The sequence below is a fragment of the Paenibacillus barcinonensis genome (genome assembly GCF_003217495.1).
Lineage (GTDB): Bacteria > Bacillota > Bacilli > Paenibacillales > Paenibacillaceae > Paenibacillus > Paenibacillus barcinonensis.
Window position 1 is genome coordinate 451,432 of the sequence record NZ_QJSW01000002.1, and the last position, 57,469, is coordinate 508,900.

Genomic DNA, 57,469 nt, shown 5'->3' on the forward strand with positions numbered 1-57,469 from the left:
CGTTGTCTACTTGTACGGTCAAGCCTGTTTTAAAATCGTTAACTGAAATCACAAAAAATCCCTCCTGGTATAAGTAAAAAGTGAGTGATATGAATTATTTCATATCTCAAGCAGCTGGCAGATTATCCAATAACGGTGAACTTCTTGTCCGATTTCGTGAGGATATGGATACCTGTTTCGGTAATCACCACATCGTCCTCAATCCGTACACCGCCAAGTCCATCAATGTAAATCCCTGGTTCAACAGTAACCACCATGCCCGGTTTCAACACATCATCGCTGAGCTTGGACAGACGTGGAGCTTCATGAACTTCCATACCCAGACCGTGGCCCGTGCTGTGTCCAAACTGATCTCCGTATCCGTAGCCTGCAATGATATCCCGTGCAAGTGCATCTGCTTCCCGTCCGGTCATACCTGGTTTCAGATGCTCCAGCGTATGTAGCTGTGCTTCCAGTACAATATCATAAATCTTGCGAAGCTCAGGAACAGGGTTGCCTGTAGCAACTGTACGTGTCAGGTCGGAGCAATATCCGTCCAGCAGCGCACCAAAGTCAAATGTAATGAGTTCGTCCTGTCCAATGACCTTGCTGCTTGCCACGCCGTGAGGCATTGCAGAGCGTTCACCCGAAGCGACAATGGTATCAAAGGAAGAACTCGTCGCTCCATGCTTGCGCATGAAAAACTCCATCTCCAGATCCACTTCACGTTCAGTCATGCCTGGTTTGGCAAATTGCAGAACGTGGCTGAACGTGGCATCAGCCAAGTCTGCCGCCCGCTGCATAACCGCAATTTCGTCCGCATCTTTAAACATGCGAAGCTGCTCTACCAACCCGGATACAGCTTTCAGCTTAACGGATTGCAGTATTTCTACATAAGCAGCATGTGTACCGAATGTGACTGAATCCTGCTCAAAGCCTACTTCCTTGAGGTTAGCAGCTACGAGCAGATCCCGCACAGAATCCATCGGTTTAACACCGTGCTCCAGCACGTTAAAACCTTTGGCTTGCAAGGATGCCTGCGCCATATAACGGAAATCAGTCAGCAGGTATGCTTCATTTTCCGTGATAAGCACATAGCCTGCCGAGCCCGTAAAGCCCGTCATATAACGACGGTTGATCGGATTTGTAATCAGCATTGCTTGTAGTTCACGCTCAGCCATCGCCTCGCGTAACTTGTGTACTCGTTTGTTTTCCATCGGTAACCCTTCTTTCTCTCACATTCCCGGGTTCCCGGCTCAGGTTTGTTTGTCCAGATGACGCACGAGAGCCAGCAATCCCAGTTCATAGCTTACTTCGCCAAATCCGGCAATCTGCCCGATCGTTTCTGCTGCAAGCACTGAATGATGTCTGAACGCTTCGCGTGCATGAATGTTGGATAGATGAACCTCCACGGTAGGAACCTTCACGGCATTGATTGCATCACGTATAGCATAGCTGTAGTGGGTAAACGCCCCGGCATTCAATATGATCCCGTCTGTCTCACCCAGAGCAGCATGAATGCGGTCAATGATGTCCCCTTCATGGTTGGATTGATAAAAAGCGATGGAGACACCCAATTGCTCTGCCTGTCTGCGAATGTTGTCTTCAATATCCTTCAGACTCATCGTGCCGTAGATGCCTGGTTCACGAACTCCAAGCATGTTCAGGTTTGGGCCATTGATCACAATAATTCGTTTCATTGCTTCTCCACCCTCTCTGCAAATAACCATCTGCTATTTTAACACAGCCATTGCCGGATTGAGAAGCTTTTTTGCGTCTAGGCTCCGGCGTGCTCCGGCTCCCTTTTTCGTTCGTCCGTATACTCCATTGCCACGGTATAACCAATAAACAAGCCCCAGAGCAGGAAGAAGCAGATTTCCGTAATGATAGAATCCCATGTCAACCGATTCAGCGGCTTCATCATCCCGAGCTTGGGACCTACCAAAACAAAGAGAATCACCCACCAAACGATGCCATACACCATGCCCGGAAAAGGCCCTTTTAATTTTCGGATAGTAAAGGTGTATAACAGGCTAGTCAACATCGAAAACAGTATGAAACACAGCCATCCGGTTAGATGCCCTGCCGGAGTATAAATATACTCATGTTTAAAAAACGGCTCAGCCAGAAACCCGACAGGCACTACAGTAAAATGCAGCAGATGGAACAGCCAGTGGATGCCGCCCCAGATCAAACCGGCAAAGAACCCCAGCTCCAGTGCAAAGGAGAACGGATTCGTATAATAGTGTGCATCTCCCTGCTTGGGAGTCGAACGCCGTCCCATCACCTTGTCATCTCTTTTATGCGGACGCTGCCGCTGAGAGCTCTGGTCTGTTTTTTCATCGTGGCGATCACGACCTGACATTCCCTCGTCATTATAATCCGTCATGCTTAACGTCCCCTTCTTTGTCATGTGCTCTTGCGATATGCTAGACATTTTCTCACAGTTCTAGGGCGTAGTATGTTCAAAAAAGGACAATCTTAACAGCATCACCTGCGGATTACCTCGTAAACTAGAAATTGCTCACAAAATTCGATACAATAAGGATATTAAACTGCCTTTCACTGTAAAGGCGTAGAACAGAATAGGAAGGTGAATGATTTGCCTCAACAATCCAAGCCTGTCAGCTACGGGGGGCAAGCTGTCATTGAAGGTGTAATGTTTGGCGGAAAACACGTTAACGTTACAGCTGTTCGTAGAAAAGACGGCGAAATTACGTATCTGGAAGTTCCCAAGCAAGACAAGTCCTGGGTCATGAAATTGCGGCGGATTCCGTTATTGCGAGGAATTGTCAGCATTATAGATTCAAGTGTCAAGGGCAGCAAACATCTAAATTACTCTGCTGACGCTTATGCTGATGATGAACTGGAGCCGGAAGAAAAGGCCAAACAAGAAGAGAAGCAAGGTTCCGGCTGGAGCCTTAGTATGATCATTGGTGTGACCGCTGTAGCCATTCTTTCCTTCCTTTTTGGCAAAATTGTGCTGACGTTGCTTCCTGTTGTGATCGAGGACTTCTTATTTAAAAATGCATTCAACAATCAATTTTTGCATAATGTATTGGAAGGTGTTATCAAGCTGATTCTGCTGCTCGCCTATCTGTGGTTAATCTCACAAACACCGATGATTAAACGTCTGTTCCAATATCATGGAGCAGAGCATAAAGTTATCAGTGCTTATGAAGCCGGAGAAGAACTGACACCTGAAAATGTGCAAAAATACAGCAGACTGCATTATCGCTGCGGAAGCAGCTTTATCATGCTGACTGTAATTATCGGTATATTCCTGTATTCTGTATTTACTTATGACAGTCTGTGGGAACGTATGGGCCAGCGTCTGCTCCTGCTTCCGGTAGTATTAGGAGTTTCATTTGAACTTCTCAAAATCACGAATTCGCTTCGTGATATTCCTGTCCTTCGTTATCTCGGATATCCAGGTCTCTGGCTGCAACTGCTCACCACCAAAGAACCGACAAATGCACAAGTGGAGGTTTCCATCGCATCGTTTAATCGCATGCGTGAACTGGATGCCAAGCTCGCGAACGTCTCTACGGCAACTGAAGTTCCTGTAGCTACATTTGATCCTGTGAAAGGGTGAATGATATGAATAAGCAGGCCATTGTATTCTGGACGGTAATCATACTGGCTACTTTTGGAATTATCGGTATATTGGGCAGAGCTTCCTTGTCCAGTATTCTTATCCCTCTGATCGTGTTCGGAGTTGTGTTCCTGTTGTACAAATATCCGCCTGCACGTTGGTCACGCAAAGCCAAGACACCCAAGATCAAACCTTCGGCTAAAACGATGGCTAAAGTGAATGCACAGAATAATGCTTCTGCCCGGAAAAGCAGCTCTTCCAGAAAACGCAAGGATTACCCTTTCCAGGTCATCCAGGGACAGAAGGGCAAGAGCGAAGAGGATATTCCAAAATATCATTAATTTCATCCATTCCTCTTGCACATATACTCCAAAAAAAGCAATTCTCACCTTGGTGGGAATTGCTTTTTTTTGGCATACCGCTCCTGCATCTACAATAAAAAGCTGGATTGGCGGGCATGGACATATACTGTCTGCAATCATTAAACTTTAGCTCGTTTTTCATACGGGAAGCAGAGGCAGAGCATCTGCTTTTTTCTTCCGCTGCTCTTTGCGCTGTTTCTCTAATTGCTCATTGTATATTTTCATATTCCAGGCATTGAAAAACTCTCTACCTGCAACGAGGCCAGAGCGAAACAAATTTGTGCTTTCCTGAACTGACAAATTAAACTGTGTCGGTTTGATGCCCAGCGTAGGAATTTTGACGGTACGGAATCGGTTAATCTGCTCGATGTAGCGCTCATCATGTGCAGTAAGCATCGTTTCAACCAGCGCCTGCAGCATAGTAAGCGGTCCTTTGATTCGTGCGGGCTCCACTTCGTTCTTGCCCACCATCTTAAAGCCAACAACCGGAATGATCCCCCCGCCTTCTTCTGAGCGCTCTCCGTCAAACAGCCATAGCGGAAAATTACTGAGCAGTCCTCCATCCACTACATATACAAACTGGTCCGGGAAAGGAAGACCTTTAGACATTACGGGTGACTTGCGTATGATCACTGGATCAAAAAAGTAAGGTATGCTGCAGCTCATGCGTACCGCTTTGGCCACTTCCAGCTTGGACGGTTCAATACCGAACCGACGAATATCATCTGGCAGCACAAGAATACTGCCGTTGGAAATATCGGAAGCAGTAATGAGCAGCTTGCCCGATGGCAAGTCAGCGAAGGTGCGTATTCCTTTCTGTTGCAGCATCTTGCGAATCCACGACTCAAGCGCTTCTCCTGAGTAAAGTCCTTTTTTCAAAAAAAGTCTTGCCGCAGGTCCAATCCAACGTGTATTAAATATTGCTGAGCGCTGCAGCAGCGAAGCAAACGGTGTACTTTCAATAATAACCTTCATTTCCTCAGCCCGATAACCTGCCGCAAGCAGAGCTGCAACGATCGAGCCGGATGATGTGCCGGCTACTCGATTAAATTGAACTCCGCAGTCCTGCGCTCCCTGCACCGCACCTGCAAGCGAAATGCCTTTCACGCCTCCGCCCTCAAACACTCCGTTAATTAACATAAAAAACCCCCGTTCTCCAGGCAGCCATGCTTCTACTGCCACTGTATGAGAACAGGGGTTGTTCATATAACTGTTATATTGAACTAAAGATTTTACACCATCCACTCCGATAACTGAACAACCTGGAAAGTAGCTGTTATGCCCAGATTTTTCGGGTTCCCTTTTCCATTCAATTTATATAGATAGATGGATAAGATCATTTTTGATGTGCTACAGACCGTAATAGGTTTTCAAACGTTCAATAATACCCAGAGGGTTCTTCGTCAGGTATTGTGAGCTGAAATAAATGTCTCCTCCGATCGACGGATACTTCTCGTTATAGATTAGCTGATCAATAATCTCCTGAGAGGTCTGCCATCCAATTTCCGGTGTTCCCAATTTGTAAGGAGAATGACCGATATACAGCTTCACATTGGTATTAGCTACCTCATTAACCCACCAATCCACGACCTTGTCGTACCTTGCAGCACTGAGGGTCATGCTCCAGTACACTTGTGGTGCCACATAATCAATCCAGCCCTGTTTAATCCACGTCCGTACATCCGCATTCATGCTGTCATAAGCTGTGACACCTGCTTTGGTATCCGATCCGGTCAGATCATTGGCCTTGTTACGCCATACACCGAATGGGCTGATGCCGTATTCCACATTAGCTTTGACACGATGAATATTCTGTCCAAGCTGCTGCACAAACTGATTAATATTGTCACGGCGCCATGCCGCACGATCTGTTGTGTTTAACGTATTATACGTTTTGAAAGCAGCATCGTCGTTAAACGTTACATTCGATGGGTAGAAATAATCGTCCAGGTGCACACCATCAATATTGTAGTTGTTGACAACTTCCATGATGGTATCAATGATATGCTGCCTTGCTTCCGGAATTCCCGGATTAATATACAGCTTGCCTGCCGCATTCACAATCCAGTCTGGATGAAGTTTGGAAATATGGTTAGCTGCCAAATTGGATGTTGTTGCCGAATTGGTCGCCCGGAACGGATTAAACCATGCATGGAATTCCATACCACGCTTGTGTGCTTCCTCGATCATATATGCGAGCGGGTCATATCCAGGATCTTTCCCTTGTGTCCCTGTCAACACGCTGTTCCAAGGCACCAGATTCGAAGGATAAATTGCATCTGCATTGGCTCTGACTTGCACAAATACAGCGTTGATGCCCAAATCCTTCAATTGATCAAGCTGGCTTGAATACTCCTGCTTCTGTTTGTCCACGTTACCCTTTGCTCCAGAAGACGGCCAATCTCCATTCACCGTTGAAATCCAAGCTCCGCGCATTTGATCGGTTGACGGAGTTACGGTACCTCCTGGCTCCGCTGGAACTGCTGGTGTTGGTTCTGGTGTTGGTTCTGGTGTTGTTCCATTACCCGTGTACAGATCAATGGTCTGAGCCGTCTGATTCCAATTCACCTGAATGCCCAGATTTTCACTTACGAAACGAATCGGAACCATTACACGCCCCTGCTTTAGTTGCACAGATGCATCCAGATTAACGATCGCATTGTCCACTGTCGCTTGCTGGCGTCCACTGGTCATCGTAATCACCGAATCAGACTTCTGAATCGTTACGGTACGAGTTGCCTGAGACCATAAAACAGAAGCCCCCAAGCCTTCACTAATAACCCGAAGCGGTACCATCGTTACATTAACCTTAGGCAGAATATAAGGAGCTACATCCGATTCCAGACGCTGACCGTCCAGAAAGATCGAAATTTCCTTCTGGGAAGCTGCCTGAGCAGTCACCCCTGCTGTCTGCAAGCCAAGTACAAAAATAAGCAGCAGCAACAATCCTTTACGCAATTTCATCCATCAGTCCTCCAACATCATTAAATTTGCGGTAAAATCTACTAGTTTAATAGACGCTTGGCAGAGCGATTTAGTTGCGAAAATAACCAAATATCGGGTGAATGAAATAGGATTGAATCCATATGCACATCATAAAAATGCTTCTCGCCATACCATCGGCAAGAAGCATCTCTCTGTTTATAATCTAAATTCATCGACAACTCAAGATTCCGTGTTACTCATGATTTCTTGAATATTTTTGAGGTCACGCAAGCGACTCTCATCCTGACGGAAATACTCCACCAATGACTCGATGCAAGTAATGGAGTCCCAGCTCAAATGATGCTCGATACCCTCAACATCATTGTAAATGTTCTCTTCCTGTACACCGATGGTTGTCAAAAACTGCTCAAGCAGATGATGGCGCTCCATCAGCCGTTTACCCATCTTTTTCCCTTTTGGCGTCAGTACCAGCCCGCGGTATTTCTCATAGATCAGGTACTCGTCCTTGTCCAGCTTTTGGATCATCTTCGTCACCGATGAAGGATGTACTTCCAGTCCTTCAGCTATATCAGACACACGAGCATAGCCCTTTTCGTCAATTAATTTGTATATACGCTCCAAATAGTCTTCCATACTGGGCGTTGGCATCTGCTTCCCTCTCTTCTCTCTGACCGGCATTACGTACCTGGTCCCTATCTTCTAATGATACATGTTATCAATACGCATTGGCAAGTCCTACACCTCTTCAGCTCCGTATGCACACAAGGATTTGGCAGGCGTGACTTTGCTTCATTCGAGGCAAACTAACCTTAGTTTCACCATGAAAGGAGTGTTTCTGTGAGCACTACAGTTGCGCGACCCCCTGCTCGAAAAGCAAAAGGCACTAAACCCTTTATTCCCGATTTGGTGTATTTTGAACCCGGTGCACTGGAATATGAAAAAGGCAAGCGCATCATGGAATGGGTAACCTCTCAAAACATCCCTTATCAGATGACCACGTCTCATAATCGGATTACCAATCTCCCTGGTGAGACCGAGCAGGAGAAATATCGGATGGCCAAGCGAACTTTAGTGGTCGGCGTACGTAAAACACTCAAATTTGACCAGTCCAAGCCGTCTGCAGAATACGCGATCCCCATCTCAACCGGCTGTATGGGCCATTGTCATTATTGTTATCTTCAGACAACGTTAGGCGCCAAGCCATATGTTCGTGTATATGTGAACACCGAAGAAATTATTGAGGCCGCCAAAGGCTATATCGAGGAACGTAAGCCTGAAATTACACGTTTTGAAGCGGCTTGTACATCCGACCCGGTCGGTCTTGAGCATATTACAGAAAACCTCAGCGATCTGATTAAATTTATGGCAGATGAAGAATACGGACGATTGCGTTTCGTAACCAAATATCATCATGTTGATCCGCTGCTAAAGCTCAAGCACAATGGTCATACCCGGATTCGGTTTAGCGTCAATGCCGATTACGTCATCAAAAATTTTGAGCCGGCAACCTCACGTTTTGAGGAACGAATTGAAGCGGCAGGCAAAATTGCACATGCCGGTTATCCGCTTGGCTTCATCATTGCCCCGATAATCTGGTACGATGGCTGGCAGGAAGGTTATGCTGAATTGTTACAGAAGCTTGCAGATACACTTCCTGAAGAAGCTACAAAAGATCTGACCTTTGAAATGATTCAGCACCGGTTCACCAAAACAGCGAAGGCCACCATCGAGAAGCGTTATCCCAAAACCAAGCTTGAAATGGATATTGAGAAACGTAAAATGAAATGGGGCCGCTGGGGTCAGTACAAATATGTGTATAAGGATGACCAGCAGGATGCGCTGCGCGAATTCATTACCGAACGAATATTCGAGCACTTTCCGTTAGCCAACATTGATTATTTCACTTAAACCCGGAGTCAGCGCTTCTCCGTGCAAGTATGACTAATTCTCATATATCCCTTAACCGTTCAGATTAAAAAGCAGGTCGCATGAAACCAGAACACTTCTGGTTCAATGCAGCCTGCTTTATCTGCTTTATCTGCTTTATCATTCGTCAGTTGTACACGAATTAATAGTAACCCCGGATTAGATAATCATCCACTGGGGTGTAATCTGTTGCAGCCATATTGTTATTTTGGTCATCTGGTCCGTGAACAGCAATATGCCCATCAGAAGCATTAATGCTCCGCCAATCTTCATCATCATGTTGGAGTATCGCAGAATCCAGCGGGTGGAGCCTATGAAGAAGGCCAACACAAAAAATGGCAAGGCAAATCCGATGGTGTAACCGGTAATCAACGTAAACCATGTGGACGGCTCACTTGCAGCCATTGCAATAATCGCTGTAAGAATAGGTCCGATGCAAGGCGACCACCCTGCCGAAAAGCCGATTCCAAAAATAAACGACCCTAAATATCCGGCGGGTTTCCACTTCATATCAAGCTTGCGCTCTTTCATTAAAAAATGGGGTTTAAAAATACCTAACAGAAACAGTCCCATCAGAATAATTAAAATCGCTGACAATTGACGAATCAGATCACGATTATCGTTGAAAAACTCGCCAAACAATCCTGCACCCAGACCCAGCGAATAAAATACAGCGGAGAATCCGAGAATAAACGCCAGTGTATGGGTCAACGTTTTGAACCGTACCTCACGCTGGTTTCGATCATCCTTTAACTGCTGTACGGTCATTCCTGTAATGTATGAAAGGTATGATGGGTACAGCGGAAGACAACACGGTGATATAAAAGAAGCGAGGCCAGCAAGAAAAGCCAGCCATACATTAACATCAGGCATGAAGCAATGTCTCCCTTCCTCGGGCTCACTTGCTCATTAACATGACGTCAGGCCCGAAACCCTTTTTTTCCTATCAATGTTAAAATCAGCATCATGATCAGCAGCAATACAATCGTTGCTCCCGGTGCCAAATTCCAGATCCCCGCTACAACCAGACCAATCACTACGGCGATTTCTCCAATGACAACTGACAGAATGATGGCTGATTTGAAGCTTCGTGCCATAAGCAAACTGACAGCCACAGGAATAGTGAGCAAGGCCGATACCAGCAAGGCCCCGACGATTTTGATCGCTGTACTGATTACAAGTGCTGTCATCACTGTAATTAACATATTCAGCATTTTGACAGGTAGTCCCGTAACCGCAGCTGCATCCTCTTCAAAGCTGAGCAGAAAAAACTCCTTATGTAAGAAGGCCACCACAATCACAACAATTAAGGTTACCACTCCAACCAGCTTCAAATCTGTTGCATCCAGCGTGTAAATGCTGCCAAACAAATAACTCATAACATCCGCGTTGTAGCCTTTGCCCAGCGTAAAGAACAGAGAAGCGAGCGCTACACCTCCAGACATGATGATGGCAATGGATAGCTCTGCATAACTTTTGTATGCCTTACGCAGCTTCTCAATGGCAAATGAGGCGAGCACCGCAAAGATCAGCCCTACACCAATCGGATATACCTCAATCAAAAAACCTAGCGCCACCCCTGCAATCGTTACATGAGACAAAGTGTCTCCGATCATTGACAGTCTTCGCAATACGAGGAACAGCCCGATCAGTGGAGCGGTGATGCCAATAAGCAAACCGCCTGCAAGCGCACGCTGAAAAAAATCACTCCATAATATTTCCAAAACAAACTCGACTCCTTCGGCCTGGCTATCTAATAGCCCACAAACATCACTAGCGTACCTGTGCGGTAGTATGTTGCAGGTTAGTCTCTGCACAATCCTCTACCTCATGCGAATGACGAACATGGAAATGAATCTTGCCATTCGTAAGGGCAGCTTCGGAGCCCAGATAACTCTCCATTCGGTCCATATCATGAGACACCATCAGAAAAGTCATTCGATGATGCTCGTGCATATGTGTAATCAGTTCAAAAAAACTGGCTTGTGATTCGGCATCAATCCCCACGGTAGGTTCATCAAGGATCAACAGATCCGGGTGATTAATTAACGCACGAGCCAGAAAAACACGCTGTTGCTGTCCACCTGACAGCTGTCCGATGCGTTTGTTTGCAATATCCTCAATCCGCATCACCTGCATAGCATCAGCACACTGCTGCTGTCCCTGACGTGTTATACGGCGAAACATGTTCTTGTTATTGTACAGCCCAGACATGACCACTTCTCGAACCGTTGCCGGGAACAACGGATTAAATGCATTTTTTTGCGGCACATATCCAATCCGGTTCCAATCCTTGAACTTGCGAATCGACTGTCCGAACAGCCTGATATCTCCCTGCGCAGCAGGCAGGAGTCCAACCAGCATACGCAGCAACGTGGTTTTCCCTGCACCGTTCGAACCGATAATACCTACAAAATCCCGCTGCTGAACCATAAAGTTGAGATCATCAATCACACGCTGGTCCCCGTAGGAAAAAGATAGATTTTCAATCTCGATAATGGGATCATGACATAGTGGCATGATTTGCTGCATGGCAAAGCCGCCCTTCATAATAAATAATGCTGTAAACCTGTTGCCAAACACTCCAAAAGTCTTCGCCAATCAAACGGCAAAGACTTCTGGACGTACACTCTATTCTTCTTATTTTAATGCGATCAGCAGATTTTGCAAATTTTTCTGCATCAGGGTAAAATAATCATCTTTATTGTTCACTTGTTCCTGAGTCAGACCTTCCACCGGATTTAACACCATGGTTTGAACGCCTGCTTCGCTGGCAAGTGTCTTGGCCAATTTGTCGGATACCAGCTCTTCAAAGAAAATATACTTGATGCCCTCGTCTTTAACCAGCTTCGCCAGCTTCACAATATCCTGTCCTGTCGGTTCAGCATCCGGGGAAAGACCCATAATTGCATGCTGCGTCAAGCCGTAATCACGGGCAAGATAACCAAAGGCCTGGTGTGATACAACAATCTCTTTGTTTGGCACAGACGCCAGTTCATTCGTGAAACGCTGATCAAGTGCTTCAAGCTTGGTACGAAGCTCGCTATACCGCTGCTCGTAACCCTTTTTGTGCGCAGGATCAACCTCAACCAGACTGTTTTTAATATTTTCAGCCATGATCATCGCCGACTTGGGACTCACCCACGTATGAGGATCAATGTGATGATCGACTGCCTGCTGTTCATTACCGCTCTCGTCAGCATGATCATCCGCCGCATGCTCTTCGCCATGTCCATGACCATCGTCCCCTTCGGCTGTGAGCAGCTTAACACCCTCACTGACCGCCACTGCCTTCACCTTGGAGTCATTATTCAGCGACTTCAGGAAATTAGGCACCCATCCTTCCAGCCCTGCTCCGTTATACAGGAACAGCTGTGCCTTGGACGTGTTTACAATATCCTGACTTTTAGGCGTCCAGTCATGCGGCTCTACACCTGTAGGCAACAGATTGATAACATTGGCATCCTCTCCGCCAATTGTCGCAGTGAACGCGTATACGGGATAGAAGGTCGTTACAACATTGACCTTGCCCTCCACAATTTTTGCTGTGCTTTCACTATTCTGTCCACAAGCGGACAGCACTAGCAAACTGAGAATGAGCAAACCACTCCACAGCATCTTCCATGTGCTCTGTTTACCAATTCGGCTGGAGCGATCCAGTCGAACCTGTCTTTTCTTTTGCATAACTGTCATGTATGATTCACTCCGCATCACTTAATCGTAAATATTACTGAAAGAATTATAGGGAAGACGCCCACACTTGTCAAGGCTCGCATCCATCATTCTTTCCCGAGGAGCAGAGTTCATAAACAATATATGCTTGTTTCCAGTTTTTCATCTCTGTTCTGGAGCATAAAAAAGCGGTCCGAATGCCTTCGGACCACCTTCTATCGAACTTGTGACAATCTTCGTAAGATTACGCAAGTCCGTTGGTATACCACCATTATTTCACCTGCGCACCGTTAGGCATGCTGTCAGGTACGGTAGCGAGCGTCAACTGATCTCCATGTGATGCTGCCAAAATCATGCCTTGGGACAGCTCTCCACGGAGCTTCACAGGCTTGAGGTTGGTTACGCAGATGACTTTGCGACCGACCATCTCTTCAGGCGAATAAAACTTCGCAATTCCAGATACAACCTGACGCTTCTCATAGCCAAGATCGAGCTGCAGCTTTAACAGCTTATCAGCCTTTTTCACTGGTTCACAAGCGATGACTTGAGCTACACGGAGCTCTACTTTGGCAAAATCATCAATGCCAATCTCTTCCTTACCTTCTGGTGCAACTACAGGCTCCGTCGGAGCCTCTGATCCCGCTTCTGCCTGGCTTGCATCGGCTTGTGCAGCCTTTTGTCCACCAGTCATCGCTTCAGAGATATAGGCAATCTCCTGTTCTGCATCCAAACGAGGGAAAATCGGATCACCCTTGTGCAAGGCATTTCCTTCAGGAATAACACCCCATTGCTTCGCTGAATCCCAAGAAGTGAGCTCGCCTTCCTGAATGCCAAGCTGTTCCCAGATTTTGTGCGGTGCACGAGTGAGGAACGGCTGTAACAGAATGGAAGCAATGCGCAAGCTTTCGATCAAATGAGACATAACGGATGCGAGTTCACCACGTTTGGCTTCATCACGAGCAAGAGCCCACGGCTGTGTCTCATCAATATATTTGTTGCTACGGCTCACAAATTGACTGATTGCGGTGAGCGCCACAGAGAACTGCAGGTTCTCCATCGCCTGCTCCACTTTTTCCAAAGTTGCATGACCCGCTTCTTCCAATGATGCATCAAATGCAGTGACATTGGAGGAAAATGCAGGAGCTTTACCTTCAAAGTACTTATCCACCATAGCTACTGTGCGATTCAGCAGATTCCCCAAGTCGTTCGCCAGATCGGAATTCACACGCTCTACAAAGCTCTCCGGGGTGAATGTGCCATCCGAACCAAATGGCACTTCACGAAGCAGATAATAACGTAGTGCATCAAGGCCGTAACGGTCAATCAGAGTCACCGGATCAACAACGTTGCCTTTGGATTTGGACATTTTGCCATCCTTCATCAGCAGCCAGCCATGGGCAAATACTTTTTTCGGAAGCGGCAGGTCCAGCGCCATCAGCATGATCGGCCAATAGATCGTATGGAAACGAACGATCTCTTTCCCCACCAGATGCACGTCAGCAGGCCAGAACTTGTTATACAGCGACGCGTCCGAAGAACCATACCCAAGTGCTGTAATGTAGTTGGACAAAGCGTCAATCCAGACATAAACGACGTGTTTGGGATCTCCTTTAACCTTGACTCCCCACTCAAATGTAGTACGGGATACAGCGAGGTCCTCAAGACCCGGCTTGATAAAGTTGTTAATCATCTCGTTTTTACGGGACTCCGGCTGAATGAAGCCAGGGTTCTCCTCATAATACTTTAACAGGCGGTCTGCGTATTTGCTCATACGGAAGAAGTATGATTCTTCTTTGACGAGTTCAACCGGGTGTCCGCTGTCTGGACTTTTGGCCGAGATAATCTCGCCCTTTTCATTTTTCTCCACGTCCACCAGCTGGGTCTCCGTATAATACGTTTCATCCGGAATACTGTACCAGCCTTCATACTCCCCTTTGTAGATATCTCCCTGCTTCAGCAAACGGTCAAAAATATCCTGTACGACCGTTTTGTGACGCTCCTCGGTAGTACGAATGAAATCATCATTGGAAATATCCAGCTTGTTCCACAGATCCTTGATACCTGCTACGATCTCGTCGGTAAACGCCTGTGGTGACAGCCCCTTCTCTTGAGCCTTGCGCTCAATCTTCTGACCATGCTCGTCCGTTCCAGTCAGATAACGCACAGCATAACCACGCAGACGTTTATAGCGGGACATCGCATCCCCGGCTACTGTAGTATACGCATGCCCGATGTGCAGCTTATCGCTTGGATAATAGATCGGTGTTGTCAAATAAAATGTTTTTTGGTCCGTCATGAATGACTTCTCCTCCTTCAAATGTCCTGAGATGTGTTACATATACCGACTTGTAAAAAAACCTCATCTGCAAATGAACACAAAAAAACTCCCGCCCCTATGGGACGAGAGTATCTCTCACGTGTTACCACCCAATTTCCCCGCATTTCTCACAAAACGCAGGCTCTGCCGGTCCTTCGACCGCCCATTAACGCTGGATCACGCCCCAGCCTTACGACAACAGCATCTAGATGCTGATTGCACGCTCGAAAGAGGTTCCTCCGGGACCATCTTCCATCCTCCTCCCAGACCGGTTCTCAGCTGTTCCGGCTCTCTGCACTGGGGGTGTGTCTGTACTTATCCCTTCACTGGAAATTCATATACAAAAAATATACTGAATTGCCGCCCTTATTGTCAAGTGCTCTCGCTGCTATGCAAGCATTACTGCTCTGAAGCTACGCTTTTTTTCTCTGCCTTAGGTGGAACCAGATCTACCCCGCCGGGATGAAACGGATGGCACTTCGCAATCCGCTTCGCAGCGAGCAATGAACCCTTGAGTGCACCATGCACCTCAATCGCCTCCATCGCATACGCCGAGCATGTCGGATAAAAACGGCACGTCGGTGGCTTCAACGGAGAAATATAGCTACGATATACCCTTATCGGGGCCTGCATCATTCTACGTGAAAGCTTCATCGTTAATTCTTCCCGTGACTGTGCGCATGTTGATGCGCAGAGGATTTTTTCGCTGGAGCATGCTCCCCACAATCCTTACAATATCCAAACACTTCAAACTTGTGATCCACGATCTGGAATTGATCTGGAGCATCCGCAAGCTGCATTGGGCAAAATACGATGGGATAGGTCTTCTGACAATTCAGACAAATCATATGGTGATGGTGGTGATCTTCACTGCAATGCGCCTTGAATTTCACACCATCTTCAAAAATAACTTGCTCCAGTACACCAAGCTCCTGCATCACACGCAAGTTACGATATACCGTATCAAAGCTCAATCCACTGTAAGTCTTGCCCATATATTCATAGACGTCCTTGGGTGCAAGATACCCCGGAGATTCAGCAAATAACCGCGCGAGCGTCTTGCGCTGGTCAGTTATGCGAAGCCCCTGCGAGGACATAGTGGCTATAATCTGTTCTGTCGACAGCATGATTTAAAGCACCTCCTGTCATACAAACATTTGCATTCTTCATCATGCGACAGTGTCTAGCAAAAGCTGCTACCTTTACCCTTATTGTATACCTCTAATAATGCATGAAATGAAGACTATAGTCAACGAAGGTGTACTATAAGTGTGTACAAGCTTCAGACATCAAGCAAATGCAATGAATTAAAAAAGGACCCCATGCTCATGGAGTCCTTTCTTGACGGTTCAGAAGATCAATTTTTCTGGCGACTTTTGGGGTGAACGGGTATATGAAATATAAGCTTTCACTCCAAACCGTACATGGTTAGCTCAGTTGTATATTATTTTTCAGCTGGCAGTGGTGTAAATAGAATGTTGACCGGCAAGTTACTTCCCGGTGCAGCAGAGAAAATAATCGTCACACTTTCACCATAAGAACCTGTGCGATACAGTACACCTTGCTCGTTCGGCGCGCTCAGGGAGCGGCTGTCATTCGACAGCTGTACCAGCTGTCCGTTCACCAGTGCTGAGCCATAATACTTGCCTCCACGCGGATTAAACGAAATCAGTGTACGCGGAGCAACATTGTTCAGGGTGATTTTGTACAGCACACCGAAGTTACCCGCGTTAGAAGCGCTTGTGAAGGCCATCGGATCAGTACCGTCAAGGTTCGGATCACTTGCATTATCTCCTAATGGAAGACGTGCAGGCTTGGAACCTACCTCCTGATCATACGTGATGATTCGCGTTGCATTCGGGTACGTTCCACGGTTATGAACGCCGTCGCGATCCAGAACAGGCAAGGATGACAATACAGCCATCGGGTCCTTGTTCTCTTCGATCATCACGATGTTGTAATCGAGGGTGTAGTCACTGAATGCGTCCGAATACAGGGAGATAACCTGTCCTTCTTTCATCGGAGTAGCGCTCAGTTCAGTCAGGATCAATTTGCTTTCACCAGGCTGGATGTACACTCTCTTCTGATCTGCACCAGTCTGAATGGATTTGAACCATTTATCAATGGACAATTTACCCGCTACTGTAGCAAAAGGTGTTGGTCCTGCAAAGCCCATATTTTGCTGTTCAAATACAGCTGTGTAAGGATTGTTATTGGTTGCAACCACATACATTTTTACTCTTTTTCCCGTATTGTTGACATGGTGAATCATGAAGCGTGTCTGTCCAAAGGAGGATTCCTTATAGACGATACCTTCCTGATTAACGGTTTCAGGGCTGTTACTGCGAATCAGCAGACTTGGCTCATCTGTATACGTAAAGGCTACCTTTTCCATTGCCGGGACTTCTCCGCCATTAAAGGTGAATTTGTCGCCTACCGGTGTGAACAGCTGATTGAAATCAGACAGCGTGTAGAGCGTTTCACCTGTAATCATGATGGTTTTGGTGTAGGTATCGCTAAGGCCGTGTTTGTCTGTAACGGTAAGAGATACCGTCTTAGGTCCTGGGATGAAAAAGGCAAGTGAGTTGTTATCCCATTCTCTTTTTTCAATAGCATTTTCATCATCTGTGCTTTGGTCAACATAAGTGATCTTTTCACCCATCTTGTACTCTTCCTTGTCCGTTGTAAACATAGCTACCGGCGGAAGGTTAGGACGCTCTACTTTGATCGTGAGCGTGAACGGATTACTCCACTGACCGCTGGAGTCTTGCACTGTGTATGTGACCGTATACACTCCTGGCTGATCAAAGGAATCCTGACGCCCAGTCCATTGCTCATTTACAATAGGAAGGCCGCTTGGGGAGCTGTTTTTCGTTGTGTAGATCACTTGATCCCCTGCAAAAATTTCTTTCTGAACAGTAAAGCTGGCTATCGGCTTCGTGTTCAGTTTCAATACCACCGTCTTGGCCGATTGATTAACGGTATAAGTGATGTTCAATGCTTGAGTGATTGACGTCAGTGGAATCATGAACGTGTTTTTCTCCTGGTATGCAGGACCTTTCATCGTTCTGGATTGACCATTGACGGTGTACACATTACTGTTCGTTTTGAAGCGAAGTTCGTCCGTACCACTAATAATAATGGTTTCTTTGGTCTTGTTATCGTATTTCACATTATACCCAACCCGGTCCACCAGTGCGCGAATGGCTACATACGATACACCATTTTTCACGGCCATTGGCTGTCCAGCGAGATAGGTTTTTCCATCCTGAACCATTTTATTGCTGTTCATGTACAGTGTCAGGTCTCCGCCGGAGCCTGCTGTTGCAGATTGTGTACCTGTCGTTGGCTGCACAGCTTCAGCAGGTTCAGGTGACGAGCCCTCTTCCTTCGTTCCCTGCTCTCCGCCGGTTCCATTCTCAGGGGTAACAGGTGCAGCTTCCGTTGCGGAAGGAACTGATGTTTCAGGCTTTGTCTCTATGGCAGTTCCATTGTTGGCAGGTTGTGTATTGCTTGATGGATTGGTTGTTTGTTCACCTGCTGCACCCGATTTCACTTCGGACTCAGCAATCGGCTGTTCTTTTTTCACAACCTCGACGGATTTCACTTTAGCGATATTCACTGGTGCCGTTTCATTCGAATCAGCCGCCTGTGCATTCGCAGGAATCACTGCAAAGGCCTGAAATACAGCAAAAGCGGTAAGTATGGACAATCTTTTCTTCAAATTCATTCTTTGTCTTTGGCTCCTTCTGCTCCCATTTATTAATATCCCCTCTAAAAGTCATATGATTAGACGCTCAGAAACGGGAAAAGTTGCTAAAAACATTAAATTACAATTGTAAATTTTATATAGAAGTGAAAAACTATGAAAATAGTGATCTGTTAATCTGGACAACCTCCATTCGACAATATAAGTAAGCACGCAAATGAAAAGCAGCCCTCACGAAACGATGTTCGTAAAGACTGCTTGGTATGTGTTCAAGCCATGGCTGTTATATTAAAATAGTTCTGCTTTAATTCCCTGAGCATGTTATACCTGCTGTTTCCGCACGCCCTTGCTCAATCAACCGGTATGCCCGCTGTACTTCTTCTTCGGTAGGGGAAGGAACGCCATCCAGCGGATAGACCTTGCCCAGTGCTTCCCATTTATATATGCCCATCTGATGATAAGGGAGAATTTCGAATTTCTCCACCCCGTTCAGCGTTCCAATAAAACGTCCCAGGTCCAGCAGATCCTGCTCCTGATCATGAATGCCAGGCACATATACATGTCTGATCCACATTTTTCGACCATGTTCAGATAACCATTTCGCTGTTTTTAATGTACGTTCATTGGATTTACCCGTTAGCTTGATATGCTTCTCATCATCAATATGCTTCAAATCCAGCAGTACAAGGTCTGTGTTGTCCAGCAGCTCATGAATTCGCTCAGGTTCGTTAAAGCCGTTGCTGTCCAGCGTAGTATGAAGTCCCCAGCGACGTTTAACCTCACTGAACACCTCTGCCACAAAATGTGCCTGGAGTGTCGGTTCACCGCCAGAAACGGTAAGTCCCCCGCCCGAGCTTCGGTAGTAGGAGAGATACGGCTCAATCTCGGCCAGTACCTCCTCCAGGTTCATCTCTTTCCCGCCATCCAGTGCCCACGTGTCAGGATTATGACAATACTGGCATTTAAGCAGGCATCCTTGCATAAAAAGCACAAAGCGGATGCCAGGGCCGTCAACCGTCCCGAAAGTTTCGAGTGAATGAATATGTCCTTTAACCATGCTGCCTCTTCCTTTCTGTACCCGCATCCGCCATGCGTTTTTATTTTAAAGCCAGAATACCTTTTTATCCAAGGACAGCTTACATCGAACCGTGGAATGTACGGTTAATGACATCGAGTTGTTGCTCGCGTGTCAGTTTAATGAAGTTTACTGCGTAGCCGGATACCCGTACGGTCAGTTGTGGATAATTTTCCGGATGATCCATCGCATCAATCAGCTGCTGACGATCAAACACGTTTACGTTCAGGTGATGCGCATTTTGACCAAAGTATCCATCCATCATTGCAGTCAGATTGGACTTGCGTGTTGCATCTTCTTTACCCAGTGCTTTTGGCACGATGGAGAAGGTGTTGGAGATACCATCCAGGCTGTGTTCATAAGGCAGTTTCGCTACAGAGCCGAGGGATGCCAGTGCACCTTTTTTGTCACGACCATGCATTGGATTTGCCCCTGGTGCAAACGGTTCGCCTGCTTTACGTCCATCTGGCGTTGTTCCTGTTTTCTTACCATATACCACGTTAGAAGTAATGGTCAGTACAGATTGTGTTGGCATTGCGTTACGATATGCTTTGTGCTTGCGAATCATACCCATGAAGGTTTCCACCAGTTCAACAGCAATGTTGTCTACACTGTCATCGTTGTTACCGTAGCAAGGGAATTCACCTTCGATTTCAAAGTCAACCGCGATGCCTTGTTCGTTGCGAATCGGTTTAACTTTGGCATATTTAATAGCACTGAGTGAGTCAGCCGCAACCGAAAGTCCGGCAATACCGCAAGCCATGGTGCGCAGAATATCACGGTCATGAAGTGCCATTTCGATCCGTTCGTAGCTGTATTTATCATGCATGTAGTGGATCACGTTCAGTGTATTCATATACAGTTTAGCCAGCCACTCCATCATCGGTTTGAAGCGTTTCATGACCTCATTGTAATCCAGCACTTCACTTGTAATGGCAGGGTACTCTGGACCAACCTGTGCTCCTGATTTTTCATCACGACCACCGTTGATTGCGTACAGCAAAGCTTTGGCCAAGTTGGCACGTGCACCGAAGAACTGCATTTGTTTACCGATCTTCATCGCGGATACACAGCATGCAATACCATAATCGTCACCGTAGATCGGACGCATCAGATCATCATTTTCATACTGAATGGAGCTGGTTTCAATGGACACTTTACTGCAGTATTCTTTGAAGGCTTCTGGCAGCTTGGTAGACCACAGTACGGTCAGGTTTGGCTCCGGTGCAGGGCCCAGATTGTGCAGTGTGTGCAGGAAACGGAAGCTGTTTTTGGTTACGCGTGTTTCACCATTAACAGACATTCCCCCAATGGACTCGGTTACCCATGTTGGGTCACCACTGAACAATTCATTGTAATCCGGTGTACGCAGGAATTTCACAATCCGCAGTTTCATAACAAAGTGGTCAACCAGTTCCTGAGCCTGTTCCTCTGTCAGAACACCTTCTTGCAGATCACGTTCAATGTAGATATCCAGGAAGGAGGATACACGTCCAAGGGACATCGCCGCACCGTTCTGTTCTTTGATTGCCGCGAGGTAACCGAAGTACAGCCATTGGAATGCTTCCTTCGCTGTTGTTGCTGGCAAGGAAATGTCGAAGCCATGCATTTCACCCAGTTGTTTCAGCTCTTGCAATGCACGAATCTGTTCAGACACTTCTTCGCGCAGACGAATTACATCTTCGTCAATGACATCCACTTCAAGTGCATTGAGCTCGCCTTTTTTGTGACGAATCAGGAAATCTACCCCGTACAACGCTACCCGGCGATAGTCACCAATGATCCGGCCGCGGCCGTAAGCATCTGGCAGACCTGTAATGATCCCTGCTTTACGTGCTGCACGCATCTCTGAAGTGTAAGCGTCGAACACACCTTGGTTATGCGTTTTGCGAATGTTTGTAAATATATCAATGACACCTTGAGGCATTTCAAAACCGTATGCTTCACATGCGTCAATCATCATACGAATTCCGCCGAATGGCTGAATGGAGCGTTTGAATGGTGCGTCTGTTTGAACACCTACAATCTGCTCTTTGGACTGGTCCAGATAACCCGGCTGATGAGAAGTGATGGTGGAAGGTGTGTTTACATCCACATCTAACACTCCGCCGTTATCCCGCTCTTTTTTGGTCAAATCCGAGACGATATCCCACAATTCTTTGGTATTCTGGGTAGCGCCTGCGAGGAAAGACTCATCTCCGTAATAAGGAGACAGGTTGTGTACCAGAAAATCATTCACATCTACGGTCTTGGTCCATGTTCCTTTAGTAAAGTTTCTCCAGCCTGTTTGTTGTTTGACATCTTTTTCGATCACCGACATCTTAATCCCTCCGCTTTTTTGGATTTCTGGACACATCCTATTGTTGCAATGCTCGTATCATTAGGTGTCCAGATCCGCGATTGATGTGAATTGTTTCACATAAGCCGGAACACGTTCTCTCTGGTTGGGAACCGGAACCGCGGAATGAATGTTTTTCTTACATTTTCAGTATACGTCTTGGTGCTTTCATCATCTGTGATTTTTGTCACAAAGCCAGCAATATACGTCACTCTGGCTGGGCGCTGTCTTCATTGCACATAGGTTGGAGCTGAGTTCACACTAGGTCACTCCGCGGGCAGCACAACTTCCGATCGCTGTTATCCCCGGATTTTTTCGATTCACTTTTTCCAAAGTGAAAATCCGGGGATAAAGGCGAACGCTCCGCTTCTCCAGTTTGTCCTGCCCGCTCCGTTATCGTGTGAACCTCTCTCGTGCAAACAGCCACCTCCCCCCTCGTTCCTCTTCCCTTTGGGAGTGGTTGCTCCGCTACGCTCGGAGCAACCACGGACCTTTCGGAGGTTCCTGAAAAACGGATGCTCTGCTTCTCCGTTTTTCTGCCCATCTCTTGTGGATTGCTGTCTTTGATCCGCTGCGCGTGCTGTTCTTCGTGCGGGCCCGCGACTGAACGCTCCTGAAAAACGGATGCTCTGCTTCTCCGTTTTTCTGCCCATCTCTTGTGGATTGCTGTCTTTGATCCGCTGCGCGTGCTGTTCTTCGTGTGGGCCCGCGACTGAACGCTCCTGAAAAACGGATGCTTTGCTTCTCCGTTTTTCTGCCCAATCTCTTGTGGATTGCTGTCTTTGATCCGCTGCGCGTGCTGTTCTTCGTGCGGGCCCGCGACTGAACGCTCCTGAAAAACGGATGCTCTGCTTCTCCGTTTTTCTGCCCATCTCTTGTGGATTGCTGTCTTTGATCCGCTGCGCGTGCTGTTCTTCGTGCGGGCCCGCGACTGAACGCTCCTGAAAAACGGGGGCTTTGCTTCTCCGTTTTTCTGCCCATCTCTTGTGGAGTTACTCCCCTTTCCCACCTCCTTCCTGCTTCTTTACTTTTCAGGCGACGATACGGCAATCGGGGCTCCCCGGCCTGGGGAACCCTGTGTAATTGCCTCAACCTTCGTGGTTGATTTTATTTATGCTGCTTGTTATTCAAACTTGCCGTAGAATGCGTTGCGGTACACATCAGCCAGCTCAGTCACCAGCGGCAGTTTTGGATTTGCTGTTGTACATTGGTCTTCGAAGGCACGATCTGCCAAGTAATCTACACGCGATTCGAAGTCTTTAGCGTCAAATCCGATTTCCTGGAACGATTCTTCGATACCCAGCTTTTTGTTCAGATCGCGAATTGCTTTGATCAGGCTGTTTACGCCTTCTTCTGTTGTGCGAGCAGGCAATCCGAGAATACGCGCGATTTCAGCGTAACGCTCATCGGCTACGAAGTGCGAATATTTAGGGAACGATGCAAATTTCGTCGGTTTTTTCGCATTGTAGCGAATAACGTGTGGCATCAGGATTGCATTCGTACGACCGTGTGCAGTGTGGTACTGACCGCCCCATTTGTGCGCCAAGCTGTGGTTGATTCCCAAGAATGCGTTGGCAAAGGCCATACCAGCAATGGTCGAAGCATTATGCATTTTTTCGCGAGCCAGTTTATCCCCTTGCAGTGCCGATTGCTCCAGATATTGGAATACCAGTTGGATCGCTTTAATCGCCAAACCGTCAGTGTAGTCATTCGCCATGACGGACACATATGCTTCAATGGCGTGAGTCAGGACGTCCATCCCTGTATCAGCAACTGCTGTTCTTGGCAAGCTGTATACGAACTCAGGGTCCACAATTGCTACGTCTGGAGTCAGCTCATAGTCAGCCAGCGGATATTTGGTATTTCCTTGCTCTTTGTCAGTAATTACTGCGAACGATGTTACTTCGGAACCTGTACCCGATGTAGTCGGGATCGCAACAAATTTCGCTTTGATGCCGAGTTTTGGATATTTGTAGATCCGTTTGCGGATATCCATAAATTTTTGTTTCAGGTTGTTGAAATCCGTATCCGGATATTCATAGAACAACCACATCGCTTTGGCAGCATCCATTGGTGATCCGCCACCGAGTGCGATAATACAGTCAGGCTGGAAGCGATCCATCATTGCTTTACCACGATCTACTGTTGTTGTTGATGGGTCTGGCTCAACTTCAGAGAATACTTCAATGGCAACCGGCGTTTGACGTTGACGCAGGTAGTGCTCTACTTTTTCAACATAACCGAGTTTCACCATCATGGCATCTGTAATAATGGCTACGCGAGTAATATCCGGCATTTTGGCAAGATATTGTGTTGCGCCTTTTTCGAAGTAAACTTTGTTCGGCACTTTGAACCATTGCATATTCACAGTACGGCGAGCCACCCTTTTCACGTTGATTAAGTTTACAGCTGTAACGTTCGAAGAAGTTGAGTTGCGTCCATACGAGCCGCATCCAAGCGTCAATGATGGCATATTAGTATTGTAGATATCACCAATCGCTCCGTGTGTGGATGGGGAGTTCACGATAATCCGTCCAGTTTGCAGACGATCTGCAAATTTATTGATCACTTCTTCATTGTTCGAGTGAATAACAGAGGAGTGACCCATACCGCCAAAGGCAACCACTTCTGCTGCACGCTCAATACCGTCTTTAGCTGTTTTTACTTTGTAACAAGCGAGTACCGGGCTCAATTTCTCAGCAGATAACGGGAATTTAGTACCTACGCCTTCAATCTCGGCTACCAGAATTTTGGTACCTGCCGGTACTTCAATGCCGCACATTTTAGCAATGTTTACAGCGGACTGACCTACGATTGCCGGGTTAACTGCACATTTCTCTGCGTTGATCGCACCTGCTGTCAACTTGGCTGCTTCATCTTTGTTGACAAAGTAGCAACCATTCGCAATCATTTTCTTTTTCACTTGATCGAAGATTGGCTCTTCAATAATTACCGCTTGTTCAGATGCACAGATCATACCGTTATCGAAGGATTTCGACAGGATCAAATCCGTTACTGCCTGATTGATATCTGCACTTTTCTCAATAAAGCATGGTACGTTACCAGGTCCTACGCCGAGTGCCGGTTTACCGCAGCTGTACGCTGCACGAACCATTCCTGATCCACCTGTTGCCAGAATGAGCGCTACATCATTGTGATTCATCAGTGCGTTTGTGCGATCCATGGAAGGATCATCAATCCATTGAATACAGTCAGCTGGAGCACCGTGTTTCACAGCAGCTTCAAGCAAAATTTTCGCTGCCTCGCGGCTACAGTTCTGTGCAGATGGGTGGAAACCAAAGATGATCGGGTTACGTGTTTTGATCGCAATCAGTGCTTTGAACATCGTTGTGGATGTTGGGTTCGTTACTGGTGTGATCCCCATGATGATGCCAACCGGCTCCGCAATTTTCTGGAAGCTGTCATACTCATTATCTTCAATAACCCCTACTGTTTTTTCGTATTTAATGCTATTATAGATGTATTCTGTTGCAAAAATGTTTTTAGTGATTTTGTCTTCATATACACCGCGGCCTGTTTCTTCTACGGCCATTTTGGCGAGCAGCATATGTTTATCCAGTCCCGCAAGCGCCATCGCTTGCACAATCCGGTCAATTTGTTCCTGATCCATGGACATGAATGCTGCATGTGCTTTGTTTGCTTTGTCAATTAACGTTTGAATATACTGACCTGCTGTCGGTTCTTTTACTGGGGCGACTTCATTCTTCACAGCCATCTCCCTCATCCTCCTAAAGGTTCGTATTGTTTGTCTCTCTTCTTTACATGCACATCGTACCATGCGTAAAAGAATAAATATGTGATTTTTTTCACAAAGTATAACAAATTTTATTTAAGTTTTTAACATCCTCCGGCAAGGCGTTCCCCCTGCCATTTTGCTTTCTATTTTAAATATAGTGCCGTCAAACCCATGCTTCCCTTTCGAAAGTGAATTTAATCACAATGTTTGAAATTTCGCCATTTTTGCAGGCTTTCCATGCCCCTCAAACCGCAGGATTAGGTATATACTGAACTTAAAAATTGAACCACCGCAATTTGTACCGTACCTCCACACGGCCGAGATGACCAGATCAGGATGGCACAGCTTGCGGCAAACCACGGGGCTGTTTTTGTTAAAAGGATAGCCGTCCGATGGATACAAAGGGGAGAGAACGTATGGGAGATTTAACAAACGTACTGGAAAAACGCGGTAACACCAACTGTTTCTCGGAAGTCAATTTTAATCATCTGCTCGTCACAATGAAAGATCGTACTTACCCGGAAGGAACACATCTGTACTGGGAAGGTGACGTCTCCGACAAGCTTTATTATATGAAACGGGGGCGTGCTCAGATTACCAAATCCACCGACGAAGGCAAGGAACTGATCATGTACATGTATCAGACTGGTGATATGATCGGGCAAGCCGACCCCTTCTTTGGCTCTAAACACAGCTTTTCGGCGGAAGTGTTGGAGGATAGCGAGATTGGTGTGCTGGAGCACAAAGACCTGGAAATGCTGATCTGTCAGCATTGTGACTTTGCCATTGATTTTATGAAGTGGATGGGCATTCACCACCGTCTGACGCAAACCAAATTCCGTGATCTGATGTTGTATGGTAAACCAGGAGCCCTCTGCTCTACGCTGATCCGGCTGTCGAATTCGTATGGGGAAGCCCATGGAGATCATGTGATTATTCATAAAAAAATTACACACACGGACCTGTCCAATATGATTGGCGCTACCCGTGAAAGTGTAAACCGCATGCTCAGCGATCTGCGTAAAAAGGACGCGCTCGAATATGACAATGGCATGATCGTCATTAAAGACTTGAAAATGCTACAGGGCATCTGTCATTGCGAACTGTGTCCAAATGAAATTTGCCGCATCTGATGCGAGAAATCCAGCATTCAAACAAGTCACTGCACCGTTCCGACAAACGGACTCAACTTTTCAATGCTCAATTGCAGAAGTCAAAGGCAAAAGCCCAATTCGGTTAAAAACCGTTTGGGCTTTTCATGCTTCATTCCATATGCCAGCCTCAGGAGACTTTGGCCAGTTCGAGCTTAACCGCGTCCCGCGGACTTAATTTCATATCCAGACCGTTCTCCATTAGCTCCTTATTGTTCACCATAATGACCCAGCGCTCATTCACACGGGGAATTACATTCTCGACGGCAACAACATATTTGTTATTTTCCGACATGCGCACAACGCCACTTGATTTTAATACGTCTCGAACCGTACACTCCTGCACATAGATACCGGCATATTGCCGTTTCAGATTGGGCATGACACTTCCACCACTCACTTTGAGCAGGGTTGTCTGATATACAACACCGTCTCCTCCACTATCAGCAGCTTTGACATATATAGTGACTTCATCTTTGGCATGAAGCTCAATATCCCAATTTTCCTGTTTAATGTCCTTACCGTTCAGTTTTACTGCCCAGCTCAGAGAAGAATCCAGCGATACCTCACCAACGGATTGAATCCGTTTTCCATCTGCCGTAAAATCAACCAGCCCGCTGTTCAGCAGTGCTTTTTTGAGCGTCAAGCCTTCACTGAAATCACGTTTGATGGACTTGGTTGCATCGGGTAAAAATGTACTGCCATCAATCGCAACCGTAATCGTATTGGCTGAATCCTTGTCGGAAACAACCGGCTGCTCAGAAGGTTTCGGCTCTCGGGTACAGCTCGTTAGAACTGCGAGAATTAGCAAACATAGACCGATGTAAACGGGAATTGTCTTCATCATGTAGGTAACACCACCCTGCGTAAAATCATTCACCCTGTTGTCCATAAGCTCTATTATGGCACATTCCTCAATAAAAAACAGTATCAATGCCGTTACTTTTGTCATGTCACCTTCTGCTGAAACAGAGAAATTAAAAAAGGCCCCTTGGAGCAGGGCCCTCTATATTAGCATTTGTCCAGCTCTTGGACTGGACTGATTATTGTACAAAAGCTTGCATGTATGTCCGTCCTCCATCCCCATCCTTCAGATAAGGATTGAGTCCAAAGGCTTGTGTCTCTGATACAAAAACACCCGTTAACAAACGACCCTCCAGCAGCTCCCCATCAACCTGCACACAACAGGAAGGGGCGTCCACGTATTCCTGATAAAGCGGAATATGTCCGTAGGGCTGATGAATTTTGAACAGCTTCCCCTGCTCATTAAACGGTCGATCCGAAAAATAGGTGGGCACGATATAACGTGCGATGACATCCAGCTCCTCTGCTGTATAGAATGGCTCGTCACCCAGCCATGGAGCCAACATTCGAATTTTTTCATATTGTGACCAGACTACAGCCTGAATAAACATCTCAATCTGGACCCGTTTACCATTCGCTGCCTTCATATATAGCCGATCACTGAGAGGTTGTTGTTTCTCATGAAATACCGTTCCATCCGGTAGCCGTAGCTCACATCCGATACATTTCCAGCCGCCGGGTGCCTGAATCCACTTTTGCAGCACCGCCGGAGACGATCGCGGCCCAGCACGATGTATCCTATGTTCCTCGGCTTGAGCGGGGTTGTCTCGGTCCCCAGCTGAATCTGCGCTGCGTTTGAACAGTTCCGCCGTTTTCTGATAAATCAGATGAACCTGAATGGATGCGCTCTCAAGTTCCGCAATATCTTGTTTGCCGTAGCGTATTTCACGGGATAAGCTTTCTTCTCTCATGACAAGTGGCCTCCTTCGCTCCGGCCGCCTGCGGCCATTTTCTATAGATTATACTACATCTCACGACAACATGTGCACAGGACTCAAGAAAAAGCACGCTCCGAAAAGCTCAAGAAGACAAAAAACTCCTGATTCCAGCGGAAATCAAGAGTTTTATTGTTATTACTTCAGGTCGCACAACTCGGGTTTACTCGACCCAATGCTCGGCCCAGTCTTGAATCTGATTCATTACAGGCTGCAACGCTTTGCCCTTCTCGGTCAGCTCATACTCAATCCGTACAGGCGTTTCCGGGTATACATGGCGTACCAGGATACCTTCGCTCTCCAGATCTTTCATCCGTTCAGATAACATCTTGTCACTCATGGACGGAATCAGATTGGAGATGTCCTTGAACCGCTTTGAACCACTCATTAACGTTTGAATGATCAAACCGTTCCAGCGCTTGCCCAAAAAAGAGAACGCCGTTTCAAAACGCGGACACATCCGCAAATCTTGATCTTCCACTTTCATCACCTCTTTAGAGATCACTCGGCTTACATTTTGTTAGTATATTTCATAATAACATATTTAGGTTGTAAAGAAAACGCCTGCCTCAAAAAACTTCAAATTTTAGAAGCGAGACTTCGAACTAACATCTACAGTATACAACACGTAGCGTCAGGTAACCATGAAAAAATCGTTTAACAACCCTTATCATTATAATACCCATAAAAGCCCTTCATCCACAGTCATGCAACTGGGAGAAGGGCTCTCGTTCCGGTTCAATCTTCTTATAGAAATCGTCCACTGCTCAAAATGCTGCGGCCTAGACCAGCACGCCACCGATTGGTCTTACAGGTTCGCTCTTGCCATATTGCGGCTTGAAGCTGCGAGCCGGGGAGGCCCACTTTACAGCGTTGCTGATCACTTTTAAAATCTCCGGATTGTAATAGGTCGGATATGTCTCATGACCTGGGCGGAAATAAAAGATTTTACCTTCACCACGGCGGAACGTACACCCGCTTCGGAACACTTCTCCACCCTGAAAATTGCTGACAAATATCAGCTCATCCGGCACCGGAATGTCGAAGAACTCACCATACATTTCTTCTTTTTCCAAAACAATCTTGCCCTCGATCCCTTCGGCAATGGGGTGGGACGGATTGACACACCATACGATCTCCTGCTCATCTGCTACACGCCACTTGAGATCACAGCTTGTTCCCATCAGCGCCTTGAATGGCTTGGAGAAATGCCCGGAATGCAACACAATCATGCCCATACCATTCAATACACGCTGTGTAACCTTCTGTACAATCTCATCGCTAACGCGATCATGTGCCATATGTCCCCACCATATCAGTACATCTGTAGAGTTCAGCACTTCATCACTCAAGCCATGTTCGGGCTGATCCAGTGTAGCTGTACGAATCGCAAATCCGTCGCCGCCCAGACCTTCAGCCAATGCACGATGCAGCCCGTCCGGATAAACTTCCTTGACTTCATCATGGATTTTCTCATGGACAAACTCATTCCAAATGGTGACGTTAATCATGTGTTATTTCCCCCTAGTGTAGCTCTAAACCCACCACATATCGCCCAGCGGCTCTTCGATCAACACCTGCTGGAGATTTTGTACGGCTTTAGAGAAACCTTCTTCGACCGACATCAGACCATCTTCATGTTCAATGCTTACAACATAGTCATATCCAACCAGACGAAGCGCACTCATAATGTCCGCCCACGTTTTGTTGTCGTGTCCGTAACCAACGGAACGGAACTGCCAAGCGCGATCAAGCATGTTGGTATAGTCCTGCATATCCGTTACGCCATGTTTATTAACGTTCACCGGATCAATCGTTGTATCCTTGGCGTGGAAATGATGGATTGCATTCTCACGACCCAAAATGTGAATTGCCTGCACCGGGTCAATGCCCTGCCACCACATATGACTCGGGTCAAGGTTGGCGCCGATGACTTCACCAGCTGCTTCACGAAGTCTCAGCAGGGTTGCCGGTGTATGCACCGAGAAGCCACCATGCAGCTCCAAGCCTACTTTTACGTTACGATCCGCAGCAAATTTGCCCCACTCGGTCCAGTAAGGAATGACTTTGTTTTCCCACTGCCATTTCAGCACTTCCTGGAAATCGTTCGGCCAAGGTGCAACAGGCCAGTTCGGATATTTCGCATCCTCATGGTCGCCAGGGCAGCCTGAGAATGTATTTACAACAGGCACCTCCAGCTTCTCAGCCAGTTCTACCGATTTTACAAAATCATCGTGAAAACCTTTTGCAATGTCCTTCTGTGGATGCAGCGGGTTACCATGGCAACTAAGTGCGCTGATGGTTAGACCGCGGGATTCCACCGCATTTTTGAAGTTTTTCAGAGCTTGCGGGTTGCCCAGCAATTCATCAGGCTTACAGTGAGCATTTCCCGGATGTCCACCTGTTCCGATCTCTACTGCTTTGAGTCCTTTTGAAGCTACAAAATCAAGTGCATCCTCTAATTTACGTCCACCGAATAGTACCAGAAATACGCCGAGTTTCAAGTGCAATTCCTCCCTGAATTTAGATAATATATCATTTCTGTGTTTTGCTTGTTCCGTTCTCAGGCTTGTTTAATTATTGTGGAAAAACAAGCCTGATTCTATCCCGAAAATTTAATGAGATTGTACGGTGTTATTTTCGGAAGAGTCGGTTGTTACCACGCTGTCGTAGGTGCTCTCCAGATGAATGTGCTTGCCTTCAAGAGAAGACCGCTGGAAGGCATGCATGGCCTCAAGCACATGGTACGCCAGTTTGCCACTTGCCTTGTGCTCGCGTCCCGCCCGAATCGACTGTACCATTTCGGTTACGCCGATGCCGCGCTCGTTATGACCGCTTTCGAATGCCGGCTTCACCGTCTCCCAAACGTCTTGACCATAGCGGCGAAGCTTCACTTCGCCATTAAAGAAGTTAGGGTCAGGTACACTCAGCGTGCCTTCGGTACCGTAAATTTCGATACGCGGCAGATCCGAGGCTCCGCGAATATCAAAGCTCGTAATCATCGTCACGATGGCCCCATCGGCAAAATCAATGGTTCCTGCCAGGTGGGTCGGTGTTTCTACGCGAAGCGCCGTGCCTTCCTTCGGACCTGAACCGATTTTGCGATCCGCAATCTGAATGCCTGCTGATGCACTGATCCGGCGAATCGGACCTAGCAAAGTGATAAGGGCGGTCAAATAATACGGTCCCATATCAAACATTGGCCCGCCTCCTGCCACATAGAAAAATTCGGGGTCCGGATGCCATGCCTCAGGCCCTCCACCCATAAAGAAGGAGGTTGCAGCAATCGGCTTGCCTATCAGCCCTTCTTCAATGGCTTTACGAGCAGTTTGAATACCCGAGCCAAGAAACGTATCTGGCGCAGAGCCAACATAGAGTGCCTTTTCCTCGGCAAGCTCAATCACTTTACGTCCATCCTCCAGTGAAATGGCGAGTGGTTTCTCCGCATACACATGTTTGCCAGCTTCCAGTGCAGCAAGGTCTGTCATTGCATGACTGCCAGGAACCGTAAGGTTAAGCACAAGTTCAATCTCATTATTTTGTAACAACTCATCTACATTGTAAACGTTTGCGATATTAAATTCATCTGCCCGCTCCTGAGCACGCTCACGAATCAGGTCAGCGACCGCCACAACCTCGATATATGGGTTTGTTTTGAGATTCTCCAGGTAGATGGCACTGATATTGCCACACCCGATGATGCCTGCTTTCATTTTCTCCACAACGATGTTCATCTCCTTACGCACATGTGAGAACGCATGTGCATCTGTTTGAAATGCTTGCTGGATCTGTGGATCATTATTGCTGCTTAAATCTATATCTATGGTATTATGTTTACGCTTCAATTAAAATGAATAATATGATTGAAACATGAACTATCTGGTCATAATTTTTGCAATCACACAAGGAGTATATATATGCCAACAGACCTTTCTTGCCAAGTTCTTACAGCTGGCTTCTCATTTCATCGCAAGCCCTACAGCATGGTCCAGCTGGACGGAGTGAAAAATTATTTGATGCGTCTGCAAACAGATGGACGCTGCCGCGCTCGTATTGATGGCTCCATGTCCATGGTGGACGCAGGAGACTTGCTTCTTTTTGACCCGGATGAGCCTTATGAGCTGAGAATAGATAATGAGTATAATCCGATGGGGGAACGATTGGTGGAGAGTGGGGACTATCATATTTTCTTCAACGGTTCCTGGGTGGATGAATGGTGGAAAAGACATAAACGGCCAACCCGAATCAAGGTGGAATTGTCCGAGAGCCTGCTAACCCTGTTCAGACAGCTGATTCTGGAGCAGCGCCGCCTGTCCAATCCTTATCCCGAGATTTCGAGCTATTATATGCGGATTTTGTGCCTTGAAGTGGACCGCTTGCTCTCGGAGCATCCGACCAATACCAAGACCAATCATGTCGCCTACGAAATTAAAAATTATATCGAGGAAAATGCCTCTTCCCTGTTCAAGCTGAACGATGTAGCAACCCATCTGGGGATCAGTGTGTCGCGAGGTGTACATATTTTTAAAGAAACGTTTGGCAAAAGCATTATGCAGTATACGCTGGATGTGCGGCTCAATATGGCGAGAGAACGAATCATTTTCAGTCCCATGACCCTTGAACAGGTCGCTGAATCCTCTGGCTTCAACAACTATACCTATTTCCATCGCGTATTCCGTTCCCGGTTCGGCATGGCACCGAAGGAGTTTCGGCTGATCCACCGGGAACAGATGTAGCGATCTGGCGATCTGTATGCGTGAAAACAACGTATTATTTTCGTGCGGCGATGACCTCGGACACCACCATAGCGAGGTCATCATTGCCAAACATGGACAGCACCCCTAGCACGGTATCATCCGGGATATCTCCAGCCTCTTCCTTGGGTATAATCAGCTTCTGCACCTGCTGCAAATGCTCGTTGCTCTGCTGCTCCGGGTAAGCCTGACGATACAGCTCTTCCGGGTCCAGTCCATTATTCACACACCACTGGGCGAAGACCAGAATCATCATCTCTTCTTCCTGTTTGTAGCTCTCGATGACGGCCTCCTCAATCTGTTTACTGCGTTCCTTCTGATATTCATCCATGCGGTAGCTCTCCTTTGCTTAAACTCCATTTCACTTATTGAAAATCAATCCGCAATCTCCTGCATCGCATTCCGAATCCGATTCACGTTACCCTTTGATCAGCCGCTCAGCCAGCTCATGGCTGTCCATCACATAACTGGCACTGATCAGACAATCATCCGGTGTGTCCAGACAGGCGAGAAAATGATCGACGGCACCTGCAAAACCTCTGCGCACCAGCACCGAATCCCAGCTTCCAAACGTTTCTCTGGATTCCAGACCCCGCTGCTCTGCATAATGAGCTGAATCCATATTGACCACTTCCACCGATCTTCCACCGCCGTGCAGCTCTACTTTCTCCAGATCGGCACCAGCTGAGCGAATCATATCAAAGCGAGCGAGTGTCGTTTTCCCTTGTATCGCTGTTCCAGAAGCGTGCAAGAGTCTGCCCTGCTCATCCAGACGAAGCCACTTGTGCAGGAGCTGCGCATCATTATCGGTATACCACAACATCAAGTCCAGCAGATGAATGAGATCATCATAGACTGTCTCGGCGGCAGGACGATCCTGCACTCCCATACGATGTTTCGTCAGGGTGAGTGTTTCAATGCCTGCTCCACCCCGCATCCATTCTTTTGCCTTTTGATACATCGGTGCAAACCTGCGGTTGAATCCCACGGCGAGCAACAAGCCCTGTGCCTCTGCAAATGCAGTCATCTCTTCCGACTCTCTGATTGTATAGGACAACGGCTTGTCTACATATACAGCAAGTCCCCGTTCCAGACACGACATCACAATCTCGAAATGTGCTTCTGTTGCTGTATGTACAAACACCGCATCCAGCTCCCAGGATAACAGCTCTTTCAGATCGGTAGTTCCTTGCTCAATCCGATATGCTCGCTGCATTTCCTTTACTGGCTCCGATGAGCGATTCATGATGCCGACAACCTCAACACCCGGATGAGCGGTGAGCAGCGGCAAATATACTTTACGTGCGATTCCTCCGAGTCCGATGATGGCAATTCGGGTACGCTTGATTGTTTCCATGATGAGCATTCCACCTTCAACTTAATTCGCTTGGTCAGCCTTCCTTACTCACAATTCCAGCCGATAACGATCCACGTTCTATAGTGTAACCTTTCTGTATACATCTTGCCAACAAGCCCCCTGAGCCCTTTTCAGCAATTGTAGCATTGTTCATGGAGCAGCCCGGCATGGTAAACTGGCTATACAGCAGACTGGTTGCTGCTTTATCTCATCAGATCGGTCTGAACTGAAAGGAGCGTTTGGCTTTTGCGAAAATGGTTATGGCTCCTCCTGTATGTTTTACTTGCCGGAGTCACGTTTATTTACAGATATGAACTGCTGGCGTGGACCGAGGATCATCAGTCCATTCCACTTTTACTAGCCCTGGCAACCTTGTTTGCTCTCGTGCCCGTGATCCCGTACAAGGTCATTATTATTGCTTTTGGTTACAGCTATGGCATGACCATGGCAGCATGGATTTGCTGGTTGGGCACGACATTGGCAGCGATGCTGGTCTACGCAGGAGCTAGAACTATTTTCAGGCAACAGGCCAGAGGCTATCTGGAGCGCATTCGCGGCTTGAATCGCTTCACAGCCTGGATGGAGGCTCATCCCTTCATGGGAGTGATGTCGATGCGATTGCTACCCGTAGTGCCTCAAATGGCTGTTAACATCTATGCAGGCATCACCTTCACGCCCTTCTGGGTGTTCATGGTGGCGACCGCGATAGGCAAAATGCCTGCTATCTTTGTTTTCGCCTACGCAGGTGCACAAGCTGGCTCATCCATCTGGCTCAGTCTCGCCATTCTGGCTGGATATATGGTGCTGATGGCAATGGTACTAATGCTGTTTCGCTACAGATCACGTAAAAAGGCATGATCAGGGAAGGAAATCTTCAAGTGTGATTCCTGCTTGCCGCCGGTCCTGCTTGGTTGACTTGACCATTCGGGATATAATAGAAGGTAAGCCCAATATTTATATTCAAAAATTTAAATAAAGCGAGATGGCTGGAGCAGACACCTGAACCGGAGCGTATGACTGACTGTCAGGTGATTCACCTGCAATAAGTATCGCAGCAATTCGGGTGTCAAGCACCGCATCTTCGTCAGAAATGGAGTGAGTATAGCGTGGAACAACAGTCATTAGAAAAAGCAACATTTGCAGGCGGATGCTTCTGGTGTATGGTATCCCCTTTTGAGGAGCTACCCGGTATTCATAAGATCGTTTCGGGCTATACAGGCGGACATACCGAAAATCCGACTTATGAAGAGGTATGCTCGGAGACGACTGGTCATGTAGAGGCAGTACAGATCACATTTGATCCGTCCATTTTCCCATATGAGAAACTGGTTGAGCTCTTCTGGCAACAGATTGATCCAACCGATGCAGGCGGCCAGTTTCATGACCGCGGCTCTTCCTATCAGACGGCGATCTTCTATCATAGTGAGGAGCAACGTCAGATTGCCGAGGCTTCCAAAGCTGCACTTGAACAAAGCGAACGTTTTGACAAGCCCATCTTCACACCAATTCTGCCTGCCAAACCGTTCTATGAAGCTGAGGAGCACCACCAGAACTATCATCGCAAAAATCCGGCTCACTACAAACGCTATAGCAAAGGCTCAGGTCGTCAGGACTTTATTGAGCGCAACTGGTCGGGGAATGTGGATAAAAGCGGGTTGAAGGAGCGCCTGACTCCGCTTCAATATGAAGTAACACAGAACAGCGCGACCGAGCCCGCATTCCATAATGAATTCTGGGATCACCACGGTGATGGCATCTATGTGGACATCGTATCCGGCGAGCCGCTGTTCAGTTCTACCGACAAATACGATTCGGGATGTGGCTGGCCGAGCTTTACACGCCCACTTCGGGATTATAACGTGAAGGAAAAAACGGATCTCAGCCATTTTATGATTCGTACCGAAGTCCGTAGCCGTGAAGGCGACTCCCACCTCGGGCACGTATTCCCAGATGGCCCTACGGAAGCAGGCGGCTTGCGTTATTGCATTAATTCCGCGGCACTTCGTTTTGTACCGAAGGAGGATTTGCAAAAAGAAGGCTACGGCGAGTATCGAGTTCTGTTTGAATAAAAATCTGTACAGACAAGTCTGTACAGAAAAATGTGCAAAAGAGCAACGGGATTCCCGTTGCTCTTTCTGTATTTCATCCTGACATCGAACTGTGTTGCATACGAGTGGGCGGCCTGCTCTAGTTATTTGGAGAATACCTGAACGCGTGTCAGTGTATGCATAAAACCAAGCTCTTTAACGGTCATCACATCATACTAACAATCCAGCCAATCCAGTAGGCCAAAGGAATGAGCAGAAGCTGAGCAACCATCGTGCCAAAGAGGCGTGATATCAGCATGCAGCCATAAATCTGATTCATGCGATCCAGCCGAATCTCCCCGCGAAGTGATCTGTCACTGAGCAGCGAAATCCTAGGATCAATGAGGATGGTGAGCAATATCGTTGCCATGCCATTAATCATACCGGTTGACTGTGAGGCAGCTACAGCCTGCCCTGGATACAGATAAGCAGCATATAGGCTGGATAACACACCTGTGGTGTAAATGGCTGTTACCGCTACATTGAGCAGCATTAAACGTCTTGGCATCCCTTGCTGTACCAATCGTTTGGCCATCTGCCAGGAGGGTGGAGTAATATAATATGCAGCATTGCGAATCTTACTGCGCTTCAGCAGATTCCGTACCATACCGGGAATAGAACCTGCGCTTTCAAAGTGTACAACCATTCTGGAGGAGAGCTTGACCATCGTTGGAAAACAACATATGGCGAGCACTGTTCCAATCGTTGCCGCCCCCATTAACCAATGAAGCTGTGCGGCAAAGTTCGGGTTGGCTCCGCGAGTCGCCGCGTCCACCAGACTGCCGATCATAGGCCCCTGCGCCATATTGGAGGTGCGGGAAACCAGCAGCAAAATACCTGCGAGTGATATCGCCAGAGCAATTCTGCGAGTACGCAGACCACCAAGCCGGAGCGCATACGACAAGCTGTCCGTAGCATGGATGAGCATCGTAAACAGCATCGGAAGAGCAAGACTTATACTCATATGTATACTCCTTTATTTTGAATATGTTGATGGATATATCCAATCTGTGACATTAACGTATTATACTTCTCCCCTTCTTAAAAGTATAGAAGCCAAGGTGAAGGTGACAAGGATTACACTCTATCTGCTCTTTCCCTGAGAAGGCCCCGGTAACATCCCCTTTCCGTGACTAGAAAATTTCTACTTTCACTTCAAAAATCATCGCGTCACCCCATTTGGAAAATGTTTCGTTTATCTCATCATATGGCGGGTAATATACTACTAACCCATACTATTCTGGAGGGATAACATATGCCATGGAGCAAACAGGATTACCCTGCATCCATGAAAAACCTGAAGCCTCGTATCCGGCACAAAGCTATAGACATCGCAAATGCCCTGCTGGATGACGGATATGAGGAAGGACTCGCAATTGCGATTGCCACAGCCAAGGCCGAGGAATGGGATGAAAACCATCCTGTGCATGAGGCGGTCTCCGATTCCAGTACATCTTCCAAGGAGAAGAATAAAGCATCCACTCTTTCGCAGTCATCCTTCAGGGAATGCCGCCATTCCGAACCTATCTCTTCATGCAAAAGCCATAATAATATTCATGTTGTGCCTGCAGATTCCGGCCGAGCATTCGGCAAAACAAAAAATCCCTCTTGCTGCGAAGTTTGCAGACAAAAGGGATTCCTCTCTAAATCAAAGCTTATGTCAAGCGGATTGAAGCTTGATAACAACCGAATACTTTTCATGCCATCTGAGCTATGGATCATGCTCAACTGCGTGCTCAATGTGTTACGCCTTGTGCTACGGAAGCTCGCGATGCCGCAACATTAACAGCTTTGGCCGCAACCGACGGAATCGGCAATTTTACAGCCGAAGTTGTCACCACCGTGCCACGAGCCGGTATACTGACCATATACGTAATCATTTTGCTGGCAATCCACACCGCCAGAATTGTATATAAAGTTTCTTTTACCGGAAGAAAGAAAAGTGACAATCCCAAAACGAACGCATCACTGACAAAGAAAACTGTTCCCAGCTTCCAGCCCTTCCAGCGGCTAATGAGCACAGCGAGAATATCGTCTCCACCTGTCGCTCCGCCAAAGCGTAACACGATTCCTGTGCCGATCCCGGTCAAAACACCGGATAGCACTGCGGGAATCCACAGGTTTCCATTAAAATTCATCACCAGTGTGGAATAACGCTCAAAGCCGTCATAGAACAGCGAAAATGCACCCACACCAAGCAAAGCTTGGATCATAAACTTCCAGCCCTTAATGAACCAGGCCAGAATCATGACAGGAATGTCGAGTAGCAACATGCCGATCGCCGGCGATAAACCTGTTGCATATTTTCCGAGCAGGGCCAGACCGACAAATCCGCCCTCCGATAAATGATTCTGAAAGTTAATGTGATAATAAGCAAATGCCAAAATAAATGTACCAAGCAGCATAATTGCAAACTTGATTGCTTCTGTCTTAACGTGTTGTACGGTTAACGATGTTCTCTTCATACAGGTTCCCTCGCAATTTGTAGGTTGGTTTAAACCGACCGTACCCTGCGAAAGGTAAGCCTGGAAGAAATCATCGTGTACGTCCTTCGAATATTCATCCCAATCCCCTCTTTCGCAGAGTCAGCCGTTGTTGAAATACGGTTGGTTTACTCTACAAGGGGCGCTATGTGTATGAGAGATCGTAACGTTTCCAGATTGTCCTTGGGGAGATTGTCCTTCGGGGACTCATGGTATCCTGATCCTTTCTGTGTGTTGTGGTTAGCTGTGCTTGATTAAACGAATGGGAACATTACAGAGATTCAACATTGAACACCTTGTTTCACACCTAACCACTCCGATTGCAGTACCCTCTTTCGATCGCTGTTATCCCCGGATTTTTTTGATTCCTTTTTCAAAAGGAAAAATCCTGTGATAAACGCGAACGCTTCGCTTCTACAGATGGGTTCTGCATTCTCCGTTCCTGTGTGAATATAATTTCAAACGTGAATCCAAACCTGTAATCTTCAATTCTGCTTAAACACCAAAGCTAACTTGCTTGTACTTCTATTATATAACACCAATGTGACCGGGTCTAAACAAGCAACCCAGCAAAAACACGCATAAAGCAGTGTCTGGACTGCTCCAGCCGTCATACAGACACACCAGGATAAGCAATGCTTGCTAATGGTGCTGTCTGCTCCTTTATTCTATGACCGAAGCCTCCAAATATAACAGGTAGTCACCCAACTGTGACAATTCCGGGCCTTTTTTTTATTTTCTGGTCGTTCGCTAAGGAATCCCTCTCCTGGTGCACATACACTATAGCAAACGGTATGGATAAATTGAATTCAGACGTTTCCAGACTTACTCTGCTTTTTATGGTATAATATAACAATTGAATCCCAATACCGTTTAAGCGAGGCGGATGTATGAAAACGTTAAAGCCAAGAGTCTTTATTGGCTGCTCGCTGGAAGCGAAGCCGATTGCAGCCGCTGTACACGAAAACTTGCGTTTTTCAGCCGAAGTTACCCCTTGGTACTCGGGGGTATTTAATCCAAGCAGTTATACTATGGACGATCTGGAAGCCGAGGTACGCACAACGGACTTTGCCATTTTTATCTTCCATCCGGATGACATATCCAAAATTCGCGGGAAGTACTACGCATCGGTTCGGGATAATACAATGCTTGAAATGGGTCTATTCATGGGCTGTCTGGGACGGAAGCGTATTTTTTTCATTCTTCCTGAGGATATTACGGATATTAAGGATGCCTCCAAAGTCGAAGGGCTGCGGATGCCCACCGATCTGCTCGGATTGAATCCGCTTGTATATGAGATTCGCTCTGACGGAAAATGGGCACCAGCCGTTTCTGTCGCCTGCTCCAAAATTACAGACAGCATCGAGGAACAAGGACGCTGGAGCGACCCGGAGGCAGAACGTATTATCGAAAGTCACAAGCGCTCCGAAGATCAGGCACGTCTGCAGTTATTCAAACTGCTGCGCTTCTTTAGAGAATTGCTGCGCACACGCAAAGCAGACGCCCATATGCTGGAACGTATGAGTGATGCGCTCCGAAGTGCCTTTGTCTCACATCCTCCGTTTACTGTTCGCGGTACAGCAATCTACCGCACAGACGGCAAAGGTTACATCGAGCAGCTATGTGGCAATGTTGGAGAACCAGGCAGGAAATACGATTTGTCCGCTAATGATGATAAATTGCCGGATGATCCTAAACGCATTCTTGTTGTCGATTCGTATCGGGAAAACAAAATCAAAGTAAATCTGTATGACGATTACCTTGAGAAAGAATACCTGCTATGCTATCCTGTAGCCAAGAGGTATGTCATTACCGTTCACATTATTGGTCATATTGAAGCGGATGAGGCGGTATTTCAGAAGATTGACTTGCAAAATCGTCAACTGTTTAACGCCATCAACGATTTGTTAGGAGGCGACCCGGAATGAGACCGGAAATGAAAAAAATAAACAAGCGCTGGGGCAGTGAAAAGAAAGTACGCCTTAGTTCTGCGCCTGATTCATCACGACCGGTTCCGGAACCCAAGGAAGAGGATCGTTTCCACAAGCCGGCCGTACCGCTTATTACTATAGGTCCATCACTAAAGGGCAAGGAGCGGCCTTACAAGGTTATTTTGGAAAAAGAGGCGTATTACGAAAAACCTCAATACCTTGCTTGATCCTTTGTAACAAATTCACTAGGCTGTAGCTTTATCAAAAGCAAAAGCTGTAGATTGTGTACACTTTTCTTCATTCTACAATTGGCACACATCAGATTCCACTCATTCTGCCGCTGCAACGGCAGCAATGCTTATCAGGCCCCGCCGCCCAAGGCTGGGGCTTTTTTGTTGTGTGCTTGGTTATGTTGAAGCGCAAATTGCCAAACTGCACATAATATCCATTCAGTAAAAGTCCATCAATGACCAACATAAACAAAGCTTGAAGCAAGTTTCTTGTTCTCTCGTCTTTAGGTTTCCTGCAAAACCCATAAATTATACCTAAATTTTGGAGCAGGCTTGTCCGTTGATGCTAAGCACATTGAAGTCATGTACAGCCGGTATTGCCTCATTTTATTTCCACTTGTAACATCACTTCTGTTAACATGCAGATCTCTCATTGAAATCAATTTCCATTATTTATCGGTTGTATAACGTATTCCTATTGCATATATTGATTATAATATAAGAACAAGTGTTCTGTAAAGAACAAATTCCAATTATAGGTTAAGGAAGTGAATGTATGACATCCCCTACTTCCGCCCCATCCCCTGCGGATGAAGATCACCGTCTGATCAAAGGACTGGTTGTGCGCACGCTTTTGCTGGATGTACTGGAGCGAGATATTCGCACACTGGATACGTTGCTTCTGAAAATGCCCGAGGTTTATATTCTGTCGCTCACCCGTATTCAAAATCAGGTGCTCAAAGAGATGCTTGGACTGCGCAAGCAGATGAAAAATCGCGGTGTTAAAGTTCTGGAGGAAACCCGTGGAAAGGACGGCATCGAAACCGTATACCTATGCAGGGGATATTGGCAGCGGTTCTACATGCTCTGGACATTTGCACGCAATGAGGTCAAAAAAGAGCTAAGCCGCCATCTGCAGATGGACCTGACACAAATTTGAGTATGATTGGTTATCGAGGCATGTAGTGCGGTTTGTTTCCAAGACAACAGCATGAAAGAAGCAAAACTCTGTCGAGATTCATCATTTCAGGCAAGCGACAGGCTAACAGGTTGACCATTGCGTGCTCTGTCATTAAGATGGAGAAGACATATCCAACCTTCCCGATGTGGGAAAGGATATTCACACAATGTCAGTCTGATCAAGGAGCTGCACATCATGAAATCGAATTCCAATCCTCTTTATAGTTCAAAAAATAATACATCATCACACCCACTCGTTGCCGCGAACGTGACCGAATTAATCGGTCAGACTCCCGTTGTCCGGCTCAGTCGGCTTACAGGCAATGACTCCGCTGACGTGTACGTCAAGCTGGAGTATTTCAATCCGAGCGGCAGTGTCAAGGATCGCGCTGCCTTCAACCTGATCGCGCAGGCTGAACAAGACGGCTTGCTGCAGCCAGGGGCCACGATTATTGAACCAACGAGCGGCAATACGGGTATCGGCCTTGCGATGAATGCCGCAGCCAAAGGGTACAAAGCCATCCTGATCATGCCGGACAACATGTCCAAGGAGCGTATCAACATCTTGAAGGCTTATGGTGCAGAGGTGGTGCTTACCCCGGCCTCGGAGCGGATGCCTGGGGCTATTCGCAAGGCGAAGGCGCTTCAGGCCGAGCTGCCGGGCAGCTTCATTCCCCAGCAGTTCGAAAATCAGGCGAACCCGGATATTCACCGGATCACGACAGCGCCCGAAATTATGCAGCAGATGGATGGCAGGCTGGATGCCTTCATCGCTACAGCCGGAACCGGCGGCACAATCACCGGAACAGGCGAAGAGCTTCGCAAGCAGCTTCCCGCCCTGCGCATCTATGCGGTGGAGCCGCAGGGTTCCCCGGTGCTGTCCGGCGGCGAGCCCGGACCGCACAAGCTCGTCGGTACAAGTCCGGGCTTCATCCCGGACATCTTGAATACCGACGTGTGGGATGCCATCATTCAGGTGTCCGATGAGGACGCACTGAATACGATGCGGCAGCTTGCTGCCCGGGAAGGGCTGTTGCTCGGCCCTTCCTCTGGCGCTTCGGTGTGGGCCGCCCTTCGCATCGCGAAGGAACTGGGGCCGGGGCACCGGGTGCTTTGCATTGCGCCGGATACCGGGGAACGGTATCTGAGCATGGGTATTTTTTGACAGAGGCCGAAGGCAAGCAGCAATAGCTCAGTACAGAATGAAACCTGCACAGAACAAATAAGCCCCTGCTCACCTGTGGATTAAACATCCCCAGTGAACAGGAGCTTATTTTGTATACAAACTTAAAAGTCACAAGACAACGACTCCTTGGAGTCCCTCGCTACATCCATGCCCGTTAAACGTTCAGAACACTTAATGTGCCAGCGTTGTCCATTGCACGCCTTGCGGGAGCAGCGCCGCAATACGCTCTTTCGCTTCCTTCTGTGTATAGATCGACTCATCCAGAATCGCCGCCGAACCGGAATCCGTGCTTGTCCGAATCAGACGTCCAAGACCTTGCTTCACCCGCAGCAGCATATAAGGAAGATCAATCTCTTCGTAAGGTGCAGAGGATGCACTGCGCTTGGCATTAAATACCGGGTCCTGTGGTGGATACGGAAGCGACCAGATCATAACATTAGATAATGACGGACCTGGAACGTCCAGTCCTTCCCACAGATTAACGGAGCACAGTACACTCTCCTCATCCTGCTGGAACGCCGAGATCAGATCACTGATCTCCCGGTCTCCCTCGTACATAAAGCGCAATCCTTCAGCTTCCGGCACATGAACGATATCCTGCTTGAACGCTCGCAGCTCCTCCATTGTACGGAACAGAATCAGCGCACGACCGCCGCTCTCCTGAAGCAAGGCTGCTGCATCACGAAGTCGATTTTCGTTCGCTGCATGTCCAGATAGGGCTTGTTCAGCAATTTTCATCTGCATTTTGTCCGCATAATCATACGGGGAAGCTACAGAGAATGATACAAACTCTTCAATCCCCAGGCTGTCCGCCACATAACGGAATGAGCTGTCCACCGACAGCGTAGCGGATGAAAACACAATTGGAATGCCGGTGTTGAACACACGCTCGTTCAGAATTTCCTTCACGGTACGCGGCATGATCGACAACGTTGTCTCATCCTCGCTCTCTTCCGCCCAACAGATGTAGCCATCCTCCTTGCGGAACAGGGACAATGCCGTCTGAATCATATCCAGATGTTCTTCTACGACTCGCATCTGATACCCATCCAGCGAGAAAAGTCCGCTCTCAAATACCAGCTCTTCTCCGATCGCATCCAGCACACCGTTCAAACGTTCAATCTCACGCAGCAGCGGTGCCTCTACCCGCACTTCCTTCCGTTCCGAGCCGGGAATCGCCACCGTATACGTATCGAGCAGACGGAACAGTCGCTCACTGCTTTCAATCGCTTCGTCCACTCGCTCCGCAAGGGATTCACGAATCTCGCCTTCAAGCAGACGTGTAACCAGTTCCTCGAAGATGCGGTGTTTCAACTTGTAACTCAGAGCGTTCAACGCAGCTTCTTCCAGTAAATGCCCTTCATCAAATACAACGGAACTATGGTCTGGCAATAATGGCAACTGTCCCTCACGTTTGCGCGCTTCATAGGTCCACACATGCTCCATGTAGTAATCATGGGAGCAGATGATGATGTCTTTCGAACGACGATAATGGTCACGCGACAGCGTCAGACCACAGCGTTGTCTTTTAGGGCATACAAAACAATCCTGGAACGGGTCCCAGTTGATTTTGTTCCACTGGCGATCGTTCAGATGCGGATACTGTTTGCGGTCACCATATGGATGGAAGGCCTGAAGTGTTCCTGGCGTGTTCACGAATTCCGGCAGACTCTCGTGCACCTCTTCAATTACTGGTGCATCCTCATCGGCGAATCGGACTGCACTCAGCTTGTTCAGACAGACGTATTGGTCCGGTGACTTGCCCAGACGTGCGTCCACTTGCAAATCCAGATGTTCAGCGAGCTTGGCAATATCTCCGCCCGGCTTCACCAGCTGTTCAATCAAAGACTCATCGGCACAGGCGATCACTGCCGGTTTGCCCGTATAGCGTGCATAACAGACCGCGTAGAGCAAATAAACGAGCGTTTTACCTGTTCCTACGCCAGCCTCGGCCATAATCGTTTTTTTCTCTCCATAGGCCCGTTCGAGCTGGTACGCCATAAAAATCTGTTCATCCCGTACCTCAAAGCCGGCTTCTGGCAAAATATCATAAAACACATCGGCTACCCACTCTCCCAGACGGGATACAAAAGGTTCAGCCGGATCATATGCAAAAGGGTAACGTTGTGTAGACAATCCTGGGTCAGCCTCCATTCTTAGACAAAGCGGTCCGATTTATATTTTTCCGTTTCAAAAAAGGCCGCTGGGCAAAAGTTAATTATCCCATAACGTGAACAGCATGACAAGATTTTTTTGTCGAACACAAGGTAGCCTGAGCTGGAACGAACAAAGATTGACCTAACCATTGGACGGATCAAGGGAGTGGCTTACGTGCTTTTCGATGAAAGTATGCTTTGGACGGGAAGATGCAGGAAGCTTGCAGGTTCATTCAGGTGTATGCCGGATAAGTTCTGTGCAAAACGATAGAGAAAAACAAGCACATTCACGTTCATTTTGGACGATGGTCGTTAAAAAAGGACGATCAGCCGATGCTCAGATTACATATATGCTTCGAATTCATAGACATGTGCGGCGATCATGCCCGCCCTGCCAGCCTTCCTCGCAACCTGATGAAATGATTATTGATGATAAGGTTTACAACAATTACCATTAAGCTGTGATTTCAATCGACCAAGGAGGCTTACATTTATGAAATTATTCCGATCCACATCTACACATGCCGCTACACGATCCCAGCGGTCCCTGAAGTTGAAAATGACCAACATCTGTCTCAGCGCCGCATTTCCGCTATTATTGCTCAGCGGTGGAGCGATCAGTGCCTCAGAATTGCTGGAGGGTGGATTGCCAAGTGCTTTCGAATCCGAATCAGCGGTCAACAGCTCCAATATTACACTGGCTGCAGGCGATTTGGTTGTTTCTCCTGACGGCTCTGCCAGCAATCCGGGAACCATTAATAGTCCGACATCCCTGGCTAACGCTCTGACCCAGATCGCTCCAGGCAAAACGATCTATCTGCGCGGCGGCACCTACAGCTTCTCCGAAACCATAACCATTGAACGTGGCAACAGTGGCACAGCTTCACAACGCAAAAATCTGGTTGCCTATGGATCGGAGACACCCGTCTTTGATTTCTCCGCTCAAGCCTTCGCTTCCACCAATCGTGGGCTACAGCTGTTCGGGGACTACTGGTTCCTGAAAGGACTAGAGGTTAAGGGTGCCGGCGATAACGGCATCTTCATCGGTGGCAGCTACAACCGTCTGGAGCAGATTGAAGCCCATCATAACCGGGATACCGGTATTCAGCTCGGGCGTTATGCTTCCACCGCTGCCAAAAGCGAATGGCCTTCGTATAACGAGATTATTCGCTCCTACTCTCACAACAACTATGACCCGGATGATGGCGAGGATGCGGACGGTTTTGCCGCCAAGCTGACGGTAGGTCCGGGGAACGTCTTTGACGGCTGTGTTGCCGCCTTTAACGTAGACGATGGCTGGGATCTCTATAGCAAAACAAACACAGGCGCCATCGGTGCCGTCACCATCCGCAACAGCATCGCTTACGGCAACGGCGCAACCGCAGATGGGACTTCCACTCCCAACAGTGATGGCAACGGCTTTAAGCTGGGCGGTGAGAAAATTGCAGTGAACCATATTATCGAGAACAACATTGCGTTTAATAACAAAAAACACGGCTTTACCTATAACAGCAATCCCGGTTCGATCCAGATGACCAACAACACCTCCTGGAACAACGGACAAAGCAACTTTGCTTTTGACAAAGGCTCACACATCTTCACCAACAACCTCTCCTTCCAGGGCGGCGCCAGCGACAAAACCAGCGGAACCGATGTCAGCAGCACCAACGTCTGGTGGAAAAACAAAAAGAGCGTCAACGACAAAGGCCTGCTCGCCAGCGCAGACGACTTTGTCTCCCTCGTGCCTTCGGTAACCCGTGCCCCAGACGGCACCCCTGTATTGGGTAATTTCCTGAAGCTTGCAGGTGGTAGTGAACTGATTGGCTCGGGAACGCCAGCAGGTAAGAATATTGGAGCGCGGTAAGTATAGGTTGGTCAGATAAAAGAATAATTCATAAAGCAAAGTCCCCTCCCCCATGCCAGCCTGATCGGTGGTAATGGAGGAGGGGATTTTTGAATTGCTGTGTATTGTCTACTGGCTCATAAAGGTAGATAGATACTCACGGTTTGGCTAAAACCTCAATAATGAGTCTGCCACCTGTGCGAAAACCTTGCTCAAACGCCGCTTCCACATACATGGATGTGGACTGTCCGATCAAGTCGATCAGTTGCTCCAAGGCATCGTATTCTGTATCCGGGAGCTTTGTTTTGTAGTTTTGCATGGTGTCCGATATTTGGCTGTTAATTTCGTAATACTCGTCCTGTTCAGGATGAATCGACTCGTCCAACCGTAGGTTCCCGTGAAACAAATCTTCGATCAGGTTTGACATGTTATCTCTCATGCTAAGGTCACCTCAGAAAGATTGTATATCAAGAAATGAGGTGAGATAGAGATTTAGTGGAAAATCCGCTAAATCAGTCTCTAGTTCTTTACTAAATAATCAGTAAGTTAATAATGTAAACCCCATCTTTTTTTTACCACATCTAATAAATGAAATATCTCCTGTTTATCTTCTGGATACTCCTCCAAGTACTTCTCACTGTAAATCAGCAAATAATTATAAATTTCATCATACTCCATGACTGCCATTACATCTTCATCGTATGCTGGGGGCTCTCCGATAAAACATACTTTCTGATCACCAATGTACTCTTCTTCTGGCGAATGATAGGATGAAAATTGTACCTCCGTGGACCTGAACCATACCCATATCTTTCTTGATCTCCGAAGTATGTTAAAGCTCTTGGAAAATCCATAATCCAGAAATAAGATTCCACTAATTGATCTATTTCAACTTTTGTTGTCAGCATTTTGTACATCAATTATCTCTTCCTTAATATTAATCCGGAATGCAGCATCAACATTCTTTATGTTCCCTTTTTCATCATTTAGAAGTTATTCTGTAGGATTTTTATAACACCAATCCGGGTCATACGGTATAGATTTCAGTTTTTGCATGTCCTCAAACCTGTATATCCAATCATTATCTGCTATCCAGAAATAATCATCTGGATTCAGCTTGAGATATTCATGGATAAAGTTAAGTATTAACTCTTGATTACCATAGATATCCTCAATATGCCCAACCTGATATAGCGATTCACTAGTATCTAAACCTAAATCTTCGTGATAATAAAATTCAGTACTTGGGCTATTTATGCTGTGAATATGGAAAATTAATGAGGATTCATTATCCCCTGTGAATGACTTACGGTTGATATTAAGCGTTGTATACAAAAACTCTCCTTCGTTTGTATACGTTTTGTTGTTATAGAAATAAAGAGCAGAGTCGGAATGAAAAGCTGCAACAATAGTATCAGCCAAGAGTTGCTCTGGAGAATATTTATCTTTGTTCGTTAAAATAACAGCTGAAGTACCCATATTTTACTTCAATACCCCCTTGAGTTCATCTAAAGAGTTCACAACAGTAACACCTTTAGATTTGATTAATTCCAATTTTATCAGATCATTCGGATGTGGATTAGTCAATGGCTTGTCAATATATAAAATGACCTTCTTCTGTTCATAGTTAAAGAAATCTTGGTGTTTTACATTCACGTATTTATCAAACTGTTCCACATCTGTGATAGCTTTCAATGATTTTTTAACTTCAATAATTTCATGTTTCGTTACTACGTCAAAATCCCCTGCAGGATTACCATCAGCCCTTTGAATTTTTTGGCTGAAGGCTGTAACTTCCTTACTTTCTCTTACAGCGTAAGCTGCTTTGGCTTCAGTTGCTTTTCCTGAGTCCTTACTGTTTAACAATTGATCAATGTCTCGATTAATATTTTTGGGATGCTGATCATCCCAATGCAGAACATTACCAGCTGGATTAGTATATTTCGTTTTGTTTCCTTCTTTAACTAAACTACCAACATTAGAAGACTGTCCGGTAACGCCGGCACCTTCCTTCTTACCATTTCCTTTCCTTGCTTCAGCCATTTCCAAATTCTTTTTAATCTTCGCCACTGCCGGATCAGAAGCAGGCAAGCGAAACGGCCCTTTGCGACCCGGCATACTTCCGCGAACCATCTGGAATGCCATAAGTATTTGGCTGAACTTCAGAGAAGTCAGCATCATCTGAGCATACTTATCGGATACAGGCTCGCCCGTGAAGGGATGGATTCGATTTTCAAAAGCTTTAATCTGCAACGCATTGATATCTTCCCCCGGCTCTTCCACATGGCCTGCTGCTTGCATCCGATTGATATCCAAATGTCCCTGATCCTTCTGGTATGCCTGTAGAGATGCCTGATCGGGAACGCCATTCTCGTTTACTGGCATCCACATCAGCCTACCAAGGACATCGACTTGTGCCATCCGGTAGCCTTTGTCCTCCGAACCCGTATCACTTACTGAGCTCTTCATCATTGCTGCCGCACCAACGGCACCAATAACACCGCCCAGACTGCCTTTCTCCGCATCTGCATTCTCAAACCGTGTCGCAATATCCTTCAACTCTTTCGAAGTATATACCATGCTCTCTAGTGCTTTCTGTAGTACGGGACGCGACCGCTCAAAATCGTCATAAAAGCGCTCCTGTGTCACACCCATCCACATGGCTTGAAGGAACATCATCTGCCTGGAGAGATTATCTTGGATATGTTCCAATTGCTGCCTCGCCTGATCCACCTGATTCGATACGTGATGTAACTGCTCAGGGGTAACTTTGATTATACTCATCCGTTTTCACCGCTTATTTTTATGTAGGATATACTTATGTTAGCAGAAGTTTGATGGCAATTTCATCCGGCTAACTTCCTGAATTTTGATACATTATCCTGCACCAGATTTAACTACAATCGTGCTCAAGTCTTATACATTTTTCTTTTTACTATAAATACAATCAATCTAACATTTTGTGTAATTTGTGAACATACTTGACTTCCTTTAACAACAAGAAGTACCATAAGTATATGGAATATATTTCAATTTAAATAATAATTTTGTAATTCAATATCAATTATCAGGCTTTACCTAATATATCATTCTCAACCTGCCAGAGCGCTCCAGCCTGCAGCTTTCTTCCCTCTTCGTGCTATCAACAGAAACAGAAAATATGGGAAGGATCATTCTCACAACGAAAGGAGGATTCGTAGGTTTCCATCTGCAAGCTCATCTTTGTTACGTAAGCGTATGTATCTTTATCTGCCAGCACATCCATAACAAGAAAGGTGGAATTGATTTCTATGAAAAAGTTATTTAGCTTGGCTCTTATTCTTGTTTTAGTCTTCTCGTTTAATGCAGCTGTCTTTGCAGAAGCTCAGACTGCTCAACCCAAACCTTTAACGAAAGAAGAAGTGGTAAATTCAAAAGAGTTCCGCGCAGCTGTAGAGGCAGCCAAAGCCGAGTTTAGAGCGCAGCAAGAAAATAGCGGTCCTGTGCTGCACGCACCTGCGCCAAAGGTATCTCATATTAATGTATACGCTGTCGCTTCCCCTAATGGGGGTCAAGAAATTTATGGCTTCAATAGCAACCCCCTGACCACTGCCAATGATCACGGCGGGAACTGGATACAGTGTATTACGTTCCAGATCGGTTATGACAGCTCTCACTTCGGTACACTCGCAGGAAATAAAATGACAAACAATTGGTCTGAACCTATAGATCTGGATGGTGATCGTGTTATAGATGCCTTTGCTTATTCTTGGCTATATGAGGCACCTAGTACGGGTGGGCAGTTCGTAGGAACCGTTTACTCCATTAATATTCCAACACAGTGGACCGCTTGGATTAATGTTCGTTAAGTTCTAAAGCCCAACACCAAGCAGCACCAAATGAATAAAGCTGTACCCCGTAAAGAGACATTTTTAAAACGCCTGCTTTACAGGGTACAGTTTGCTTTACAGGGGATTTTTTCTTTTTAAGCATATTAAAAAATAAAAGCCGCTGAATGGCGACTTTTATTGAAGTACAACGGGAATCATTCCCTCTCTGATATCACTTGCATGCTAACCATTACTTTTCCTCTGAATAAATAAAAACATAAGTACTCTCATCCGACATCTCTTCCGAGAAAACAAACTCTAACCGATCAAATCCTTTAATGTCTTCCACATCCGTAATCTTACGCTCTGCCATATACCGCACCATCTCACCTCTCGCCATTTTGGCGCGGGTGGCCTTCTCCACCAGTTTCCCACCAACCATCTGTCCAAATACACAAGTGATAAAGAGGGTTTCCTCTTTCAGAAAAGGAGTGATGTTCTTGCTGTACTCTTTGGAAGCCAGATTGAGAATGCAATTGCTTTCCTCTTGAAGCCGATCAGCCAGCTTGCTGCCCCAGAACTGATAAAGGGATTTGAATCCCGGCCCTTGTAACTTACCCTGCATCTCCAACCGATAAGGGGTAACTCCGTCCAGAGGACGCAGCATCCCATAAAAGCCGGATAATATACGTAAATGCTGCTCCAGATACGCTAGCTCTTCCTGCTGAAAAACGCCAGGCGCCATATATTGATACTGAATGCCCTCATACGAATAGATGGCCGGTGTAAGATTTTCTTTTACATTCATGCTGCGAATCCGCTCCATGTTCAGTTCAGCGATAGCATCATTGCACTTCCATAACGTTTTGAGCTCTTCATAAGATAACGTCTGGAGCAGACTCAGGAGTTGTTCTGACTCGTTTATAAATTGCGGCATTTGCGCGCTAGCCATCAGATCGGTGTCGACCTTCATCTTCTTGGCTGGTGATATAATAATCCTCATCGTTCTAATCCATCCTTAATCTACCGTTGTTTTGTCGTTATTCATTGTACAGGATTAGGCAGATGAATCCAATGTTGAGGTATATTAAGCTTGCGTCTTCATAAAAGTTTACGAATTTGGATCAGGCGCCAGTTGAATCCATTCATCTGATAGTCATTTCAACGGTGCAGTGTGACGACACTTAGGGAAACTACTGCATCCATAAAAGACTCCTTTGGGACCCGAACGTTCCACAAGGTCACTTGCACATCTTGGACAGACGTTCTTTATTGGAGATATTTTAGAGTCGGCAGCTTGAAAATCATTAACTTTCTGATCGTTCATTGCTAGCATCATCTCAATCAAAGCCTCTCTATTAAATAATCTCACTTTATTAGACTTTGCAAGTTCATAGGCAGCTGCAGTATACTCACTGTTGGAAACTACCCATGCTTCGTCTGCTCTATAATGTGCAATGGAGGACTGGGCTTCCTGAACTGCCTTAATTCCCACATTTTTACTGTAGCGCTTCGCTTGAACTGCAATTCGCATTCCCTCTTTGGTCAGAATTAAATCAGCTCCAAAATCACCGACTGCTTTCGTAACCTCAGCCTTATATCCTTGAGAGCGAAAAAGATGCGCAAGATACAGTTCAAATTGAAATCCATCCATTTGATCAATCTCTGCGATTCCTGACCTCTTTAAACGCTTCATTCGCTTACGCTGAAGACTAATCATTAATGTAACCACACCTATAACTCCAAGAACTCCAACGCCTATTGAAGCTTTCCATGAAGTGGTTAATGAGTATGTACCTGCCGTTCCTCCCAGCATCGCCAAGCCAGCTAGCCCCTTAAATAGTTCTTCCTCCTGTTTGGCCTTACTCTTTCTTCTTGCCATCACTCTTCCTCCAGACCACTCTACACATCGTCCTTTAAAACAGGAACCAGCTAGGTTACTTTTCATCTTTTCATTTATAATTCATCTTCAGAAATTCCACAAAATCATACTCGGATAAATGCCTAATATCTCTATGAAGCACAGCTCCAATGGTTTAGAAAATTCGGGATGCTCATTAGTTAATAAAACATCCCGTGACGCCGAAGTCTTTCCAACATTGGTTCATCTTCGTTATTTAATCTATTGAAAAGAAATGAATAGACTAAAATTTCCTCACCCTATAAAAACAACTACATCCTTACGCTGGAATGCAAGCGGTAATTTATCTTGAAGTCCTTTTATCCTTTCAAACATTTTTTCTTTTTGTTCCTCATTTAAAAATTTAGCCGCCCATTCTTTGATAAGCACTAGTTCCTCAATAATATGCGGTACATCTTCTTCCTCTACATCAACACCTGTTGTGAATAGATCTGTCCATTGTAATTCCAATGATTCAATTGCAGGCAACCAACACTCTTTAAAGAAGGACTCCGTAGCAACTGGAATAAAAAAACTCTTTTCATAATCATTTTGTGGGTCAAGGATTAATGCGCTGATAGTCATAATCTATTTACCTCCAAAGATTGCACTGAACTTGTAATCAGGAAATTCTTGTCTTAATCTGCTTAGACTATTTTCAACTGCCTGTTTCAAATCGGGGGTGTTTCCATCTAATCTAAAAACAAATTCTCGGATATCCTTAATATCTTCAAGGTTAGGTATTTCAGATGAACCATTCTTAGTTGCCCGTGTAGAAGTTGCATTTTCTAGAGCATTAATACGATTTCTCGTTTTTATTAGTATCTGTTTATCGGCAAATTGTTGAGGAGTTTGTGCAGGCAAACCTGTTTTGGGATTAACTTTGTGAAGACCTTGAGCGGATTTATCCTCATAAAAAATCATATTCACCAAATCAATCTCATCTAATTCTCCTAGGGATTCTCCTCTTTTGTTTACTATTTCAACTTCTTTAGAAATATTTACCTTACTCCCATTCCCCGGCCCCTTACCACTCTTGCCTGCCTGCTCTCGCTTTGCCTTTGCATCCCGAATCGTCTGCTTAACCTTGTCCAATGCTGCACTGGTTCCGCGGCCCTTATAGGGACCCTTGCCACTTTTCATACTTCCCGTGACCATGCCAATCCCGGCTACAATCTGACTCCATTTCAAGGAGGAGATCATCATCTTGGCGTAATCGTCTGTGACAGGCTCTCCTGTAAAGGGATTCACTCCGAGCTCAAATGCTTCAATCTGTAACTGAATCAGATCCCGTCTAGCATTACCTCCATCAACAAATATATAAATGACGGATTGTCAAGCCAAGTGCGACAGTTCCTCTGAAAAGGATTCGTGAGCGGTTCTCCAACTCAGGCATTTACGTGGTCTGTGATTGATCAAGTTCAAAGCGTTTTCCAGAGCTTCATCCGTGATTTGGGCGAAATCCGTCCCTTTGGGGAAAAACTCTCGCAGGAGGCCATTGGCATTTTCATTCGAGCCGCGTTGCCAGGAGGAATAGGGATCTGCAAAATATACCTACACGCCATGAACGGCTTCCAGGCTGGTGTAACAGGCAAATTCCTTGCCACGGTCTGCGGTAGCGGTTTGAAATGCATGGACTGGGTACTGCGAAGCCGCTACTCCAAACGCAATCTCCATGGACAACCCGGTACGATCAGGCATACGAATCGCGGTGTACAAGCGGGTCTTTCGTTCGATGAACGTCGCTACGCAGCCCTTGCTTTTCCCACAACCTGAAACCACCGTATCCCGTTCCCAATGGCCGAAGGTCTCCCGGTGACGAACCTCTTTCGGACGTTGAAAGATGGGCTTACCCACGGCAAACTTGCCGCGTGTCTCTGCGGGCTTCTGCCGCTTCCCTTTGTGCCTGAGGACGGCAAGCACGCCTTTCTCCAAGCGACCTGTATAAAGCCAACGATAGACCGTTTTAAAACATAGCATTGCCTGACCTTCCTGACGTAAACGCTCTACGATCTGTTCCGGAGACCAGGTCGCCTGAAGCTTTTCTTCGATGCGACTCGCCAGTTCTGGCTTCCACTTCCCTACAGAAACGGAGGCCTTACGACGCTGGACATAGCCCTCTTGAGCGTTCTCCGCGCCGTAGGGGTGCTCTGCTGTATTTCGGCGGAGTTCCCGGCCAATGGTGGCATGATGTCTGCCCAGTGCTTGGGCAATCGCTCGGGTACTTTTCCCCTGCGGGTGGAGGATTTCTAGCTTGCTGCGTTCGACTATGCTAAGATGTGTGTAGCTCATGGTGGATTCTCCTTGTGTGAATGGTTGTGTGAGAACTTTCATTCTACACGAATCCGGCCATGGGCCATTTTTTTATTAATTTCCAGCAGGTGTCGCACTTCATATTACAATCCGTCAATTCAATTTCTACGCCTTTATTCATTTTAGTTTTTACTGGATCATTGAATGTACTCTTCGCTGCCACTTGTATTATAGGAATGAGGAGATCGGTGGCTAGTCTTTAACACATGACCTTCCCATATTTTCAGTTAAGTCCTAACAATATTAGTAGTCGCCTTAACCCCGCAATAAGATACGACTCAATCCCTTTCACCGAACTATCGTAGTAGATTACTCGAATAGTTGCGATTTGTATTTTGATAAAGTGAAAAAACAAAAATAACATAAAACAGGTCGATAATGGTGATATCTGACCACAATCAACCTGCTTGATGTATCGGATTGGCATTATTTATAGCATAAAATTAAAACATTTGATGCGCGTAGAAACATATTTAGTAAAACTTTATATGGGGCTGATAAGGGTTAAGTTTGATTGAGCATTGCTATCCATTTCACTCGGCACTGGTAGCCAATTCCTCTTAGCCGCCTACTTCACATTTTTCTAAAATCCATTTCTTTGCTTCATTTGATTTCAACAAAATTGGCTTCTCCAACGTACCAATATTAATGCTTTTAACATGAGCTTCTTCTATACCTTTAATATTTTTCAAAGTCACTCCACTTAATAATGTTTCTTCAAATGTCGCTACACTTATATCTATATTTTCTAGTCTTGCCCAACTAAAATCCGTTAAGTAAAACGATACATTAATCAAATTACAATCTATTAAATATGCATTTCTAAATATTGCTTCCCAACAATCAGCTTTGCTAAATCTACTGTTTTTAATTACACAACTGGAAAAATCCGAATATCTTAAGTCTGTTTTATAAAAATCACATTTATCTAAATATGCATTTTTAAATGTTGACGAGGCTAATAATGATGCGTGAAAATCAATATTTTCCAGTCTGAGATCATCAAAAGTACACTCTATTAAATATGCTTGTTCAAGCAATACATCGGATAAAGCAAAACTTCTCAAGTCCACTTCATCTAACTTTAGCATTTCGCCTTCTTTACCAATTGTCTCAACCCATTTTTTATGCAATTCAAACTTCCTACTGAGATTCCCTTCCATTTTCCCACCCCTTAAGGATACCATATTATTTTATCTGTTACGCCTTCTTCATCAATTGCTTTCTTGAGTTGTTTAACATGCTCAGGCTCCATTTTTCTTGTGTCAATAATTACATTGTTCCCATTATCAAATTCCTTTTGTAGCTTCTTCATACCTTGTTTGATAGTAAAGGCACCCTTTTTGGGATTTGTTATAGGAATTCCATTGTCACCACTTGGGTATGATTCAAAGCTTTTCACGTCCCACTTCAAACCTGAATAAGTATCAATAAACTCTGCTCCATTTTCTGCTTGAGGATCACGAACTAGCTTTCCCAATTGACCTCTCTCTTCTACTGCTAATCCAACTTCCCTTTCCCTGATATTTTTAGGTTCTATTTTCCCATTACTTGCTGGATCTCGAGCTAAGTCATCCAATTCCTTCTGAGTTCTACCGCCCGTATAATTTCCAGCCTTATCATAAAGGTTAGGTTTGTTGACTTCTCCCGTCCCTTTACCACTCTTGCCTGCCTGCTCTCGCTTTGCCTTCGCATCCCGAATCGTCTGCTTCACCTTGTCCAGTGCTGCACTGGTTCCACGGCCCTTATAGGGACCCTTGCCACTTTTCATACTTCCCGTGACCATGCCAATCCCGGCTACAATCTGACTCCATTTCAAGGAGGAGATCATCAT

At 46.4% G+C, this 57,469-nt stretch carries 53 protein-coding genes and 2 pseudogenes (1 of these 55 cut by a window edge); 14 read left to right on the forward strand and 41 right to left on the reverse strand.

What is annotated here, in order from left to right; translation table 11 throughout:
• The 4 genes from efp to DFQ00_RS05655 form a co-directional block, all read right to left on the reverse strand.
• Positions 1-52 carry the 5' end (the start) of an elongation factor P gene (efp, locus tag DFQ00_RS05640; protein ID WP_110895302.1) on the reverse strand. Its footprint begins 506 nt before the window's first position, so the window shows 52 of its 558 coding nt (coding positions 1-52); the start codon lies at positions 50-52; its stop codon lies off the left edge, out of view.
• A 70-nt stretch (positions 53-122) separates the two neighbouring features.
• A complete protein-coding gene (locus DFQ00_RS05645) occupies positions 123-1,196 on the reverse strand; it encodes a M24 family metallopeptidase (RefSeq protein WP_110895304.1) in 1,074 nt (357 codons plus the stop codon).
• Between the two features lie 39 nt (positions 1,197-1,235).
• Positions 1,236-1,679: a type II 3-dehydroquinate dehydratase gene (gene aroQ / locus DFQ00_RS05650; protein ID WP_110895306.1), complete on the reverse strand. Its 444-nt coding sequence runs from the start codon at positions 1,677-1,679 to the stop codon at positions 1,236-1,238.
• Positions 1,680-1,756: 77 nt separating this feature from the next.
• Entirely contained in the window at positions 1,757-2,263 is a 507-nt protein-coding gene (locus tag DFQ00_RS05655) for a YqhR family membrane protein (RefSeq protein WP_425271006.1), read from the reverse strand.
• Positions 2,264-2,581: 318 nt separating this feature from the next.
• Between DFQ00_RS05655 and DFQ00_RS05660 the strand changes: the two genes are divergently transcribed.
• Both DFQ00_RS05660 and DFQ00_RS05665 read left to right on the forward strand, forming a co-directional pair.
• Positions 2,582-3,574, forward strand: a complete 993-nt coding sequence (locus tag DFQ00_RS05660; RefSeq protein WP_110895308.1) for a DUF1385 domain-containing protein — start codon at positions 2,582-2,584, stop codon at positions 3,572-3,574.
• 5 nt (positions 3,575-3,579) lie between these two features.
• Positions 3,580-3,915 (forward strand): hypothetical protein, encoded by a 336-nt coding sequence (locus tag DFQ00_RS05665; protein WP_110895310.1) that lies wholly within the window; start codon positions 3,580-3,582, stop codon positions 3,913-3,915.
• 159 nt (positions 3,916-4,074) lie between these two features.
• Here the strand turns inward: DFQ00_RS05665 and DFQ00_RS05670 are convergent, their stop codons facing one another.
• The 3 genes from DFQ00_RS05670 to mntR all read right to left on the reverse strand — a co-directional run bounded on the left by DFQ00_RS05670 (position 4,075) and on the right by mntR (position 7,530).
• Positions 4,075-5,076, reverse strand: coding sequence for a patatin-like phospholipase family protein (locus DFQ00_RS05670; RefSeq protein ID WP_110895312.1), 1,002 nt, complete (start codon positions 5,074-5,076; stop codon positions 4,075-4,077).
• Positions 5,077-5,286: 210 nt separating this feature from the next.
• Positions 5,287-6,900 carry a family 10 glycosylhydrolase gene (locus tag DFQ00_RS05675; RefSeq protein WP_110895314.1) on the reverse strand — a complete coding sequence of 538 codons (1,614 nt, stop codon included), beginning with the start codon at positions 6,898-6,900 and terminating at the stop codon, positions 5,287-5,289.
• Between the two features lie 201 nt (positions 6,901-7,101).
• A complete protein-coding gene (mntR, locus tag DFQ00_RS05680) occupies positions 7,102-7,530 on the reverse strand; it encodes a transcriptional regulator MntR (RefSeq protein WP_110895316.1) in 429 nt (142 codons plus the stop codon).
• 189 nt (positions 7,531-7,719) lie between these two features.
• Here mntR and splB point away from each other — a divergent pair, with 189 nt between their 5' ends.
• Entirely contained in the window at positions 7,720-8,790 is a 1,071-nt protein-coding gene (gene splB / locus DFQ00_RS05685) for a spore photoproduct lyase (RefSeq protein ID WP_110895318.1), read from the forward strand.
• Between the two features lie 177 nt (positions 8,791-8,967).
• On the opposite strand, the gene DFQ00_RS05690 is transcribed toward splB, so the two are convergent.
• The 12 genes from DFQ00_RS05690 to adhE all read right to left on the reverse strand — a co-directional run bounded on the left by DFQ00_RS05690 (position 8,968) and on the right by adhE (position 25,655).
• Positions 8,968-9,681, reverse strand: a complete 714-nt coding sequence (locus DFQ00_RS05690) for a cytochrome c biogenesis CcdA family protein (RefSeq protein ID WP_110895320.1) — start codon at positions 9,679-9,681, stop codon at positions 8,968-8,970.
• A 47-nt stretch (positions 9,682-9,728) separates the two neighbouring features.
• Positions 9,729-10,532 (reverse strand): metal ABC transporter permease, encoded by an 804-nt coding sequence (locus DFQ00_RS05695; RefSeq protein ID WP_110895322.1) that lies wholly within the window; start codon positions 10,530-10,532, stop codon positions 9,729-9,731.
• Between the two features lie 49 nt (positions 10,533-10,581).
• Positions 10,582-11,340 carry a metal ABC transporter ATP-binding protein gene (locus tag DFQ00_RS05700; protein WP_110895451.1) on the reverse strand — a complete coding sequence of 253 codons (759 nt, stop codon included), beginning with the start codon at positions 11,338-11,340 and terminating at the stop codon, positions 10,582-10,584.
• Positions 11,341-11,448: 108 nt separating this feature from the next.
• On the reverse strand, positions 11,449-12,426 hold the full coding sequence (locus DFQ00_RS05705) for a metal ABC transporter solute-binding protein, Zn/Mn family (RefSeq protein WP_244213706.1): 978 nt from the start codon (positions 12,424-12,426) through the stop codon (positions 11,449-11,451).
• A 325-nt stretch (positions 12,427-12,751) separates the two neighbouring features.
• On the reverse strand, positions 12,752-14,776 hold the full coding sequence (gene metG / locus DFQ00_RS05710; protein ID WP_110895326.1) for a methionine--tRNA ligase: 2,025 nt from the start codon (positions 14,774-14,776) through the stop codon (positions 12,752-12,754).
• 420 nt (positions 14,777-15,196) lie between these two features.
• Entirely contained in the window at positions 15,197-15,451 is a 255-nt protein-coding gene (yidD, locus tag DFQ00_RS05715; RefSeq protein ID WP_110895327.1) for a membrane protein insertion efficiency factor YidD, read from the reverse strand.
• 2 nt (positions 15,452-15,453) lie between these two features.
• Positions 15,454-15,924 (reverse strand): Fur family transcriptional regulator, encoded by a 471-nt coding sequence (locus DFQ00_RS05720; protein ID WP_110895329.1) that lies wholly within the window; start codon positions 15,922-15,924, stop codon positions 15,454-15,456.
• Positions 15,925-16,241: 317 nt separating this feature from the next.
• A complete protein-coding gene (locus DFQ00_RS05725; RefSeq protein ID WP_110895331.1) occupies positions 16,242-18,527 on the reverse strand; it encodes a stalk domain-containing protein in 2,286 nt (761 codons plus the stop codon).
• A 283-nt stretch (positions 18,528-18,810) separates the two neighbouring features.
• Complete coding sequence (pflA, locus tag DFQ00_RS05730) at positions 18,811-19,563, reverse strand: pyruvate formate-lyase-activating protein (RefSeq protein WP_110895333.1); 753 nt, start codon at positions 19,561-19,563, stop codon at positions 18,811-18,813.
• A 79-nt stretch (positions 19,564-19,642) separates the two neighbouring features.
• Positions 19,643-21,901: a formate C-acetyltransferase gene (gene pflB, locus DFQ00_RS05735; protein WP_110895335.1), complete on the reverse strand. Its 2,259-nt coding sequence runs from the start codon at positions 21,899-21,901 to the stop codon at positions 19,643-19,645.
• Between the two features lie 338 nt (positions 21,902-22,239).
• The gene (locus tag DFQ00_RS05740) at positions 22,240-22,791 is read right to left on the reverse strand and encodes a hypothetical protein (RefSeq protein ID WP_146236114.1); all 552 of its coding nucleotides are present in this window, start codon (positions 22,789-22,791) and stop codon (positions 22,240-22,242) included.
• A 251-nt stretch (positions 22,792-23,042) separates the two neighbouring features.
• Positions 23,043-25,655, reverse strand: coding sequence for a bifunctional acetaldehyde-CoA/alcohol dehydrogenase (adhE, locus tag DFQ00_RS05745; RefSeq protein WP_110895339.1), 2,613 nt, complete (start codon positions 25,653-25,655; stop codon positions 23,043-23,045).
• A 437-nt stretch (positions 25,656-26,092) separates the two neighbouring features.
• Between adhE and DFQ00_RS05750 the strand changes: the two genes are divergently transcribed.
• On the forward strand, positions 26,093-26,809 hold the full coding sequence (locus DFQ00_RS05750; RefSeq protein ID WP_110895341.1) for a Crp/Fnr family transcriptional regulator: 717 nt from the start codon (positions 26,093-26,095) through the stop codon (positions 26,807-26,809).
• A gap of 148 nt (positions 26,810-26,957) precedes the next feature.
• Here the strand turns inward: DFQ00_RS05750 and DFQ00_RS05755 are convergent, their stop codons facing one another.
• The 6 genes from DFQ00_RS05755 to DFQ00_RS05780 form a co-directional block, all read right to left on the reverse strand.
• Positions 26,958-27,779, reverse strand: coding sequence for a hypothetical protein (locus tag DFQ00_RS05755; RefSeq protein ID WP_110895342.1), 822 nt, complete (start codon positions 27,777-27,779; stop codon positions 26,958-26,960).
• A gap of 91 nt (positions 27,780-27,870) precedes the next feature.
• Entirely contained in the window at positions 27,871-28,602 is a 732-nt protein-coding gene (locus tag DFQ00_RS05760; RefSeq protein WP_110895344.1) for a hypothetical protein, read from the reverse strand.
• Positions 28,603-28,789: 187 nt separating this feature from the next.
• Positions 28,790-29,086, reverse strand: a complete 297-nt coding sequence (locus tag DFQ00_RS05765) for a winged helix-turn-helix transcriptional regulator (protein WP_373288427.1) — start codon at positions 29,084-29,086, stop codon at positions 28,790-28,792.
• A 322-nt stretch (positions 29,087-29,408) separates the two neighbouring features.
• Positions 29,409-30,137 (reverse strand): ThuA domain-containing protein, encoded by a 729-nt coding sequence (locus DFQ00_RS05770; protein ID WP_110895348.1) that lies wholly within the window; start codon positions 30,135-30,137, stop codon positions 29,409-29,411.
• Positions 30,138-30,161: 24 nt separating this feature from the next.
• Entirely contained in the window at positions 30,162-31,130 is a 969-nt protein-coding gene (locus DFQ00_RS05775) for a sugar phosphate isomerase/epimerase family protein (protein WP_110895350.1), read from the reverse strand.
• A 111-nt stretch (positions 31,131-31,241) separates the two neighbouring features.
• A complete protein-coding gene (locus tag DFQ00_RS05780; protein WP_110895352.1) occupies positions 31,242-32,348 on the reverse strand; it encodes a Gfo/Idh/MocA family protein in 1,107 nt (368 codons plus the stop codon).
• 195 nt (positions 32,349-32,543) lie between these two features.
• On the opposite strand from DFQ00_RS05780, the gene DFQ00_RS05785 reads away from it, so the two are divergent.
• Positions 32,544-33,362: an AraC family transcriptional regulator gene (locus DFQ00_RS05785; RefSeq protein WP_110895354.1), complete on the forward strand. Its 819-nt coding sequence runs from the start codon at positions 32,544-32,546 to the stop codon at positions 33,360-33,362.
• 34 nt (positions 33,363-33,396) lie between these two features.
• Here the strand turns inward: DFQ00_RS05785 and DFQ00_RS05790 are convergent, their stop codons facing one another.
• Positions 33,397-33,711, reverse strand: coding sequence for a hypothetical protein (locus tag DFQ00_RS05790; RefSeq protein WP_110895356.1), 315 nt, complete (start codon positions 33,709-33,711; stop codon positions 33,397-33,399).
• Positions 33,712-33,798: 87 nt separating this feature from the next.
• Positions 33,799-34,737: a Gfo/Idh/MocA family protein gene (locus DFQ00_RS05795; RefSeq protein ID WP_110895357.1), complete on the reverse strand. Its 939-nt coding sequence runs from the start codon at positions 34,735-34,737 to the stop codon at positions 33,799-33,801.
• Between the two features lie 246 nt (positions 34,738-34,983).
• Between DFQ00_RS05795 and DFQ00_RS05800 the strand changes: the two genes are divergently transcribed.
• Complete coding sequence (locus tag DFQ00_RS05800) at positions 34,984-35,595, forward strand: TVP38/TMEM64 family protein (protein ID WP_110895359.1); 612 nt, start codon at positions 34,984-34,986, stop codon at positions 35,593-35,595.
• 248 nt (positions 35,596-35,843) lie between these two features.
• Positions 35,844-36,806: a peptide-methionine (S)-S-oxide reductase MsrA gene (gene msrA / locus DFQ00_RS05805; protein ID WP_110895361.1), complete on the forward strand. Its 963-nt coding sequence runs from the start codon at positions 35,844-35,846 to the stop codon at positions 36,804-36,806.
• A 184-nt stretch (positions 36,807-36,990) separates the two neighbouring features.
• Here msrA and DFQ00_RS05810 read toward each other — a convergent pair whose 3' ends face one another.
• Entirely contained in the window at positions 36,991-37,788 is a 798-nt protein-coding gene (locus DFQ00_RS05810) for a lipid II flippase Amj family protein (RefSeq protein WP_110895363.1), read from the reverse strand.
• Positions 37,789-38,079: 291 nt separating this feature from the next.
• Here DFQ00_RS05810 and DFQ00_RS05815 point away from each other — a divergent pair, with 291 nt between their 5' ends.
• Positions 38,080-38,610, forward strand: a complete 531-nt coding sequence (locus DFQ00_RS05815; protein WP_110895364.1) for a DUF2188 domain-containing protein — start codon at positions 38,080-38,082, stop codon at positions 38,608-38,610.
• Here the strand turns inward: DFQ00_RS05815 and DFQ00_RS05820 are convergent.
• Positions 38,561-39,289: a YitT family protein gene (locus DFQ00_RS05820; RefSeq protein ID WP_110895366.1), complete on the reverse strand. Its 729-nt coding sequence runs from the start codon at positions 39,287-39,289 to the stop codon at positions 38,561-38,563. The genes DFQ00_RS05815 and DFQ00_RS05820 overlap by 50 nt on opposite strands.
• A 908-nt stretch (positions 39,290-40,197) precedes the next feature.
• On the opposite strand from DFQ00_RS05820, the gene DFQ00_RS05825 reads away from it, so the two are divergent.
• The 4 genes from DFQ00_RS05825 to cysK all read left to right on the forward strand — a co-directional run bounded on the left by DFQ00_RS05825 (position 40,198) and on the right by cysK (position 43,593).
• Positions 40,198-41,235 (forward strand): nucleotide-binding protein, encoded by a 1,038-nt coding sequence (locus tag DFQ00_RS05825; RefSeq protein WP_110895368.1) that lies wholly within the window; start codon positions 40,198-40,200, stop codon positions 41,233-41,235.
• Positions 41,232-41,465: a hypothetical protein gene (locus tag DFQ00_RS05830; RefSeq protein WP_110895370.1), complete on the forward strand. Its 234-nt coding sequence runs from the start codon at positions 41,232-41,234 to the stop codon at positions 41,463-41,465. Before DFQ00_RS05825 ends, DFQ00_RS05830 begins: the two co-directional genes overlap by 4 nt.
• A gap of 559 nt (positions 41,466-42,024) precedes the next feature.
• On the forward strand, positions 42,025-42,408 hold the full coding sequence (locus DFQ00_RS05835; protein WP_110895372.1) for a YhjD family protein: 384 nt from the start codon (positions 42,025-42,027) through the stop codon (positions 42,406-42,408).
• A gap of 216 nt (positions 42,409-42,624) precedes the next feature.
• Entirely contained in the window at positions 42,625-43,593 is a 969-nt protein-coding gene (cysK, locus tag DFQ00_RS05840) for a cysteine synthase A (RefSeq protein WP_208643749.1), read from the forward strand.
• A 192-nt stretch (positions 43,594-43,785) separates the two neighbouring features.
• Here cysK and DFQ00_RS05845 read toward each other — a convergent pair whose 3' ends face one another.
• Complete coding sequence (locus DFQ00_RS05845) at positions 43,786-45,750, reverse strand: ATP-dependent DNA helicase (protein ID WP_244213699.1); 1,965 nt, start codon at positions 45,748-45,750, stop codon at positions 43,786-43,788.
• Positions 45,751-46,263: 513 nt separating this feature from the next.
• Here DFQ00_RS05845 and DFQ00_RS05850 point away from each other — a divergent pair.
• Positions 46,264-47,634: a right-handed parallel beta-helix repeat-containing protein gene (locus DFQ00_RS05850; protein WP_174812120.1), complete on the forward strand. Its 1,371-nt coding sequence runs from the start codon at positions 46,264-46,266 to the stop codon at positions 47,632-47,634.
• A gap of 136 nt (positions 47,635-47,770) precedes the next feature.
• Here the strand turns inward: DFQ00_RS05850 and DFQ00_RS05855 are convergent, their stop codons facing one another.
• The 4 genes from DFQ00_RS05855 to DFQ00_RS05870 all read right to left on the reverse strand — a co-directional run bounded on the left by DFQ00_RS05855 (position 47,771) and on the right by DFQ00_RS05870 (position 50,397).
• The gene (locus tag DFQ00_RS05855; RefSeq protein WP_110895376.1) at positions 47,771-48,052 is read right to left on the reverse strand and encodes a DUF6809 family protein; all 282 of its coding nucleotides are present in this window, start codon (positions 48,050-48,052) and stop codon (positions 47,771-47,773) included.
• Between the two features lie 107 nt (positions 48,053-48,159).
• Positions 48,160-48,492, reverse strand: coding sequence for a ribonuclease toxin immunity protein CdiI (gene cdiI, locus DFQ00_RS30305; protein ID WP_167433618.1), 333 nt, complete (start codon positions 48,490-48,492; stop codon positions 48,160-48,162).
• A 114-nt stretch (positions 48,493-48,606) separates the two neighbouring features.
• Positions 48,607-49,092 (reverse strand): hypothetical protein, encoded by a 486-nt coding sequence (locus tag DFQ00_RS05865; RefSeq protein WP_110895380.1) that lies wholly within the window; start codon positions 49,090-49,092, stop codon positions 48,607-48,609.
• A 3-nt stretch (positions 49,093-49,095) separates the two neighbouring features.
• Positions 49,096-50,397: a WXG100 family type VII secretion target gene (locus DFQ00_RS05870; protein WP_110895382.1), complete on the reverse strand. Its 1,302-nt coding sequence runs from the start codon at positions 50,395-50,397 to the stop codon at positions 49,096-49,098.
• A gap of 506 nt (positions 50,398-50,903) precedes the next feature.
• Here DFQ00_RS05870 and DFQ00_RS05875 point away from each other — a divergent pair.
• Positions 50,904-51,461 carry a DUF4879 domain-containing protein gene (locus tag DFQ00_RS05875; RefSeq protein ID WP_110895384.1) on the forward strand — a complete coding sequence of 186 codons (558 nt, stop codon included), beginning with the start codon at positions 50,904-50,906 and terminating at the stop codon, positions 51,459-51,461.
• 211 nt (positions 51,462-51,672) lie between these two features.
• On the opposite strand, the gene yaaA is transcribed toward DFQ00_RS05875, so the two are convergent.
• From yaaA to DFQ00_RS05910, 7 genes and pseudogenes are all read right to left on the reverse strand, one after another.
• Positions 51,673-52,425 carry a peroxide stress protein YaaA gene (gene yaaA, locus DFQ00_RS05880; RefSeq protein WP_110895385.1) on the reverse strand — a complete coding sequence of 251 codons (753 nt, stop codon included), beginning with the start codon at positions 52,423-52,425 and terminating at the stop codon, positions 51,673-51,675.
• A gap of 153 nt (positions 52,426-52,578) precedes the next feature.
• Entirely contained in the window at positions 52,579-53,304 is a 726-nt protein-coding gene (locus DFQ00_RS05885) for a restriction endonuclease (protein ID WP_110895387.1), read from the reverse strand.
• 273 nt (positions 53,305-53,577) lie between these two features.
• On the reverse strand, positions 53,578-53,907 hold the full coding sequence (locus DFQ00_RS05890) for a hypothetical protein (RefSeq protein WP_110895389.1): 330 nt from the start codon (positions 53,905-53,907) through the stop codon (positions 53,578-53,580).
• Positions 53,908-53,910: 3 nt separating this feature from the next.
• Positions 53,911-54,417, reverse strand: a complete 507-nt coding sequence (locus DFQ00_RS05895) for a hypothetical protein (RefSeq protein WP_244213700.1) — start codon at positions 54,415-54,417, stop codon at positions 53,911-53,913.
• A gap of 240 nt (positions 54,418-54,657) precedes the next feature.
• Positions 54,658-55,614: pseudogene (locus tag DFQ00_RS05900) on the reverse strand (IS30 family transposase).
• Between the two features lie 581 nt (positions 55,615-56,195).
• Entirely contained in the window at positions 56,196-56,798 is a 603-nt protein-coding gene (locus DFQ00_RS05905; RefSeq protein WP_110895391.1) for a pentapeptide repeat-containing protein, read from the reverse strand.
• 11 nt (positions 56,799-56,809) lie between these two features.
• Positions 56,810-57,469: pseudogene (locus tag DFQ00_RS05910) on the reverse strand (hypothetical protein); the annotation flags it as partial.

What these genes read in the sequence shown, in the direction of transcription:
- DFQ00_RS05645 (WP_110895304.1), bottom strand. Translation starts at nt 1,196, where the DNA reads ATGGAAAACAAACGAGTACACAAGTTACGCGAGGCGATGGCTGAGCGT.
- aroQ (WP_110895306.1), bottom strand. Translation starts at nt 1,679, where the DNA reads ATGAAACGAATTATTGTGATCAATGGCCCAAACCTGAACATGCTTGGA.
- DFQ00_RS05655 (WP_425271006.1), bottom strand. Translation starts at nt 2,263, where the DNA reads ATGGGACGGCGTTCGACTCCCAAGCAGGGAGATGCACACTATTATACG.
- DFQ00_RS05665 (WP_110895310.1), top strand. Translation starts at nt 3,580, where the DNA reads ATGAATAAGCAGGCCATTGTATTCTGGACGGTAATCATACTGGCTACT.
- DFQ00_RS05670 (WP_110895312.1), bottom strand. Translation starts at nt 5,076, where the DNA reads ATGTTAATTAACGGAGTGTTTGAGGGCGGAGGCGTGAAAGGCATTTCG.
- DFQ00_RS05675 (WP_110895314.1), bottom strand. Translation starts at nt 6,900, where the DNA reads ATGAAATTGCGTAAAGGATTGTTGCTGCTGCTTATTTTTGTACTTGGC.
- mntR (WP_110895316.1), bottom strand. Translation starts at nt 7,530, where the DNA reads ATGCCAACGCCCAGTATGGAAGACTATTTGGAGCGTATATACAAATTA.
- DFQ00_RS05690 (WP_110895320.1), bottom strand. Translation starts at nt 9,681, where the DNA reads ATGCCTGATGTTAATGTATGGCTGGCTTTTCTTGCTGGCCTCGCTTCT.
- DFQ00_RS05700 (WP_110895451.1), bottom strand. Translation starts at nt 11,340, where the DNA reads ATGCAGCAAATCATGCCACTATGTCATGATCCCATTATCGAGATTGAA.
- DFQ00_RS05705 (WP_244213706.1), bottom strand. Translation starts at nt 12,426, where the DNA reads ATGCTGTGGAGTGGTTTGCTCATTCTCAGTTTGCTAGTGCTGTCCGCT.
- metG (WP_110895326.1), bottom strand. Translation starts at nt 14,776, where the DNA reads ATGACGGACCAAAAAACATTTTATTTGACAACACCGATCTATTATCCA.
- yidD (WP_110895327.1), bottom strand. Translation starts at nt 15,451, where the DNA reads ATGAAGCTTTCACGTAGAATGATGCAGGCCCCGATAAGGGTATATCGT.
- DFQ00_RS05720 (WP_110895329.1), bottom strand. Translation starts at nt 15,924, where the DNA reads ATGCTGTCGACAGAACAGATTATAGCCACTATGTCCTCGCAGGGGCTT.
- DFQ00_RS05725 (WP_110895331.1), bottom strand. Translation starts at nt 18,527, where the DNA reads ATGAATTTGAAGAAAAGATTGTCCATACTTACCGCTTTTGCTGTATTT.
- pflA (WP_110895333.1), bottom strand. Translation starts at nt 19,563, where the DNA reads ATGGTTAAAGGACATATTCATTCACTCGAAACTTTCGGGACGGTTGAC.
- pflB (WP_110895335.1), bottom strand. Translation starts at nt 21,901, where the DNA reads ATGTCGGTGATCGAAAAAGATGTCAAACAACAAACAGGCTGGAGAAAC.
- DFQ00_RS05740 (WP_146236114.1), bottom strand. Translation starts at nt 22,791, where the DNA reads ATGGGCAGAAAAACGGAGAAGCAGAGCATCCGTTTTTCAGGAGCGTTC.
- adhE (WP_110895339.1), bottom strand. Translation starts at nt 25,655, where the DNA reads ATGGCTGTGAAGAATGAAGTCGCCCCAGTAAAAGAACCGACAGCAGGT.
- DFQ00_RS05750 (WP_110895341.1), top strand. Translation starts at nt 26,093, where the DNA reads ATGGGAGATTTAACAAACGTACTGGAAAAACGCGGTAACACCAACTGT.
- DFQ00_RS05755 (WP_110895342.1), bottom strand. Translation starts at nt 27,779, where the DNA reads ATGACAAAAGTAACGGCATTGATACTGTTTTTTATTGAGGAATGTGCC.
- DFQ00_RS05760 (WP_110895344.1), bottom strand. Translation starts at nt 28,602, where the DNA reads ATGAGAGAAGAAAGCTTATCCCGTGAAATACGCTACGGCAAACAAGAT.
- DFQ00_RS05765 (WP_373288427.1), bottom strand. Translation starts at nt 29,086, where the DNA reads ATGTGTCCGCGTTTTGAAACGGCGTTCTCTTTTTTGGGCAAGCGCTGG.
- DFQ00_RS05770 (WP_110895348.1), bottom strand. Translation starts at nt 30,137, where the DNA reads ATGATTAACGTCACCATTTGGAATGAGTTTGTCCATGAGAAAATCCAT.
- DFQ00_RS05785 (WP_110895354.1), top strand. Translation starts at nt 32,544, where the DNA reads ATGCCAACAGACCTTTCTTGCCAAGTTCTTACAGCTGGCTTCTCATTT.
- DFQ00_RS05790 (WP_110895356.1), bottom strand. Translation starts at nt 33,711, where the DNA reads ATGGATGAATATCAGAAGGAACGCAGTAAACAGATTGAGGAGGCCGTC.
- DFQ00_RS05795 (WP_110895357.1), bottom strand. Translation starts at nt 34,737, where the DNA reads ATGGAAACAATCAAGCGTACCCGAATTGCCATCATCGGACTCGGAGGA.
- DFQ00_RS05810 (WP_110895363.1), bottom strand. Translation starts at nt 37,788, where the DNA reads ATGAGTATAAGTCTTGCTCTTCCGATGCTGTTTACGATGCTCATCCAT.
- DFQ00_RS05815 (WP_110895364.1), top strand. Translation starts at nt 38,080, where the DNA reads ATGCCATGGAGCAAACAGGATTACCCTGCATCCATGAAAAACCTGAAG.
- DFQ00_RS05820 (WP_110895366.1), bottom strand. Translation starts at nt 39,289, where the DNA reads ATGAAGAGAACATCGTTAACCGTACAACACGTTAAGACAGAAGCAATC.
- DFQ00_RS05825 (WP_110895368.1), top strand. Translation starts at nt 40,198, where the DNA reads ATGAAAACGTTAAAGCCAAGAGTCTTTATTGGCTGCTCGCTGGAAGCG.
- DFQ00_RS05830 (WP_110895370.1), top strand. Translation starts at nt 41,232, where the DNA reads ATGAGACCGGAAATGAAAAAAATAAACAAGCGCTGGGGCAGTGAAAAG.
- DFQ00_RS05835 (WP_110895372.1), top strand. Translation starts at nt 42,025, where the DNA reads ATGACATCCCCTACTTCCGCCCCATCCCCTGCGGATGAAGATCACCGT.
- cysK (WP_208643749.1), top strand. Translation starts at nt 42,625, where the DNA reads ATGAAATCGAATTCCAATCCTCTTTATAGTTCAAAAAATAATACATCA.
- DFQ00_RS05850 (WP_174812120.1), top strand. Translation starts at nt 46,264, where the DNA reads ATGAAATTATTCCGATCCACATCTACACATGCCGCTACACGATCCCAG.
- DFQ00_RS05855 (WP_110895376.1), bottom strand. Translation starts at nt 48,052, where the DNA reads ATGAGAGATAACATGTCAAACCTGATCGAAGATTTGTTTCACGGGAAC.
- DFQ00_RS05865 (WP_110895380.1), bottom strand. Translation starts at nt 49,092, where the DNA reads ATGGGTACTTCAGCTGTTATTTTAACGAACAAAGATAAATATTCTCCA.
- DFQ00_RS05870 (WP_110895382.1), bottom strand. Translation starts at nt 50,397, where the DNA reads ATGAGTATAATCAAAGTTACCCCTGAGCAGTTACATCACGTATCGAAT.
- DFQ00_RS05875 (WP_110895384.1), top strand. Translation starts at nt 50,904, where the DNA reads ATGAAAAAGTTATTTAGCTTGGCTCTTATTCTTGTTTTAGTCTTCTCG.
- yaaA (WP_110895385.1), bottom strand. Translation starts at nt 52,425, where the DNA reads ATGAGGATTATTATATCACCAGCCAAGAAGATGAAGGTCGACACCGAT.
- DFQ00_RS05885 (WP_110895387.1), bottom strand. Translation starts at nt 53,304, where the DNA reads ATGGCAAGAAGAAAGAGTAAGGCCAAACAGGAGGAAGAACTATTTAAG.
- DFQ00_RS05890 (WP_110895389.1), bottom strand. Translation starts at nt 53,907, where the DNA reads ATGACTATCAGCGCATTAATCCTTGACCCACAAAATGATTATGAAAAG.
- DFQ00_RS05905 (WP_110895391.1), bottom strand. Translation starts at nt 56,798, where the DNA reads ATGGAAGGGAATCTCAGTAGGAAGTTTGAATTGCATAAAAAATGGGTT.